This window comes from Methylobacterium sp. R2-1 (genome assembly GCF_014191355.1).
GTDB lineage: Bacteria > Pseudomonadota > Alphaproteobacteria > Rhizobiales > Beijerinckiaceae > Methylobacterium.
The window spans coordinates 1-55,303 of record NZ_JACHWM010000023.1; the positions used below are offsets into that span (position 1 = coordinate 1).

Annotated in this window: 54 protein-coding genes (1 of these 54 cut by a window edge); 28 read left to right on the top strand and 26 right to left on the bottom strand. The window is 69.6% G+C overall.

Annotation, left to right across the window (positions count from 1 at the left end; translation table 11 throughout):
• Positions 1-380: 380 nt before the first annotated feature.
• Positions 381-1,325, bottom strand: a complete 945-nt coding sequence (locus FHU13_RS25005) for a DMT family transporter (protein WP_183438533.1) — start codon at positions 1,323-1,325, stop codon at positions 381-383.
• A 250-nt stretch (positions 1,326-1,575) separates the two neighbouring features.
• Here FHU13_RS25005 and FHU13_RS25010 point away from each other — a divergent pair, with 250 nt between their 5' ends.
• Genes FHU13_RS25010 through FHU13_RS25025 form a run of 4 tightly spaced genes read left to right on the top strand, consistent with a single transcriptional unit; the run spans position 1,576 to position 6,260 of the window.
• Positions 1,576-2,955: a protein adenylyltransferase SelO family protein gene (locus FHU13_RS25010; protein ID WP_312889646.1), complete on the top strand. Its 1,380-nt coding sequence runs from the start codon at positions 1,576-1,578 to the stop codon at positions 2,953-2,955.
• Positions 2,956-2,972: 17 nt separating this feature from the next.
• On the top strand, positions 2,973-3,797 hold the full coding sequence (locus FHU13_RS25015; RefSeq protein WP_183438601.1) for an SDR family NAD(P)-dependent oxidoreductase: 825 nt from the start codon (positions 2,973-2,975) through the stop codon (positions 3,795-3,797).
• 31 nt (positions 3,798-3,828) lie between these two features.
• Positions 3,829-4,749 carry an alpha/beta hydrolase gene (locus FHU13_RS25020; protein ID WP_183438534.1) on the top strand — a complete coding sequence of 307 codons (921 nt, stop codon included), beginning with the start codon at positions 3,829-3,831 and terminating at the stop codon, positions 4,747-4,749.
• Entirely contained in the window at positions 4,746-6,260 is a 1,515-nt protein-coding gene (locus tag FHU13_RS25025; RefSeq protein WP_183438535.1) for an NAD(P)/FAD-dependent oxidoreductase, read from the top strand. Before FHU13_RS25020 ends, FHU13_RS25025 begins: the two co-directional genes overlap by 4 nt.
• Positions 6,261-6,611: 351 nt before the next feature.
• Here the strand turns inward: FHU13_RS25025 and FHU13_RS25030 are convergent, their stop codons facing one another.
• From FHU13_RS25030 to serS, 4 genes are all read right to left on the bottom strand, one after another.
• Positions 6,612-7,976, bottom strand: coding sequence for a murein hydrolase activator EnvC (locus FHU13_RS25030; RefSeq protein WP_183438536.1), 1,365 nt, complete (start codon positions 7,974-7,976; stop codon positions 6,612-6,614).
• 198 nt (positions 7,977-8,174) lie between these two features.
• Positions 8,175-8,885, bottom strand: coding sequence for a protein-L-isoaspartate O-methyltransferase (locus FHU13_RS25035; protein ID WP_183438537.1), 711 nt, complete (start codon positions 8,883-8,885; stop codon positions 8,175-8,177).
• A 24-nt stretch (positions 8,886-8,909) separates the two neighbouring features.
• A complete protein-coding gene (gene surE / locus FHU13_RS25040; protein ID WP_183438538.1) occupies positions 8,910-9,674 on the bottom strand; it encodes a 5'/3'-nucleotidase SurE in 765 nt (254 codons plus the stop codon).
• Positions 9,674-10,960, bottom strand: coding sequence for a serine--tRNA ligase (gene serS, locus FHU13_RS25045; protein WP_183438539.1), 1,287 nt, complete (start codon positions 10,958-10,960; stop codon positions 9,674-9,676). The genes surE and serS overlap by 1 nt, the downstream gene beginning before the upstream one ends.
• Before the next feature lie 478 nt (positions 10,961-11,438).
• Between serS and pqqA (FHU13_RS25050) the strand changes: the two genes are divergently transcribed.
• Entirely contained in the window at positions 11,439-11,528 is a 90-nt protein-coding gene (gene pqqA, locus FHU13_RS25050; RefSeq protein WP_015857429.1) for a pyrroloquinoline quinone precursor peptide PqqA, read from the top strand.
• 62 nt (positions 11,529-11,590) lie between these two features.
• Entirely contained in the window at positions 11,591-11,680 is a 90-nt protein-coding gene (gene pqqA, locus FHU13_RS25055) for a pyrroloquinoline quinone precursor peptide PqqA (protein WP_015857429.1), read from the top strand.
• Between the two features lie 157 nt (positions 11,681-11,837).
• Here pqqA (FHU13_RS25055) and ldtR read toward each other — a convergent pair whose 3' ends face one another.
• From ldtR to FHU13_RS25070, 3 genes are all read right to left on the bottom strand, one after another.
• Positions 11,838-12,356, bottom strand: coding sequence for a transcriptional regulator LdtR (gene ldtR, locus FHU13_RS25060; RefSeq protein WP_183438540.1), 519 nt, complete (start codon positions 12,354-12,356; stop codon positions 11,838-11,840).
• A gap of 161 nt (positions 12,357-12,517) precedes the next feature.
• The gene (locus tag FHU13_RS25065) at positions 12,518-12,985 is read right to left on the bottom strand and encodes a DUF6163 family protein (protein WP_183438541.1); all 468 of its coding nucleotides are present in this window, start codon (positions 12,983-12,985) and stop codon (positions 12,518-12,520) included.
• Positions 12,982-14,139, bottom strand: coding sequence for an enoyl-CoA hydratase/isomerase family protein (locus tag FHU13_RS25070; RefSeq protein WP_183438542.1), 1,158 nt, complete (start codon positions 14,137-14,139; stop codon positions 12,982-12,984). Before FHU13_RS25070 ends, FHU13_RS25065 begins: the two co-directional genes overlap by 4 nt.
• A 403-nt stretch (positions 14,140-14,542) precedes the next feature.
• Between FHU13_RS25070 and FHU13_RS25075 the strand changes: the two genes are divergently transcribed.
• From FHU13_RS25075 to FHU13_RS25095, 5 genes are all read left to right on the top strand, one after another.
• Complete coding sequence (locus FHU13_RS25075; protein WP_183438543.1) at positions 14,543-14,782, top strand: DUF6894 family protein; 240 nt, start codon at positions 14,543-14,545, stop codon at positions 14,780-14,782.
• 394 nt (positions 14,783-15,176) lie between these two features.
• Positions 15,177-16,232, top strand: coding sequence for a porphobilinogen synthase (hemB, locus tag FHU13_RS25080; protein ID WP_183438544.1), 1,056 nt, complete (start codon positions 15,177-15,179; stop codon positions 16,230-16,232).
• Between the two features lie 30 nt (positions 16,233-16,262).
• Positions 16,263-16,679 (top strand): hypothetical protein, encoded by a 417-nt coding sequence (locus tag FHU13_RS25085; protein WP_183438545.1) that lies wholly within the window; start codon positions 16,263-16,265, stop codon positions 16,677-16,679.
• Between the two features lie 155 nt (positions 16,680-16,834).
• Positions 16,835-17,329: an RDD family protein gene (locus FHU13_RS25090; RefSeq protein WP_183438546.1), complete on the top strand. Its 495-nt coding sequence runs from the start codon at positions 16,835-16,837 to the stop codon at positions 17,327-17,329.
• Positions 17,330-17,480: 151 nt separating this feature from the next.
• Positions 17,481-18,227, top strand: coding sequence for an arginyltransferase (locus FHU13_RS25095; RefSeq protein WP_183438547.1), 747 nt, complete (start codon positions 17,481-17,483; stop codon positions 18,225-18,227).
• Between the two features lie 34 nt (positions 18,228-18,261).
• Here the strand turns inward: FHU13_RS25095 and FHU13_RS25100 are convergent, their stop codons facing one another.
• The 3 genes from FHU13_RS25100 to FHU13_RS25110 all read right to left on the bottom strand — a co-directional run bounded on the left by FHU13_RS25100 (position 18,262) and on the right by FHU13_RS25110 (position 20,818).
• Positions 18,262-18,825, bottom strand: a complete 564-nt coding sequence (locus FHU13_RS25100) for a sugar O-acetyltransferase (RefSeq protein ID WP_183438548.1) — start codon at positions 18,823-18,825, stop codon at positions 18,262-18,264.
• A 28-nt stretch (positions 18,826-18,853) separates the two neighbouring features.
• A complete protein-coding gene (locus tag FHU13_RS25105) occupies positions 18,854-19,756 on the bottom strand; it encodes a neutral zinc metallopeptidase (protein WP_183438549.1) in 903 nt (300 codons plus the stop codon).
• Positions 19,757-19,861: 105 nt separating this feature from the next.
• Positions 19,862-20,818 carry a uracil-DNA glycosylase family protein gene (locus FHU13_RS25110; protein ID WP_183438550.1) on the bottom strand — a complete coding sequence of 319 codons (957 nt, stop codon included), beginning with the start codon at positions 20,816-20,818 and terminating at the stop codon, positions 19,862-19,864.
• 197 nt (positions 20,819-21,015) lie between these two features.
• On the opposite strand from FHU13_RS25110, the gene FHU13_RS25115 reads away from it, so the two are divergent.
• Complete coding sequence (locus FHU13_RS25115; RefSeq protein ID WP_183438551.1) at positions 21,016-22,689, top strand: electron transfer flavoprotein-ubiquinone oxidoreductase; 1,674 nt, start codon at positions 21,016-21,018, stop codon at positions 22,687-22,689.
• Between the two features lie 108 nt (positions 22,690-22,797).
• Here the strand turns inward: FHU13_RS25115 and FHU13_RS28305 are convergent, their stop codons facing one another.
• From FHU13_RS28305 to FHU13_RS25135, 4 genes are all read right to left on the bottom strand, one after another.
• Entirely contained in the window at positions 22,798-23,544 is a 747-nt protein-coding gene (locus FHU13_RS28305; RefSeq protein ID WP_183438552.1) for a peptidoglycan-binding domain-containing protein, read from the bottom strand.
• Between the two features lie 256 nt (positions 23,545-23,800).
• Entirely contained in the window at positions 23,801-24,805 is a 1,005-nt protein-coding gene (locus FHU13_RS25125; protein WP_183438553.1) for a P1 family peptidase, read from the bottom strand.
• The gene (gene rarD, locus FHU13_RS25130; protein WP_183438554.1) at positions 24,802-25,686 is read right to left on the bottom strand and encodes an EamA family transporter RarD; all 885 of its coding nucleotides are present in this window, start codon (positions 25,684-25,686) and stop codon (positions 24,802-24,804) included. The genes FHU13_RS25125 and rarD overlap by 4 nt, the downstream gene beginning before the upstream one ends.
• A 57-nt stretch (positions 25,687-25,743) precedes the next feature.
• Positions 25,744-26,031: a hypothetical protein gene (locus FHU13_RS25135; protein ID WP_183438555.1), complete on the bottom strand. Its 288-nt coding sequence runs from the start codon at positions 26,029-26,031 to the stop codon at positions 25,744-25,746.
• A 155-nt stretch (positions 26,032-26,186) separates the two neighbouring features.
• On the opposite strand from FHU13_RS25135, the gene FHU13_RS25140 reads away from it, so the two are divergent.
• Entirely contained in the window at positions 26,187-26,351 is a 165-nt protein-coding gene (locus tag FHU13_RS25140) for an Rmf/CrpP family protein (RefSeq protein ID WP_183438556.1), read from the top strand.
• 84 nt (positions 26,352-26,435) lie between these two features.
• On the top strand, positions 26,436-27,623 hold the full coding sequence (metC, locus tag FHU13_RS25145; protein ID WP_183438557.1) for a cystathionine beta-lyase: 1,188 nt from the start codon (positions 26,436-26,438) through the stop codon (positions 27,621-27,623).
• 57 nt (positions 27,624-27,680) lie between these two features.
• On the opposite strand, the gene FHU13_RS25150 is transcribed toward metC, so the two are convergent.
• Positions 27,681-28,043, bottom strand: a complete 363-nt coding sequence (locus FHU13_RS25150; protein ID WP_183438558.1) for a DUF4288 domain-containing protein — start codon at positions 28,041-28,043, stop codon at positions 27,681-27,683.
• Between the two features lie 167 nt (positions 28,044-28,210).
• On the bottom strand, positions 28,211-28,807 hold the full coding sequence (locus FHU13_RS25155) for a pyridoxamine 5'-phosphate oxidase family protein (protein WP_183438559.1): 597 nt from the start codon (positions 28,805-28,807) through the stop codon (positions 28,211-28,213).
• A gap of 479 nt (positions 28,808-29,286) precedes the next feature.
• Here FHU13_RS25155 and FHU13_RS25160 point away from each other — a divergent pair, with 479 nt between their 5' ends.
• Positions 29,287-32,547, top strand: coding sequence for a PAS domain S-box protein (locus FHU13_RS25160; protein WP_183438560.1), 3,261 nt, complete (start codon positions 29,287-29,289; stop codon positions 32,545-32,547).
• A gap of 704 nt (positions 32,548-33,251) precedes the next feature.
• Here FHU13_RS25160 and FHU13_RS25165 read toward each other — a convergent pair.
• Together FHU13_RS25165 and FHU13_RS25170 are read right to left on the bottom strand one after the other, a co-directional pair.
• Positions 33,252-35,480, bottom strand: coding sequence for a glycosyltransferase family 2 protein (locus tag FHU13_RS25165; protein WP_183438561.1), 2,229 nt, complete (start codon positions 35,478-35,480; stop codon positions 33,252-33,254).
• Between the two features lie 73 nt (positions 35,481-35,553).
• Positions 35,554-35,880, bottom strand: coding sequence for a cupin domain-containing protein (locus tag FHU13_RS25170; RefSeq protein WP_183438562.1), 327 nt, complete (start codon positions 35,878-35,880; stop codon positions 35,554-35,556).
• A gap of 119 nt (positions 35,881-35,999) precedes the next feature.
• On the opposite strand from FHU13_RS25170, the gene FHU13_RS25175 reads away from it, so the two are divergent.
• From FHU13_RS25175 to FHU13_RS25190, 4 genes are all read left to right on the top strand, one after another.
• Positions 36,000-36,161 carry a hypothetical protein gene (locus tag FHU13_RS25175; protein WP_183438563.1) on the top strand — a complete coding sequence of 54 codons (162 nt, stop codon included), beginning with the start codon at positions 36,000-36,002 and terminating at the stop codon, positions 36,159-36,161.
• Positions 36,162-36,165: 4 nt separating this feature from the next.
• Positions 36,166-36,822, top strand: a complete 657-nt coding sequence (locus FHU13_RS25180; protein ID WP_312889647.1) for a protein-L-isoaspartate(D-aspartate) O-methyltransferase — start codon at positions 36,166-36,168, stop codon at positions 36,820-36,822.
• Between the two features lie 243 nt (positions 36,823-37,065).
• A complete protein-coding gene (locus FHU13_RS25185; protein WP_183438564.1) occupies positions 37,066-37,554 on the top strand; it encodes an Hsp20 family protein in 489 nt (162 codons plus the stop codon).
• 114 nt (positions 37,555-37,668) lie between these two features.
• Positions 37,669-38,169, top strand: coding sequence for a hypothetical protein (locus FHU13_RS25190; protein ID WP_183438603.1), 501 nt, complete (start codon positions 37,669-37,671; stop codon positions 38,167-38,169).
• A 91-nt stretch (positions 38,170-38,260) separates the two neighbouring features.
• Here FHU13_RS25190 and mutL read toward each other — a convergent pair whose 3' ends face one another.
• Positions 38,261-40,237: a DNA mismatch repair endonuclease MutL gene (gene mutL / locus FHU13_RS25195; protein WP_183438565.1), complete on the bottom strand. Its 1,977-nt coding sequence runs from the start codon at positions 40,235-40,237 to the stop codon at positions 38,261-38,263.
• A gap of 70 nt (positions 40,238-40,307) precedes the next feature.
• Positions 40,308-41,534, bottom strand: coding sequence for an acyl-CoA dehydrogenase family protein (locus tag FHU13_RS25200; protein ID WP_183438566.1), 1,227 nt, complete (start codon positions 41,532-41,534; stop codon positions 40,308-40,310).
• A 146-nt stretch (positions 41,535-41,680) separates the two neighbouring features.
• On the opposite strand from FHU13_RS25200, the gene FHU13_RS25205 reads away from it, so the two are divergent.
• Positions 41,681-43,546: an ABC-F family ATP-binding cassette domain-containing protein gene (locus FHU13_RS25205; RefSeq protein WP_183438567.1), complete on the top strand. Its 1,866-nt coding sequence runs from the start codon at positions 41,681-41,683 to the stop codon at positions 43,544-43,546.
• A gap of 172 nt (positions 43,547-43,718) precedes the next feature.
• Positions 43,719-44,759 carry an alpha/beta hydrolase gene (locus tag FHU13_RS25210; protein ID WP_183438568.1) on the top strand — a complete coding sequence of 347 codons (1,041 nt, stop codon included), beginning with the start codon at positions 43,719-43,721 and terminating at the stop codon, positions 44,757-44,759.
• On the opposite strand, the gene FHU13_RS25215 is transcribed toward FHU13_RS25210, so the two are convergent.
• On the bottom strand, positions 44,735-45,451 hold the full coding sequence (locus FHU13_RS25215; protein WP_183438569.1) for a dihydrofolate reductase family protein: 717 nt from the start codon (positions 45,449-45,451) through the stop codon (positions 44,735-44,737). The genes FHU13_RS25210 and FHU13_RS25215 overlap by 25 nt on opposite strands.
• A gap of 137 nt (positions 45,452-45,588) precedes the next feature.
• Between FHU13_RS25215 and FHU13_RS25220 the strand changes: the two genes are divergently transcribed.
• From FHU13_RS25220 to FHU13_RS25240, 5 genes are all read left to right on the top strand, one after another.
• Complete coding sequence (locus FHU13_RS25220; RefSeq protein ID WP_183438570.1) at positions 45,589-46,041, top strand: OsmC family protein; 453 nt, start codon at positions 45,589-45,591, stop codon at positions 46,039-46,041.
• 79 nt (positions 46,042-46,120) lie between these two features.
• Positions 46,121-46,558 carry a heme-binding protein gene (locus FHU13_RS25225; RefSeq protein WP_183438571.1) on the top strand — a complete coding sequence of 146 codons (438 nt, stop codon included), beginning with the start codon at positions 46,121-46,123 and terminating at the stop codon, positions 46,556-46,558.
• Positions 46,559-46,690: 132 nt separating this feature from the next.
• Complete coding sequence (locus tag FHU13_RS25230; RefSeq protein ID WP_183438572.1) at positions 46,691-48,289, top strand: peptide ABC transporter substrate-binding protein; 1,599 nt, start codon at positions 46,691-46,693, stop codon at positions 48,287-48,289.
• A complete protein-coding gene (locus tag FHU13_RS25235; RefSeq protein ID WP_183438573.1) occupies positions 48,286-49,209 on the top strand; it encodes an ABC transporter permease in 924 nt (307 codons plus the stop codon). The genes FHU13_RS25230 and FHU13_RS25235 overlap by 4 nt, the downstream gene beginning before the upstream one ends.
• Positions 49,206-50,279, top strand: coding sequence for an ABC transporter permease (locus tag FHU13_RS25240; RefSeq protein ID WP_183438574.1), 1,074 nt, complete (start codon positions 49,206-49,208; stop codon positions 50,277-50,279). Before FHU13_RS25235 ends, FHU13_RS25240 begins: the two co-directional genes overlap by 4 nt.
• A gap of 59 nt (positions 50,280-50,338) precedes the next feature.
• Here the strand turns inward: FHU13_RS25240 and FHU13_RS25245 are convergent, their stop codons facing one another.
• Positions 50,339-50,563: a hypothetical protein gene (locus FHU13_RS25245; protein WP_246714866.1), complete on the bottom strand. Its 225-nt coding sequence runs from the start codon at positions 50,561-50,563 to the stop codon at positions 50,339-50,341.
• Positions 50,564-50,760: 197 nt separating this feature from the next.
• Here FHU13_RS25245 and FHU13_RS25250 point away from each other — a divergent pair, with 197 nt between their 5' ends.
• Complete coding sequence (locus FHU13_RS25250) at positions 50,761-52,239, top strand: MFS transporter (RefSeq protein WP_183438576.1); 1,479 nt, start codon at positions 50,761-50,763, stop codon at positions 52,237-52,239.
• Positions 52,240-52,347: 108 nt separating this feature from the next.
• On the opposite strand, the gene FHU13_RS25255 is transcribed toward FHU13_RS25250, so the two are convergent.
• The 3 genes from FHU13_RS25255 to FHU13_RS25265 form a co-directional block, all read right to left on the bottom strand.
• Complete coding sequence (locus FHU13_RS25255; RefSeq protein WP_183438604.1) at positions 52,348-52,938, bottom strand: hypothetical protein; 591 nt, start codon at positions 52,936-52,938, stop codon at positions 52,348-52,350.
• Positions 52,939-53,081: 143 nt separating this feature from the next.
• Positions 53,082-53,783 carry a DUF1013 domain-containing protein gene (locus FHU13_RS25260; protein ID WP_183438577.1) on the bottom strand — a complete coding sequence of 234 codons (702 nt, stop codon included), beginning with the start codon at positions 53,781-53,783 and terminating at the stop codon, positions 53,082-53,084.
• 189 nt (positions 53,784-53,972) lie between these two features.
• Positions 53,973-54,863 carry a LysR family transcriptional regulator gene (locus FHU13_RS25265; protein WP_183438605.1) on the bottom strand — a complete coding sequence of 297 codons (891 nt, stop codon included), beginning with the start codon at positions 54,861-54,863 and terminating at the stop codon, positions 53,973-53,975.
• A 189-nt stretch (positions 54,864-55,052) separates the two neighbouring features.
• Here FHU13_RS25265 and wrbA point away from each other — a divergent pair, with 189 nt between their 5' ends.
• A protein-coding gene (gene wrbA, locus FHU13_RS25270; protein WP_183438578.1) for an NAD(P)H:quinone oxidoreductase crosses the window boundary here: on the top strand, positions 55,053-55,303 show its 5' portion. Its footprint extends 349 nt past the window's final position; only the first 251 of its 600 coding nucleotides appear in the window; the start codon lies at positions 55,053-55,055; the stop codon falls past the right edge of the window.

Genomic DNA, 55,303 nt, shown 5'->3' on the forward strand with positions numbered 1-55,303 from the left:
AGCTGGCAGCGCGCGCGGCCGAGTACGCGGCCGGCCTCCCCACCCTGCGCCTGTTCGACGGAGAAGGCCGCTCGCTCCTCCGCTTCCGTGCCGTCTTCGAAGCTGCCCTGCCCTCGCCCAGCCACGCTGGCTCGCAGCTGCGAGAGTGGCCCAACGTCGCTCGGTCAGGCCGCGGCGGACGCGAGACCGGTGGCGAGGACAAGGCGGAGCACCGTCCGGAAGCCGAGACTGCGACTTGCCGCCGGATCGAAGCTCGCCGGGATGGCCGGTCCGTCGTCGGCGATGCTGAGGGCCGCTTGGCCGCCATCGAGGGTTTCGGGCCGGATGGCGATGGTGCCACGCCCGCCCTCCTCGAGGGCGTGTCCTGCGTTCGGCCGCGTTCAGCGGTTCGTTCCGCGATCCTTGGCCCCCGTCGCCCGCCGCCCGGCGGTCTCGGCGATGAGGATGCCGCCGAGCACGAGGAGGAGCGCCAGCGTCTCGGCACCGCCGAAGGGTTCGCCCGCCAGAAGCACGGCGAGGCCCGCGCCGAAGACCGGCACGAGATTCACGAACAGTCCGGCCCGGTTCGGGCCGATCAGCTCGACGCCGCGGATGAAGGAGAGCTGCGCCAGCAGTGAGGGACCGAGCGCGACGAAGGCGACGATCGCCCAAGCCGTCGCGGTGGTGGGCCAGATCGAGCGGCCAAGCACCCATTCCGCGGCCAACGGCGGCAGCGAGGTGAGGAAGGCGGCCAGTGCCAGCGCGGTGAAGAAGGCGAGCCCCGACACGGCGGGCCGCCCGGCCAGTGCCACGGTATAGCCGGCATAGACGAGGCTCGCGGCGAGCATCAGCCCGTCGCCGAAATTGAGGCCGAGATGGGCCAGCACCGCGAGATCGCCATGGGTCGTCGCCACCGCCACGCCCACGAGGGTGACGGCGGCGCCCGCCACCTGCCCTGCCCGCACCGGAACGCGGCGCACGACGAAGTTCAGCCCCATGACGAAGACGGGAACCGCCCCCTGGATCAGGGCGACGTTGACCGCGCTGGTGTAGGTGCCGGCGGCGTAGAACAGGCTCGCGAAGATCGTGAAGCCGAACGCGCCCATCAGGAACAGGTAGGGCCAGCGCTGCATCAGCCGGTCCCGCTCTGCCAGAACCTGGCGGCGCGCCACCACGAGCAGCACCGCGAAGGCGAAGGCCCAGCGCAGGGTGGTCAGCACCTGCGGCGAGACCTCGCCGACCGCCCACTTGCCGGCCACCGTGTTGCCCGCCCAGAGGAGGGTGGTCAGCGTCAGGATCGGGTAGGCCGCAGCGGAGGCGCGGGCGCCGGTTGTGCGTTGGGTCACGCTGGAGGATCCGTGCTCGGGGCTCGTTCCGGTCCGATGCCATGCCGTGCCGGCCACGGAATAGCCAGGGGAGGGCACGGCAGCCATTCCGTGGAGGGATCGCCTCTCCCCGCCGCCGGGTTCACCCTTTCGCCGGCTTGACGTTCCCCCTCGCCTGCCCGACTCCTCCCGCCGCACCGGAGCCGAACACCTGCCCGCTTTCAATTCCTCCCGCCGCCACGCCGATCTCGGACCCGACTTCTACGACGTCGTGGCACCCGCCGACTTCCCGTCGGCGATCCTGCGCTACCGCAATCAAGCCTGGGCGCGGCGGGTCGGGCTCGACGGCCTGTCGGACGAGGCTTGGATCGCGCATTTCGCGCGTTTCACGCCTCTGCCCGGCTCGTTCGAGAAGCCGCTGGCGCTGCGCTACCACGGCCATCAGTTCCGCGCCTACAATCCCGATCTCGGCGACGGGCGCGGCTTCCTGTTCGCGCAAGGACGCGATCTGCGCGACGGGCGGCTGCTCGATTTCGGCACCAAGGGCAGCGGCACGACGCCGTGGTCGCGCGGGGCGGACGGGCGGCTCACCCTGAAGGGCGGCGTGCGCGAGGTGCTCGCCACCGCCATGCTGGAGGCGCTCGGCGTCGAGACATCGAAGTCGTTCAGCCTGATCGAGACCGGCGAGGCGCTGGAGCGGGGCGACGAGCCCTCCCCCACCCGCTCGGCCGTGCTGGTGCGGCTCTCGCACTCACACCTGCGCATCGGCACCTTCCAGCGCTTCCTGTTCCTCGAACAGCCTGAACTCATCGTCCGCCTCGTCGATTACGTGGTCGAGACCTACTATCCCGGCATCCAGGAGGCGGACGGGACCGAGCGGGCAGCCCTGTTCTTTGAGGCGATGGTGGCGCGGGTGGCGCGGATGGGCGCGCAGTGGATGGCCGCGGGCTTCGTCCACGGCGTGCTCAACACCGACAACATCAACGTCACCGGCGAGAGCTTCGATTACGGCCCCTGGCGCTTCGCGCCGGTGCACGATCCGGCCTTCACCGCGGCCAATTTCGACGAATGGGGCCTTTACAGCTTCGGCCGCCAGCCCGAGGCTTTGTTCTGGAATCTGAGCCGATTGGCCGATTGCCTGCTCGGGCTCGTGCCGAAGGAGCGGCTGGAGGCGGGGCTCAAGACCTTCGGCCCCGCGCTTCAGGATGCGTTCGCCGAGGCGATCCTGTTCCGGCTCGGCGTCACGCCCGTGCCAGGGGAGGGCGAGGGCGCGGTCCACCGGCTGGTCGGCGCGTTCTGGGCCTTCCTGGAAAAGAGCCGCGCCCCGTTCGAGCAGGTCTTCTTCGATTGGCGCGGTGGGCTGGCCAGCGAGCCCCGCGCCGCCCGGAGCCCGGCGGGCGAGCACTATGCCAGCGACGCCTTCCGCCCGGTCCACGCCGCGCTCCAGGCGATGCGACCCTCCGCGGCGGCCAACCTTGACCACCCTTACTTCGCCCGCGAAAAGCCCTGCACGATGCTGATCGACGAGGTCGAGGCGCTCTGGGCGCCGATCGCGGAGGCCGACGATTGGTCGGCGCTCCACGCCAAGCTGGCCGAGGTCGAGGCCATGGCTGAGGCCACCGGCACGCGTCCCCTCCCCCCGGAGGCCTGAGCGTCATGGGACGCAGCATGGCACGGCGCTTCGTTCTGCGGGGTCGCACCGCCCTCGTCACCGGAGCGGCAAGCGGGATCGGTGCGGCGCTGAGCCTCGCGCTCGCCGGGCGCGGCTGCACCTTGGCGCTCGCCGACCGCGACGCAGAGGGCTTGGCCCAGACGGCAGGGGCCGCCCGCGCCTTCGGCGTCACAGTCAGCGAACACGTGCTCGACCTCGCGGACCGGGACGCATTGCTTTCCCTGCCGGAGGCGGTCCGGGCCCGTCACGGCGGCCTGCAGCTTCTCGTCAACAATGCCGGTGTGGCGCTCGGCGGGCGGTTCGAGGAGACCGACCCGGCCGATATCGACTGGCTGATGGACGTGAACCTGCACGCGGTGATGCGGCTGACCCATGCCTGCCTCCCACTGCTGCGGGCCGAACCCCAGGCGCAGATCGTCAACCTGTCGAGCGTGTTCGGCATCATCGCACCCGCGGGGCAGGCGGCCTACGCGGCGAGCAAGTTCGCGGTGCGCGGCTTCACCGAGGCCCTGCGCCACGAATACGAGGGCACCGGGCTCGGCGTGACGTTGGTGCATCCGGGCGGGGTCGCCACCGCCATCGCTCGCAACGCCCGCACGCCCCGCGCCATGGATACGCGGCAGGCCGCCGAGGGGCTGGCCGCCTTCGAGCGCCTCCTGACCCTGCGCCCGGAGACGGCCGCCGCGGCAATCCTGCGCGGGATCGAGGCGCGGTCACCACGGGTGGTGATCGGCGCCGACGCCCGCCGCGCCCTGCTGGTCCAGCGCCTGATGCCGGTGCACTACTGGTCGCTGATCCGCCGCGCCGTTCGAGACAGATGATTTCGAGACAAGTGATCAGAGACACGTGACCATGGCGAGCCTGCGCGCCCACCTCTACGATCTCGCCATCCGCCTTGCGGTGAAGCGGCGGCTCGGCAGCACGCTCGATGTCTTCGCGATCCGCCGCGCCTTCGAGGGCGCCCGGTTCCCGGCGCCGTCCGGCGTCGCCTTCACCCCCGGCGCGGTCGGCGGCGTGACTGGCGAGTGGGCGCAAGCCGAAGGAGCTGGCGCGAAGGGCGAGCGTCCGACCCTGCTCTATCTTCACGGCGGTGGCTTCATCGCCTGCTCGGCGCAACTGTACCGTCCGGTCACCGGACGCTTCGCCCAGAGAGGCTTTCGGGTGTTCACGCCGGATTACCGGCTGGCACCGGAGCACCCCTTCCCGGCCGCGGTCGAGGATTGCGCCGCCGTCTGGGCCGCGCTCGCGCAAGCGGGTCCGGCGGTCGTCGCTGGGGATTCCGCGGGCGGCACCCTGGCCCTCACGACGATTATCGAGGCGCGCCGCCTCGGCCTGAACCCGCCCGCGGCGGCCGCCCTGTTCTCGCCGGCCACCGACCTGATCGGCCGCAGCGCCTCGTTCCGCACGAATGGGCGGCGCGACGCGATGTTCCGCCCGGAATCGCTGATGCGGCTCGTGCCGGCCTATCTTGCCGGGGCCGACCCCGCCGACCCGCGCGCCTCGCCGATCGAGGCGGATTTCGAGGGGTTCCCGCCGCTCCTGATCCATGTCGGCGCCCGCGAAATTCTGCGCGATGACTCCTTGAGGCTCGCCGAGAAAGCGCGGGAAGCGGGCGTGCCGGTCGAACTCGCCGTCTTCCCCGTGGTGGCGCATGCTTGGCAGCTCGCCGAGAGCTTTCTGCCCGAGGCACGCCGCTCCCTTGATGAGGCCGCGATCTTCCTGCGCCGCGCCTTGCAGGCGGACTCGGGGCCCGGAACGGAGGCCGCTGCGTGAGCGAGTCGCCCCTCGACCTCGTCATCGTCGGCGCTGGCTTTTCCGGCCTCGCCATGGCGATCCGCGCGCGGCAGGCCGGGTTCGACCGCTTCCTTGTGCTGGAGAAGGCCGCGGGCATCGGCGGCACGTGGCGGGAGAACACTTATCCCGGCGCGGCCTGCGACGTGCCTTCGCAGCTCTACTCCCTCTCCTTCGCCCCCAAATCCGATTGGACCCGCCTGTTCGCGCCGCAGCCCGAGATCAAGACCTATCTGGAGGGTCTCGTCGCCGAGCACGGCCTCGCGCCGTTCTTGCGCCTGAAGACCCGCGTGGTGCGTGCTGTCTTCGATGCGACGGCGGGCCTGTGGCGGGTCGAAACCGACGGGGGGACGATCTCTGCCCGCGTGCTGGTGGGCGCCATGGGCGCCCTGCACCACCCTGCCCTGCCCCGTCTCCCCGGTTTGGAACGGTTTTCCGGCACCGCGTTCCACTCCGCGGCTTGGGACCATTCCTGCGACCTGAGGGGGAAACGCGTCGGCGTGATCGGCACGGGGGCGAGCGCGGTGCAGTTCGTGCCGGAGATCGTCGGGCGCGCGGCGCACCTCACCCAGTTTCAGCGCTCGGCCCCCTGGATCCTGCCCCGCGGCGACCGCCCGACCGGGCATGGTCTCCGGCGGCTCATGCGGGTAACGCCCCTGCGCCGGCTCTACCGCGCCTCGCTGTTCTGGCGCCGCGAGGTCGCGGCGCTCCTTGGCTTCACCCGCGTCTCGACCGTCACGGCGCTCGCCGAAGCAGGCGCGCGTCGGCACCTCGCGGCTTCGATCGCCGATCCGGCTCTGAGAAGAAAGCTCACACCGGACTACCGCCTCGGCTGCAAGCGGGTGCTCCTCTCCGACGAATACTACCCGGCGCTGGCCCGGCCCAACGTGAGCCTCGTGACCGCACCGATCCGCGAGGTTCTGCCCCACGGCCTCGTCACCGCGGACGGCGCCGAGCACCCGCTCGACGTGCTGATCTTCGCCACAGGCTTCTCCCCCGGCGGCAGCGTACTGCGCACGGAGGTGATCGGGCGCGGCGGCGTGAGCCTGCTGCAGGCCTGGAAGGACGGGGCGGACGCCTTCCGCGGCGTCTCGGTAGCGGGCTTTCCGAACTTCTTCCTGCTGCTCGGCCCGAATACCGGCCTCGGCCACAACTCGGTGCTCTTGATGGTCGAGGCGCAGGTCGCCCACGTGCTCGACGCGCTGCAGCGGCTGCGTGACCATCCCGGCGGGATGCTGGAGGTACGCCCCGAAGCCCAGGCGCGCTTCCGCGGCGAGGTCGATGCGCGGATGCGGGACAGCATCTGGATGCGGGGCGGCTGCGGCAGCTGGTATCTCGACCGCTCGGGCCGTAACCGCACGCTCTGGCCCGGCCCGGTGGGCGATTACGTGCGCGGCACCGAGCGGATTCGGGCGGAGGATTACAACCTCTTCGATCCACAACGGCCTGCGAACACGATGCAACGGCCGGCCGAGGCGTCGGACGCAGACTGAGGACCATCCATTCCGTTTCAGGGGCCGCGAGGAGGACTTGCTGCCGCAGTAGCGCTTCCCGAGCCGGGCAGCGCATCTCGGCTGCGGTCGAGGCCGAGATCGCGGCGGAGTGCCAGTTTGGCCCTGACCGCGACGAGATCTACGCTGTGCTGGCCGAGCTCCGGCCCGATCCGCCCTCCCCTCGGCGGCATCCCGCCGAAATCGTTCCTGGCGGCCTTCACCCTCAACGGGCCGTCCCGCCGCGATCAAGGGAACACTGAACATCGCAGCAATGACGGCAGCCGAAGTGATCAAACGAAAACGGCGGCCCCTCGCGGAGCCGCCGTTCTGGTTTCACGCGGTGAGAGAAACTCAGCCGCCGAGATGGGGCATCGGATCGACCGGGGTCGCGCCCTTGCGAAGCTCGAAGTGGAGCTGGGGCGAGGTGACGTTGCCGGTGGCGCCCGACTTGGCGATGGTCTGGCCGCGCTTCACCTTCTCGCCGGGGCGCACGTCCAGCTCGCCGTTATGGGCGTAGGCCGAGACGTAGCCGTTGTTGTGCCGCACCAGAACCAGCTTGCCGTAGCCCTTCACGTCGGAGCCGGCATAGGCCACGGTGCCGTCCTCGGCCGCCTTGACCGGGGTGCCCTCGGGCACGGCGATGTTGATGCCCTCGTTGCCCGAGGAGCCGTAGCCGTTGATGATACGGCCCTTGGCCGGCCAGCGGAACGACTCGGCCGGGGCCTGCGGGGCTGCGGCGGCCGGGATCGGGGCAGAGGCGTCGGCGCTGGCGACCTTCACCGGGGCGGCGGGCGCCGTCTCCTTCGCCGGAGGCTTGGCGGCTTCCTTGGCGGCTTCCTTGCTCTCCTTGGCGGCGGCCTTGGCGGCCGCTTCCGCGGCGCGGGCCTCGGCAAGCTTCTTGGCGGCGTCCGCCTTGGCCTGCTTGGCGTCGGCTTCGGCCTTGCGGGCGGCCTCTGCCTTCGCAGCCTCCTTGGCCGCGTCCTTCGCGTCGGGCTTGGTCTCGGCCTTGGCGACCTTCTCGCTGCCCTTCTGACCCGGACGTGGATGCTTGGCGGCCTCTGCCGCCTTCTTCGCCTCGGCCGCCTTGGCATCGGCAAGTTTCTTGGACTGCGCTGCCTTCTCCGCGGCCCTGGCCTCAGCGGCCTTTGCTTCGGCGACCTTGGCGGCGGCAGCCTGGCGCTCGGCCTCGCGGCGGGCGTCGGCGGCCTTCGCGGCAGCGGCCTCGGCGGCACGCTTCTCCGCGGCCTTGTCCGCGGCCTTATCGACGGGCTTGCCGAACTGGAGCTTGGGCTGCGGCGCCGGGGCGGAGGCGCGCGGCGTCATCGCGCGGCTCGCATCCGGGTTCAGGCCGGCCACGTTGCTCGCCATTCCACCGGAGATCGGCTCGGCCGTCGCCACGCGGGTTGCAGTCCTGGCCGGGGCAGAGCTGATCGCGCCGGGGCGCGGCGACAGGGCCGGGCCGGGTGCGGGCAGCGCCTGGGACTGGATGCGCGGCGTGCGGATCGCCGGGGCGGCCGCCATCTCGCCCGCGGCACCCTCTTCCGGCAGGCTGCCGGTAGCCGAGGGTTCGCCCGTCAGCGAGGCGAACGGGTTGGTGAAGGGATCGCCGAGGCGCGACGCGTCCGACGAGCAGGCGGCAGTGCCACCGCCGATCATTCCGATAAGGGCGAAGCGCGATAGCGTCCTCAAGCCCAGAACTTTCCCCCGAACCCGCATCGACGCACCCGTTTGAACACTGACGCAACGTGATGAGCTATTCAAACGGGATTGAGGTTAAGCAACCGTTCCCGAGATCCCCATGCGGATCGATTTCGCGGGTGATCCGTAAAGGTTGAGGAACTCTGGCAACAGCGCCGATCCCGTCTTCGACGCTCGCAACCGTTGCCGTCGACCGGTGAATGACCGCGCGAACCGCTACGGTGTGAGCGCCCGCCCCGGGGTCAGCGGGCCGAGGCGCAGGGCCGGTCCTTCCGTTCGCGCGAAAGCCGCCGCGCCGTCACGGGTCAGCGTCACGAGCCGGCTTGCCCGCCCGGTCCAGAACCCCGCGACCAGCCGCCCGCCGGATTTGAGTGCGGCGGGCAGGTGCGGCGGCAGCGCGGCAAGGCTGCCGTTGAGCAGGATGCGGTCGTAGCTCCCGCCCCGCACGACCTCCGGCGCGAGCCCATCGGCGGTCTCGACGGCGGCCTCGTCGAAGTCGCGCCCGAGATGGGTCCGCGCGGTGCGGGCGAGCCCCTCGTAGCGCTCCAGGCTGCGCACATGGGCTGCGCCCAGTTGCACCAGCAGGGCGGTGACGTAGCCCGTGCCGGTGCCGACCTCCAGCACCCGCGCGCCGGGGGCGATGTCGAGGGCGCCGAGCATGGCCGCGACGATGCTCGGTGCCGTCATGGTCTGGCCGCAGGCGAGCGGCAGGGCGATGTCCCGCCGGGCATAGGCGCGCAGGGCCGGCGGCGCGAAGCGCCCCCGCGGCACCCGCTCCATCGCCCGCAGCACAGTGGTGTCGCGCACGCCGCGCTCGCGCAGGGCCAGCACGAAGGCGGCGTTGCCGGTCGCCGCTGCCAGTCCTTCCGTGAGCCCGTCCGCAAACCCATCGGCCGGCTCCTCGGGATCGCCGGCCTCAGACGGCATGGCCGCCGGATCGACCGCTCTCGCTCACGCTCGAAACGCCGCGGCGAAGCGGGTCAGTTCCGGCTCGTCGGTGAGGTCGAGCCGCAGCGGCGTCACCGAGATGCGGTTCTCGGCGATCGCCTTCAGGTCCGTGCCGTTGCCGGGCTCGAACCGCGCCTTGGCGAAGGCGAGCCAGAAATAGGGGTTGCCGCGCCCGTCGTGGCGGGCGTCGATCTGCAGGAGCGCCTGGTTGCGCTGGCCCTGTGCCGAGACCGCCACGCCCTGTACCGCGTCCGGCTCGCAATCGGGGAAGTTGACGTTGACGAGGATGCCGGGCTCGATCCCGATCTCCAGGATCTTGCGGATCACCCGCGGCCCGTGCGCGGCGGCGCAGGACCATTTCAGGTTGGCGCGCCCGCCCGCACCGTAGGCTTGGCTGAGCGCGATCGCGCGGATGCCGAGGATCGTGCCCTCCATGGCTCCGGCGATGGTGCCGGAATAGGTCACGTCCTCGGCCACGTTCTGACCGCGGTTGACCCCCGACAGCACGAGATCCGGCTTCTGGTCCTTGAGGATGTGCGACACACCCATGATCACGCAGTCGGAGGGCGTGCCCTTCACCGCGAAGCGCTTTTCGGAGACTTGGCGCAGGCGCAGCGGATCGTTCAGCGAGAGCGAGTGCGAGACGCCCGATTGGTCGTATTCGGGCGCGACCACCCAGACGTCGTCGCTGAGTTCGCGGGCGATCCCCTCCAGCGTCTCCAGGCCCGGCGCGTGGATGCCGTCGTCGTTGGTGACCAGGATGCGCATCAGTGGTTCGGTCCCTCGATTCGGTTCAGGCCGCCCATGTAGGGCTGAAGCACCGACGGGATCGTGACGCTGCCGTCGGGGTTCTGGTAGTTTTCCATCACGGCGATCAAGGCGCGGCCGACCGCGACGCCGGAGCCGTTCAGGGTGTGGACGAAGCCGACCCCCCTGCCCTCCTTCGCCCGGTAGCGCGCATTCATCCGCCGCGCCTGGAACTCGCCGCAGACCGAGCAGGACGAGATCTCCCGGTAGGTCTGCTGTCCGGGGACCCAGACCTCGATGTCGTAGGTCTTCTGGCTGGCAAAGCCCATGTCGCCGGTGCAGAGCGTCATGACGCGATAGGTCAGGTCGAGCTTTTTCAGCACGGCCTCGGCGCAGGCGAGCATCCGCTCGTGCTCCTCGGCCGATTGTTCGGGCGCGGTGATCGAGACCAGCTCGACCTTGTTGAACTGGTGCTGGCGCAGCATGCCGCGGGTGTCGCGCCCCGCCGCCCCGGCCTCGGCCCGGAAGCAGGGGGTGAGCGCGGTGAAGCGGAGGGGAAGCTCGTCCTCCGCGAGGATGTTTTCGCGCACGAGATTGGTGAGGGGCACTTCCGCCGTGGGGATCAGCCAGAAGCTGTCGCCCGCCGCGAACTGGTCGTCACGGAATTTCGGCAACTGCGCCGTGCCGAACATCGCCTCGTCGCGCACGAGGATCGGCGGAATCACCTCCGTGTAGCCGTGCTCGGTCGTGTGGAGGTCGAGCATGAACTGCCCGAGCGCCCGCTCAAGCCGGGCCAGCTGGCCTTTGAGCACCACGAAGCGCGAGCCGGAGAGCTTGGCCGCTGCCTCGAAATCCATCAGCCCGATGGCCTCGCCCAGCTCGAAGTGCTGGCGGCCCTGCGCGAGGCGCTCGCGCGAGGAGTCGAAGCGGCGGTACTCGACATTGCCGTGCTCGTCGGCGCCGAAGGGAACGTCCTGCTTCGGCCGGTTCGGGATCGCGGCGAGGCGCGCGTCGAGGGCTTTTTCCGCCTCGCCTTGCGCGGCCTCCAGCCCCGGCGCTTCCTCCTTGAGACGGGCGACCTCGGCCATCAGCTCGGAGGCGCGGTCCTCGTCCTTCACCTTCTTGGCCGCGCCGATCTCCTTGGACAGCGCGTTGCGCCGCTCCTGCGCGCCCTGCGCCGCCGAGACGGCTGCCTTCCGCGCATCGTCGAGGGCGATCAGCTCGGCGCTCAGGGGCGAGAGGCCGCGCCGCTCGAGGTCGCGGTCGAAGGCCTCCGGGTTCTCGCGGATGGCGCGGATGTCGTGCATTTCGGGGCTCTTGAGGTCTTGTGCGCGCGAGGGCCCCGCTTTGCCGCATCGCCCCCCGCATCACAAGAGCGGGCGCGTGCGCAGGCGCCGAGCCGGGCTGCGCTGTGACGCGCCGGCCTGCCCTCGGAGCGCCGGATTTCCGAAAGAAAGGACCGGGAGAAATCGGCAATGGAGTGTGCGAATGGTTCCGCCACTCTCGCTTGTGGATCACGGTGACCGGCACTATATCGTTGCTTGTCCAGCACTTTTTCGCGCGTTTGGCAGGGCGTTGCCGCTCTCGGCCACCAGTTTGGGCGCTCCTGAGAGCTCTCTATGAGAAATATAAGTGTAGGGTCCGCTTGAATTGCGCCCAACAGATTGCCTATATCAAGGACGTCGAACACGAGGGGCCCGGCAAACGAACGGCCACCACCTCAGTTCGAGGTGGGACGGTCATGAGACCGACCTTCGTTTTCAAATTGTCATCAGGAGACACGCCATGAAGTGGTCTGCCCCCGTCGTTGCCGAGATCTGCGTCGGCATGGAAGTCACCTCCTACGAGTCCGCCGAGATCGACACCTTCAACTGAGAAGGCGTCGCCGGCCCTAGGCCGGTTCGGTTTTCATCCCTTCGTCTACCAGGAGAAACGTCATGAAGTGGTCCGCTCCCGTCGTTGCCGAGATCTGCGTCGGCATGGAAGTCACCTCCTACGAGTCCGCTGAGATCGACACCTTCAACTAAGAAGGCTGTCGCCGGATTCGATCCGGTGAGACGGAGGGCGTCACTCGAACAGGGTGGCGCCCTTTTCGTTTGCGGCATCACGACGAAAAGCAGGAAGGCCGGAGGGTTCTGTCACGAACCCTCCGGCCTTCCTGCTTTGTGACGCCTGCTTTGATGATCAGAGACGGTAGCGGATCTGGTCGGTCCAGAAGCGCTCCAGGCGGGAAAGCGCCTGGTTGAGGCGGCCGAAATCATCCTCGGAGATGCCGCCGATCGGCTGGATCGTGCGGGCGTGCTTGTCGTAGAGGCCCTGGATCAGGTCGTGGATCTCGCGCCCCTTCGGCGTCAGGCTGATGCGCACCGAGCGGCGGTCGGTCTTGGATCGGGCGTGGTGCAGGAAGCCGGCCTCGACGAGCTTCTTGACGTTGTAGGACACGTTCGAGCCGAGATAGTAGCCCTTGGAGCGCAGCTCGCTGGCCGTGAGCTCCTTGTCGCCGATGTTGTAGAGCAGCAGCGCCTGGACGCTGTTGACGTCCTCCCGACCGCGCCGGTCGAACTCGTCCTTGATGACGTCGAGCAGGCGGCGGTGCAGCCGCTCGACGAGGTGCAGCGCCTCGAGATAGGAGCCGGCGGCGCCCTGGGCTTCGGCGGCGGTGTCGGTGCTCTTGAGGGCGGTGTTGGCGGCCTTCGTGCTCATCGTGATGCCTTCCTGTCGGTTCGTGCCGGTTCTTGCTGACCGGCCTCGCTTATGAGGTGAACCTAGGCCGCACCGATGAAAGCCGATTTAAGCGACAGGATGAACTCGCGATTTACTTCTGTCGGTAAATGCAAAATGAAACGCTGATGTTGACCTCTTGTTCAGCCTACATCGCGCGCCGCCAGCCAGGATAACACGAAGTAAACAGCGACAATGCTTGCCTGCACTGCGATCACCGGCGTCGGCATCGGCAGGAGCTGCGGCGTCAGCAGCGCCAGCGTCAGCGCCGAGGTCGCGGCGAGGAGCCAGACCACCCCGCCCCAGGCACTCGTCAGCCACAGGCCGACCGCCGCCACGAAGTCGATCACCGCGAAGTAGACGATCGCCGATTGCCGCCCCATCGGTAGGTCGGCGAACGGCGTCCGGCCGGGAATCAGGTCGAGGATCTCGCCCCAGGTGGTGAGTCCCTTGACGAGCCAGACCAGGGCGGTGATCCGCATGAACCAGACCAGCACCACGTCCCAGCGGGTCTGCGCCCGCGGCGTGGTGCCCTCGATTCGGTCGCCGGCTCCGGCGCTCGGGCGCCCGCGCCCGTCGAGGGTGGTGCCGACCTTGGCAAGCGCCTTCACGACCGTGCTCCCATGCGCCCTCCCGCGGCCGGCGCCTCGTCGCGCGGGCCCTGGCTGCCGTCGAAGCGCGGCTCGGTGCCGTCGGGCGGGCCGAAGGCGGCCTGGATCGCTGCGCCGTCGACGTCATCCAGGGTGGCGGGTCGCCACGCCGGCCGGTTGTCCTTGTCGATGATCACCGCCCGCACGCCCTCGTAGAAGTCGTGTCCACCCATCAGCCACTCGGCCAGCCGGTACTCGGCGAGCATGGCCTCGGCAAAGCTGAGTTCGCCACCCCGGCGCATCAGCGCCTGGGCGATGGTCAGGCTGGTAGGCGAGCGGGTGCGGATCGTCGCCGCACTGGCCTCGGCGAAGGCAGAGCCCTGCCGCGCCGCCGCGTCGAGGCGGGTGAGCACCTCCGCGACGGTGTCGGCGCAAAAGCAGGCATCGATCAGCGTCCGCTCGGCGACGAGGGGGCCGGTCTCTGTCGCCGGCGCGTCGAGGCCGTCGAAGGCGCGGGCGATCGCCCCGCCTCCCGCCAGCCGATCGATGATGGTCTCGAAATCGGCCGCCCGCGCCGCATGGGTCGCCAGTCCCACGGCGAGCGCGTCGCCGGCGGCGATCCGGGCGCCGGTCAGCGCGAGGTAGCGCCCGGTGCAGCCGGGCAGGCGCGGCAGGGCATAGGTCGCGCCGACATCGGGGAAGAAGCCGATGCCGGTCTCGGGCATGGCGAAGCTGTAGCTCTCGGCCGCCACCCGCACGTCGCCGTGCAGCGAGATGCCGACGCCACCACCCATGACGATGCCCTCGATCAGGGCGATGTAGGGCTTCGGGTAGCTCTTCACCGCGGCATCGAGCCAGTATTCCCCGCGCCAGAACGCCATCACGTCGGCATGGCGCCCGGCCTGACCGAGGGCGTGGATCTGGCGGATGTCGCCGCCCGCGCAGAAGGCGCGCCCGCCTGAGCCGCGCACCACGACCCGGCTGACCCGCGCATCCCCTGCCCAGGCCCGGAGCTGGCGGTGCATCGCCTCCACCATCGGCAGCGTCAGGGCGTTGAGCGCCTTCGGCCGTCTCAGGGTGATCAGCCCGGCCTCCCCGCGGGTCTCGAAGGCGATCTCGGGCTCGGCCAATTCCGCTCGCACGTCCTCTCGCAAGATCCTTTGCCCACCCGACATTCCGCGCTCCAACGCCGCGCTCATTCCGCCATGCTGCCCCGATCGGACGCCCGCTGCCCGGCGGTGTCATGCCCGCGGCACGGGCCGCGCGGCCCTCTTAGACGAACTCACGGGCAGGGCGTCAACGCGGGCCGCATGCGGATCCAACCCGCTGCGGTCGCACCCAGCTGGATCCGCATGCGGCCCGCTTGACGGTTCCTGGACGGGGGCCTTCCCGGCCATCGGATATGCGGGTCTGAAACCGTGCCGTCACCCGCATTGATCGCCTCTAGGTTGTGACGGCTCGCGCATTTGTTGTTGAGCAGTGTCCGCACCTTCTGCACCTTCGGAAAGCGGGCGGTGGTGGTTGCTTGGTGAATCGAGGCCGCACGGTCCGACGTCCTGGACGAGGCGGAAGGGATGGATGGTGCCTCGCTACTTCTTCGACATCCATGACGATGCCGTCATTATCGACACGGACGGTCGGGACCTGTCCGACCGCCAAGCTGCGCGGGGCGAAGCGCTGTCGCGTGGGGCGGCTTTCGCCGCCGATCCGCAGAAGCTCGGCGGGAGCGGTGTTGTCGTCGTGACGGTGCGTGACGGACCCGACAGGGTGGTGATGCGCCTGCGCCTCGTCTGTCAGATCGAGGATGTGGCGGATTGATACCGACTTCGGGTGCCGGCCGAGTCTCCACCCTCCCCTCGTCGCGGGGGCAGGGCGACGGGCATGACCGTCGCCGGATGCAATGAAGCCACAGGACAACGGGAGCCTGCCCTGCGGCAACGGCGCCTTTCGGGTCCAAATCGGGATGTGCTAGGCGCATCTCTCATGGCCGCGCGTTCCGCGGCGCTCTCCCCACCGATCCTTTTTGCGGGGAAACCTCCGGCCGCCGGACGGTTTTTGGGGATGCGAGCCTGGAATGCTCCGCCTCGGGCCATCGCCGATCGACTTGCCGTCGACCATGGCTTTGACGTCTTTGTCGTGATGCGCTCTTTCCCCCCGAGCCGGCGCACCCTTCGGCTCGAGAGCGCGCTGGAGCACCGGAGTCCTGAGGGCCATGTCAGACGCCACCCCGCGCCCGCTCGCCATCGAAACCGCGCGTGAAGCCGCGCCGGGTTCGGGGCCGCTGAGCCTGACTCAGCGACCGCGCCGCAACCGCAAGGCGGACTGGTCGCGCCGCCTCGTGCGCGAGCATACCCTCACCGTCGATGATTTGATTTGGCCGCTCTTCGTCATCGAGGGTGAGGGTCGGCGCGAGCCGATCGCCTCGATGCCGGGCGTCGAGCGTCTGAGCGTGGACGAGGTCGTGCGTGAGGCCGAGCGCGCGGCCCGGCTCGGCATCCCGTTGGTCTCGTTCTTCCCCTACACCGAGCCGTCCCTGCGCGATCCGACCGGATCCGAGGCGCTGAACCGCGAAAACCTCGTCTGCCGGGCGGTGCGGGCGGTGAAGCGGGCGGTGCCTGAGATCGGCGTGATGACGGATGTCGCGCTCGATCCCTATACCAGCCACGGCCATGACGGGCTGATCGAGGACGGCGCGATCCTCAACGACGAGACCGTGGCGGTCCTGGTCGAGCAGAGCCTGATCCAGGCCGAGGCCGGCACCGACATCATCGCCCCCTCCGACATGATGGACGGGCGCGTCGGCGCGATCCGCAACGGCCTCGACCGGGCGGGCTTCCGCGATGTCCAGATCATGGCGTACGCCGCCAAATATGCCAGCGCCTTCTACGGCCCCTTCCGCGACGCCATCGGCACCAAGGCGGCCTTGGTCGGTGATAAACGCACCTACCAGATGGACCCCGGCAACGCCGCCGAAGCGCTACGCGAGGTGGCCCTCGACCTCGCCGAGGGAGCCGACTCGGTCATGGTCAAGCCCGGCCTGCCCTACCTCGACATCATCACCCGGGTGAAGACGGAGTTCGGCGTGCCAACCTTCGCCTACCAAGTGTCGGGCGAGTACGCGATGATCGAGGCCGCCGCCCGCAACGGCTGGCTCGACGGCGAGCGCGCCATGACCGAGAGCCTGCTCGCCTTCAAGCGGGCCGGGGCCGACGGAGTCCTGACCTATTACGCCCCTCGCGTTGCCGAGCGTCTGCGCGCGGGCGCCTGAGCGGGGACGTCCGGCGGGAGTGGGGCGAGCGTGCTCCGAGGGCTTCCGGACGGCGGCCGCGCCGCGGCGTTGGTGGGCGCCCTCGCCCTCTGGCTCGTAGCCGGATCCGGCTGCGACACGGCGCTGGACGCGCGCCGGGCGACGCTCTGCCGCCGGGCGGTGCCGGCACTGGCCCCGCCCGCAGCCGAGATCAGCCTGCTGCGAGTCGGGCCGGGCGCGAGCCGCGGCAGCGTGCGCGTCGATTACCGTCTCGCGGGCGGGAGCGGATCGCTGCCGAGGGCCGAGGCGACCCGGCCGCGCTTTCTCGTCTGCCAATTCGGCGCGGGCGACGACCTCACGGCGCTGACGACCGAGCAGGGGCCGGTGAACGGTGCCGCGCTCTACCTCCTCAGGCGCTATTATCTGGCGACGCCGGAGGCGGAGGCCGCCGATCCCGGAGCCCGATGAGGCTGGGTGGAAGTCGACGGTCTGACCCGTGCGGTGAGAGGATCGCCTCCGCCCCACTCATGCCAACGCTGCTCTTGTCAACGGCTCCCTTGGCAGCGCCGCACCGTCTCCCCACTTGATCGAACGTGCACGCAACGGTCGAGGATGCGGCGGCCATGACGGATTTTCAGCCCGGTTATCACCCCGGCTACACCAACCCGGCGGGGATGCCCGGCCCCGGCGGGTTTCCGGTGCCGTATGTGCGGGCCAGTCTCGGCGGGCGCACGGTCGCCTACCTGCTCGACCTTGCCTTCATCTTCGTGTTCACCGCCGTCCTCGCCACCGCGATCGCGATCCTCGGCGTCCTCACCTTCGGCTTCGCTTGGATGCTGTTCCCGATCCTCGGCGTCAGCGGCATCCTCTACAGCGCGATCACGGTCGGCGGACCGAAACAGAGCACGCTCGGCATGCGCATGCTCGGCCTGCGGGTAGTGGCGCCCGAGAGCGGCCGGCCGGTGGATTTCCTGACGGCGGGCATCCACGCGCTGCTGTTCTACGTGGCGATCTCGACCTTCCTGCTCTGGTGCCTCGACGTCCTGTTCGGGCTCGTCCGCTCCGACCGGCGCCTCGGCCACGACCTGCTGCTCGGCCTCGCTGTGGTGCGTGACTGATCCCTCTTTCGGGTGAGGGGATGGCGGCGGAAAGACGCCGCCACCGGTGATCAATCCGCCATCAATCCGGTTGAGCGCCGCCGCGATCCCGCTACATTGACCGTGGCCTCGGCGTCCGAGGCCGCCGGCCCCGAGGGCGAGCCTTCCCAGCGTGACGAGTCATCCGCGCGACACTCCGCAATTCTACCTCACGGCCCCCTCCCCGTGCCCCTACCTGCCGGGTCAGGAGGAGCGGAAGGTGTTCACCCATCTCGTCGGGCGCCGCGCCCGCGACCTCAACGAGATCCTGACCCAGGGCGGCTTCCGCCGCTCGCAGACCATCGCCTACCGCCCGGCCTGCGAATCCTGCCGCGCCTGCGTCTCGGTGCGGGTGGTGGTCGAGGACTTTTGCATCACCGGCAGCCAGCGGCGTATCCTCCAGCGCAATGCCGGGCTGATCGGCACCCCGGAGCCCAACCGCCCGGCCTCCGAGCAATACGCCCTGTTCCGCCGCTACCTCGACGCCCGCCACGGCGACGGCGGCATGGTCGACATGACCGTGCTCGACTACGCGATGATGATCGAGGACAGCCACGTCGACACGCATCTCGTGGTCTACCGCGAGCGCGGCCCCGACAGCGCGATCCACGGCCGTGGGGTCGGCGCTCCGGTCGCCGTCTGCCTCACCGACGTGCTCGCCGACGGCCTGTCGATGGTCTACTCGTTCTACGACCCCGCGCAGGCCAGCCGCAGCCTCGGCACCTACATGATCCTCGACCACATCCAGCGCGCCCGCGCGCTCGGCCTGCCGTATCTGTATCTCGGCTACTGGGTCGATGGGTCCCGCAAGATGGACTACAAGGCCAAGTTCCTGCCCCAGGAACGGCTGATGCCGCAGGGCTGGGTGCGGGTGGAGTAGAGCGCGGCGCTGCTGTCGCGACCAGCGGCCTCGATCACTCCTGCGTCCATTTCACCACCTTCGCAGGGTTCCCCACCACCACCGCGCCCGCCGGCACGTCGCGGGTGACCACGGCGCCCGCACCGATCACGGCCGCGTCCCCGACTTTGATCCCCGGCAGAAGGATCGCGCCGCCGCCGATCCACACATCGTCGCCGATGGTGACGGCGCGCGCCGATTCCCAGAAGGCGGCTCGCGAAGCGCGGTCGAGGGGATGTTCGGCGGTGTAGATCTGCACGGCCGGGGCGATCTGCGCCCGGTGGCCGATGGTGATCGGGGCGCAATCGAGGAAGACGCAGTTGAAGTTGCAGAAGAAGTCGTCGCCGACGCTGATGTTGCCGCCGTAATCGCAGGCGAACCCGGGACAAATCGTCGGGTTGCGCCCGGCGGAGCCCAGAAGTTCGCGGATCACCGCCTCGCGGCCGGCCGCGTCCTCGGGCTCCATGGCGTTGAGCCGCAACAGACGCCGCTTGGCGGCGTTGCGGAGCTGAACCAACTCCGGATCGTCGCCGCGATAGGGTTTTCCCGCGAGCATCAGCTCGCGCGCGGTCTCGACCATGTCAGCCTCCCCGAAAATCCCGAAAGAATCAGCCGCGGCTGGCGCGGAAAGTGTCGCAGGACTTGGTCTGGCCGCTCTTGTAGCCGGTCATGAACCAGCGCATCCGCTGCTCGGACGAGCCGTGGGTGAAGGAATCCGGCACGGCGTAGCCCTGCGACTTCTCTTGCAGCTTGTCGTCGCCGATGGCGCTGGCAGCGTTGAGCGCCTCTTGGATGTCGCTCTGGTCGAGCGAATTCCAGCGATCGTTGGAGTTCTTGGCCCAGACGCCCGCGAGGCAGTCGGCCATCAACTCGACGCGCACAGAGAGCTGGTTCGCCTCCGTCTTGCTGCCGGCATTCTGCTGGCGGTTCTGCACCTTGCCGAGAATGCCGAGCACGTCCTGCACGTGGTGCCCGACTTCGTGGGCGATGACGTAGGCGTAGGCGAAGTCGCCCTTCACGCCGAACTTCGTCTGCATCTCCTTGAAGAAGCCGAGATCGATATAGACCTTCTTGTCGAGCGGGCAGTAGAACGGGCCCATCGCGGCCTGGGCCATGCCGCAGCCCGAACGGGTGCCGCCCTGATAGAGCACCATTGTGGTCGGCGTGTATTGCCGCCCGGTCTGGTTCGGCAGGATCTCTTTCCAGACATCCTCGGTGTTGCCGAGGATCTTCGAGGCGAACTGGCCGGCGCGGTCGGTCGGGGCCTCGCGGCGCCGGGCCTGCGTCTCGGGATCGGCCCGCTGCTCGCGCTGCTGCCCGCCTCCGGCCATCTGCTGCGCGCCGCCGAGCAGGATCGCCGGGTTGATGCCGGTGACCCAGGAGATCAGCAGCACGACGACGATGGTGCCGATGCCGAGGCCGCCCATGCCACCGCCGGGGAAGCCGCCCCCGCCGCCCTCGCCGCGCCGGTCCTCGACGTTCTCAGAGGCGCGAAAATCGTCCCAGCGCATAGAGTCTCCCGCCGCCCGCATCTCGCCCGGCCTCATCGGGATTCCGGGCCTGAATTCTAGAATGGCGAGGCGGAGGATACGGTTCCGCTTGCGCCCGTCCCCGGCCTACTTGCCTGAAGCGCTCCCGTCGAGGGCGCTCTTCAGCATCCGGAAGTCGCGCCAGGCCAGCCGCTTCTGCACAGGCTGGCGCAGCAGGTAGGCCGGGTGCAGGGTGGCGAGCGCCCGGATCTCGCGGCCGTCGCCGAGGCGGTAGGGGTAGAAGCGGCCGCGGGCCTTGAGGATGCCGTCCTTGGTGCCGGTCAGCGTCTGCGTCGCGGGCGCGCCGAGACAGACGAGGATGTCGGGGTTGGCAAGTTCGATCTGGCGCTCGACGAAGGGACGGCAGATCGAGATTTCCTGCGGGGTCGGGTTGCGGTTGCCCGGCGGGCGCCAGGGCACGACGTTGGAGATGTAGGCGCTGGTCCGGTCGAGACCGATCGCCGCCATCATTCGGTCGAGGAGCTGGCCGGAGCGGCCCATGAACGGCTTGCCGATCCGATCCTCGTCGGCGCCGGGCGCCTCGCCGACGAACATCACCCGCGCCTGCGGATTGCCGTCGGCGAAGACGAGGTTCTTTGCGGTGAAGCGCAGGCCGCAGCCCTCGAAGCCCCGCAGCAGCGCCTCGAGTTCGTCGAGGGTCTTCATCTGCTCGGCCCGCGCCCGGGCGTCGTCCGCCGCCTCGCCGGGCTTGGCGCCGGCCGCGTTGCCGTAGGTGCGGGGCGGCTCACGCGCGGGCGCGTCGCGGCTCGGCAACTCGCGCCGGAACTCCAGGACTGAGCCTTCGTCGGACGGGGCCTCGCGTCGCATCGGCGGAGGCTCGCGGCGCGTTGGGGGAGGCTCGTGGCGCGGGGCCGGCTCGCTCTGCTTCTGGGCGCTGGCTTGCGGCGCCTCGGCCTCCGCGAAGCGGTCGTGAGGGCGCTCGTCCAGCGCCGCATCGACGCCCGCCTCGACGTGGAAGTCGAGATAGGAGATCAGGTCGGCCCTGGCGTCGGTATCCGCGTGGTTCGCAGTCATCGCTTCCATGTGGCGTGAGAGCGCCCTGTGGACAACGCCCGAGAACGCCCCGCGGATCGTCGCACGGACGCACCCTGTGCCGGCCTGCCGCTACCCGAACGGCCTTGCCTTCCTACCTTGGAATCGCTTGAGAGACATCCTGACAATTGATTGCGCCGAGGCGGCGTGAGACAGCGCCCGAACGAACGGCCGCAGGAGGAATGAGGATGGCGCTGCCCGAACGCGAAGGCATGGATTTCGACGTGGTGATCGTCGGCGCGGGACCCGCCGGCCTTGCTGCCGCGATCCGCCTGAAACAGCGCTCCGCGGAGAAGGGCGAGGAGATCTCGGTCGTCGTGGTGGAGAAGGGCGGCGAGGTCGGCGCGCACATCCTCTCCGGTGCCGTGGTCGATCCGATCGGCCTCGACACCCTTCTGCCCGAGTGGCGCGACGACCCGGAACGCCCGCTCAAGACGGCGGTGGAGCGCGACGAGTTCCTGTTCCTCACCAAGAACAGTGGCGTCAGCCTGCCGAACGTGTTCTTCCCCAAGCTGCTGTCGAACCACGGCAACTTCGTCGGCTCGCTCTCGAACACCGTCAAGTGGCTCGGCGCCAAGGCGGAAGGGCTCGGCGTCGAGATCTATCCGGGCTTCCCGGCCTCCGAGGTGCTCACCGACGAGCGCGGCACGGTGACCGGCATCGCCACGGGCGATCTCGGCATCTCCCGTACCGGCGAGCCGCGCGAGGACTTCACCCGCGGCATGGAGCTGCGCGCCAAGTACACCGTGTTCGGCGAGGGCGCCCGCGGCTCGCTCACCAAGACGCTGATCGACCGGTTCGGGCTCAACCGCAACAGCGACCACCAGAAGTACGGGCTGGGCGTGAAGGAGCTTTGGCAGCTTGCCCCGAACAAGTTCCAGCCGGGGCTGGTGCAGCACACGATGGGCTGGCCGCTGCCGAACAAGGCGGGCGGCGGCTCGTGGCTCTACCACTTCGACGACGGACTGCTCTCGGTGGGCTTCGTCACGCACTTGAACTACGAGAACCCGACCCTGTCGCCGTTCGAGGAGTTCCAGCGCTTCAAGACCCATCCGATGATCGCCGAGACCTTCGAGGGGGCCAAGCGCATCGGTTACGGCGCCCGCGCCATCATGGAGGGCGGCTGGCAGTCGGTGCCCAGACTCGTCTTCCCCGGCGGCTGCCTCGTCGGCGATTCTGCCGGCTTCGTGAACGTGCCGCGCATCAAGGGCTCGCACAACGCGATCCTGTCCGGCATCCAGGCGGCGGACGCGATCTTCGATGCCCTCGTCGCCGGTCGTCAGGGCGACGAGCTGACCGCCTACGAGGAGGGCTGGCGCGACAGCCCGATCGGGCGCGACCTCAAGCCGGTGCGCAACGTCAAGCCGCTCTGGTCGAAATACGGCACCCTGGTCGGCGTGGGGCTGGGCGGCCTCGACATGTGGATGAACGCGATCGCCAATGCCTCGCTGTTCGGGACGCTGGGTCACGGCAAGCCGGATTATGCCTGCCTCAAGCCCCTCTCGGAGGTGAAGCCGATCGTCTACCCGAAGCCGGACGGCAAGCTCACCTTCGACCGGCTCTCCTCGGTGTATCTGTCGAACACCAACCACGAGGAGGATCAGCCGCCCCACCTCAAGGTGAAGGATATGGGGCTGCAGAAGACCTCCGAGCACGACGTCTACGGCGGTCCGTCGAGCCGCTACTGCCCGGCCGGCGTCTACGAGTGGGTGGAGGATGCGAGCGCCAGCGACGGCGTGCGCTTCCAGATCAACGCGCAGAACTGCGTCCACTGCAAGACGTGCGATATCAAGGACCCGAACCAGAACATCAACTGGGTCACCCCGGAGGGGCCGGGCGGGCCGAACTACACCAACCTGTAAAATGCAGCTTCGGAGACGTGGCCCGATCGCGGTGAGTCGGACCACGTTTCCACCTCGTCCGATGCAGCTCTCTGCTCGGCAGCTTGATCGACCGTGGATGGACTGCGGTTACGGCTCCCGGCCCGCATGTCCCGCTTCGAGCATCTCCTTGACCGCCCGACCCCAGCTCTGCGCTTCGAGATACGGGTAGGTCCAATACATCCCGCCGCCCCTTGGCGGCCTCTTCCATTCATCGAGATGGATGCCGCCGACTGCCATCTCGAGGCCGCAGCCGCCATACTTCCTGGCGAGCCAGTATTGGCCGAGTTTCCCCAGTTCGCGTCCTGAGAGACGGTTCCCGTCGCGGCCGACGATCCAGGCATCCAGCGCGCGACCGCCCTCGCCGTAATCGTCGTGGCGGATGCTGCCGACTCTCTTGCCGGGCATGCCCTTCCGCGGTTGTCCGCCGCTGTAGATCTGCGCCTGAAACCCGGCGCCGAAGACGTCGAAGACTGCACTGGCCAGTGTGACTTCGAGATAGGACGTGCAGGGGCGGTTACGAATCGCGTATTGGTTCTTGTAGACGACGTCCGCCCTGCCTCGTACCCGATTGTCGTTCGCGTTGCCGTTGGGCCAGCGCGAGAGCTTCGCCTTCGTCTCCGGCCCGAAGCGTCCATCGATGCCGATGCCCGCATCCCTCTGGAAATCCATGACGGCGATTTCCGTGCCGCCGCCGAAGAGTCCGTCGATCGCCCCTTCGTAATATCCCAATTCTTTCAATCGTGCCTGAAGACTGACAACGTTCGGGCCGACATCACCTCTTTCCGTGATTTGTTCGTTCTCGGATGGAACGAGCGCAAGAAGCCCATCGGGCATGACGATCCTCCCAGTTGACCGGCGTCCCCCGCACTCTTCTTAATCGAACGAGCCGCCGAGCTCCATGAATGCTATCGGCAGTAGGTTATTCAATTTTATCTTGTATTAAACTTCGTGATTTCGGAAATTTGCGGCGGATTTCGGTGTGGATCAATAGTTTACTGTTATAGCCTCACGGCTTGATTTGGCGTTCAAGCGAGCAGATCGTCTGGAAGAACCGAAAAGTTTGCCTGAGATTGTGGGTTAGTCCGGAAGGTCAGCCAAGACGCCCGCCGATTTCCCGCCACGCCGGCAGGTCCAGGCATGGCAGCCGAGTCGCGGCGTGGACGCCGATGGCGATCGCCCGCGCCAGCGTCTCGCCCGCCGCCGCACCGAGGCGGGCAAGATCGGCTACCTCATCTCCGAGCGGAACCGCGCCGGTGGCGACCGCGAACACCACGTCGCCGTCCAGCGGCGTGTGAGCCGGGTGGATCGCTCGGGCGAGGCCGTCCTGCGCGGCGATGGCGACGCGCTTGGCCTGCGCCTTGGTGAGCCTCGCGTCGGTGGCGACGATCGCCAGCGTCGTGTTGGCACCGGGCAAAGGCTCGCGCGGCCAGGAGAGGGCATCGTCGGGCATCCGCGGCGGAAGGCCGAGACCGCCGAACTCCCCATCCCGCTCGAAGGGTGCGGCCCAGAAATGCGGCCCCTGCCCCATCGTCACCCGCCCGAAGGCATTGACGGCCACCAGCGCGCCGACCTGCGCGGGCAGGCCCGGCACGGCGCTCGAGGCCGAGCCGAGGCCGCCCTTCAAATTGGCGGTGCGCGCCCCGAACCCGGCCCCGACCGAGCCGAGGGCAAAGGCGCCGCCGCGCGCGCCGTCCGCCGCCGCGTAGCCGAGGTCGCGGTAGGGCGGGTAGCGGCCCCATACTTTATCGCCGCCGTTGAGCAGGTCGAACAGGATGGCACCGGGCACGATCGGCACCCGCACGTCGCCGACCGCGAAGCCCCGCCCCGCCTCTCTGAGATGGGCGACGACGCCGGCCGCCGCATCGAGCCCGAAGGCCGAACCGCCCGACAGCACGAGGGCGTCGACCGCCTGCACGGTGGAGGCGGGATCGAGCAGGTCGGTCTCGCGGGTGCCGGGGCCGCCACCGCGCACATCCACCGCGCAGACGAAGGGGTTTTCGAAGAGGAGCGCGGTGACGCCGCTCGCGATTCTTGCGTCTTCTGCGTGGCCGACGCGGATTCCCGAAATGTCGGTGATGCGGTTGAGCCGGGTCATCGCCTCTCTCCTGCCCGTCCGGTCGGCAGCGCGGCGCGCCGTCTGCGCTCGTGGCGGATTGCATCGTAGGCGTAGAGCACCAGCGCGAGCCAGATCAGCGCGAACAGCACGACCCGGTCCGGCGTCAGGGTCTCGCCGTAGACCAGCGTGCTGAGCCCCATCAGGCAGGAGGGCGCGATGTACTGCATCAGCCCGAGGGTCGCGAGTGTCAGTCGGGTGGCCGCGGCGGCGAACCAGATCAGCGGCAGCGCCGTGGTCACGCCGGTGAGCGCCAGCAGCGCCCAGGTGCGGGCGTCGTCGGGCACCGGTGGCGCGGCGAAGGCGAGATAGGCCAGCGCGGCGGGCAGGAGCAAAAAAGTCTCGGCGCAGAAGCCGACGGTGCCGTCGACGGCGACGAGTTTGCGCACCAGCCCGTAGAGCGCGAAGGTGACCGCGAGGCCGAGCGACAGCAGCGGCAGGCGCCCCGCCATCGCCACCGCGACCGCCACGCCGAGCACGACGATGGCGACGGCGACTACTTGGACCGGGCGCAGGCGCTCGCCGAGGACGAGGGCGCCGAGCGCCACCGAGACCAGCGGGTTGATGAAGTAGCCCAGGCTCGCATCGAGCATGTGCCCGCTCGACACCGCCACGAGGTAGAGCATCCAGTTGATCGCGATCAGACCCGCCGAGACGACGAGCCCGGCATGGCGCGGCCGCAGGGGGAACGGATTGGCGAGCCGCTTGCGCAGCAGCGCGATCAGGCCGACCACGAGCAGCGCCGACCACGCGATGCGCTGGGCCAGGATCGTTCCCGGCGGGATGCCGTCGAGGAGCCGGAAATGCACCGGGACGACGAGGCCCCAGCTGAGATAGGCGGCGAGCGCGTAGATCAGGCCCAAGATTGCACGTTCGGCGGCGTGGCGATGGGCTGCTTGTAGACCGGACCGCGCGCGCGGTCAGCGCTTGCGAGCGGGGGCCGGTGCGATCTCGCCGCGCATGAGGGCGTTGAGGCGCTCGGTGTCGAAGCCGGTGAGCATGCGCTCCTTCTTCGACTCGGGGGCCGGCCCTTGGGTCACCGTGCCGGTGGTGACGGGATCGGGCAGGACCGGCGCGGCCCGCGCGATCGTCGGAGCCGGCACGGCCGCGACCGCTTGGTGCGCGATGCGATCCGCGCTCACGAGGACGACCGACAGCGTGCCGAAGGCGATGACCGTGCCGAAGGCGATGACGCGCAGGATGCTCACGATAGGCAACTCGGATACGCGGGGTACGCGGGACCGTGAACGGCGGCCCCCGGAAACAGGATGCGCCCGGTGTCGTTAACGAACCGGACGGCCGGGCCCGCTGTGGACCGGCCCTATTCAGGACACCGGCACAGGAACGGGCAAAGGACTTGGCCATGAACGAGCAGGCGACGGCGAGCGACAGCCCCTTCATCCAGGGCCGCAACGCCCGGCTCTACGGCAAGAGCATCGAGGCATGCCCCTATCCCGAGGGATCCCAGGACCGCGCGGCCTGGATCCAGGCCTACGAGGAGGCTGCGGCCGACGACCCGGAAGAGTGAGAAGCCCCGGAGACTGCCTTGACGCTTCCGGCTCCGGAGGGCTGAAAGGGCTTCAACGCCAGCCCTCTCATCCCTCCGAGGCCGATGTCCAAGACCCCGCCCCGCGATCGCGGCCGCTTCGGCGCCGATACCCGCCTCGTGCTCGCCGGGCGTGACCCGTCGGCCCAGCACGGCTTCGTCAACACGCCGATCTACCGCGGCTCGACGGTCCTCTACCCCACTTACGACGACATCAAGCACCGGCGCGGGCGCTACAATTACGGCACCTCCGGCACGCCGACGATGGACGCGCTCTGCGAGGCGTGGAGCGAGATCGCCGGGGCGGCCGGTACGGTGCTGACGCCGTCGGGCCTCTCGGCCCTGACGCTGGCGCTGATGGCCTGTGTCAGCGCGGGCGACCACCTCCTCGTCACCGATTCCGCCTACCGCCCGACCCGCATTTTTTGCGATGGGGTGCTGCGCCGCTACGGAGTGGCGGTCGAATACTACGATCCCCTGATCGGAGCCGGCATCGCCGGGTTGATGCGCGACAACACGCGGGCCGTGCTCGTGGAGGCGCCGGGCTCGCAGACCTTCGAGATGCAGGACGTGCCGGCCATCGCGCAAGCCATGCATGCCCGCGGCGGCACGGTGGTGATGGACAACACCTGGGCGACGCCGCTGCTGTTCCCGCCGCACGAGCGCGGGGTCGATCTCGCGGTGGAGGCCGGCACCAAGTATCTCAGCGGCGGCTCCGACCTGCTGCTCGGCCTCGTCTCGGCCAATGCCGAGCACTATCCGGCGCTCAAGCGCACCTACGAGCATTTCGCCCCCTGCGCCGGCCCCGAGGACATCTTTCTGGGGCTCCGCGGCCTGCGGACCATGGGCCTGCGCCTGCGCGAGCACGGCGCCCGCGGGCTCGCCATGGCCGAGTGGTTCCAGGCTCGCCCGGAGGTGCTGCGGGTGCTGCATCCGGGGCTGCCGGACGATCCCGGCCACGCGATCTGGAAGCGCGACTTCTCCGGCGCCTCGGGCCTGTTCGGTGTGATCCTCAAGCCCATCTCCGAGGAGGCTTTGGCCGCCTTCCTCGACGGGCTCGAACTGTTCGGGATGGGGTTTTCCTGGGGCGGCTTCGAGAGCCTCGTCATCCCCTTCGATCCGACCGTCTATCGCACCGCCACAAGCTGGCAGCCGGGCGGCCCGGCTCTGCGCTTCCATATCGGGCTGGAGGATCCCGAGGATCTGAAGGCGGATCTGGAGGCCGGGTTTGCGCGGATGGCGGCTTTGGCGTGAGGTCGAAACGTGATCGGCTTGACTGTCTGAAGGTCCGGATGGGGTGGGGAGCGGACCTCAGCTTGGCTCAGGTGACTGCACCGACCAACCGTCGTTGAGGCAGAGTCGCTCGCCCTCGTAGAGCCAGGACGAGACCTCCATGCCATCAGCGAGGTCTCGGTCGTAGAGGGTCTGGCACTCCACGACCCGTTGGAACACCCACGACACGTTCTCGCCATCCATGTTGCGATAGGCGTGCTTACGTCCAGAGCCGATCTCTGCGCCTCTCGCGCACGCTTCAACTTCATCCCGGGCCTGAACGACATGGATAGCCACTTCGCGCATCGGCGTGGGCAGGGGAGCGCCTGCAAGGTGGCACTCCGAGAGAAGGGACACAGCAAACAAAGGCACGGTTCGTCCTCTCAAGAGCGCGCTGACCATCCCCCAATCATTGAACCGGCGGCCTCAAAGTCTGCAATGGGTCGAAAGCGGCTCCTCATGTGATCAACTTGACGAGGTTTCGACCCTAAGAGTGCCTCACAAAACTCCCGGCTCCTGACCGTCCTCATCCTGGCGAGGACAGCGCGGCGGGAGTTTTGTGAGAGACACTAAGGCGCCACCCAAGTCCCCCTCCACCCCTCGCCCTCCCGCCAAAAAACCGCCCGCCGGTGCCCGCGCCGGTCGAGGTAGAGCAGGTCGATCCGCTCGACGGTCAGCACCACCGCGCAAAAATTCTCGCGTCCGATGCGCGCCTCCGGGTCTTCGTCGGGCAGGGCATAGGCGTCGCCCGCCGCGAGCGCGGTGCCGGGGGCGGGTTCGACCCCGTAGCAGACTCGGCTCATCGCCAGCGCGGCGGCCCAGGCCGCGTCGGCGAGCGCGTCGTCGCGGTGCAGGCGTGCGCGGCCCTCGAGGCGGAGCTGGAGCTTGGCCGGTGGGTCGTAGACGTGGAGGGCGGCCAGCCCGCTCTCCGCAAGCTCCCGTGCCTTGTCCGAGCGCCGGTCGCAGTGGAAGCGCAAGCGCCCCTCCCCGGCTTCCGCCGCGCGCAGCACGACGGTGCGCAGCCGTGGGCGGCCCGCCGCGTCGACGGTTGCGAGGGAGGGCGTGTGGAAGGGGCTGTGCCGGTTCTCCACCCCTTCGGCGAGGCAGCGCCAGCCCTCCGCGCGGAAGCCGTCGAGGTCGTCGTAGAAGGAAGGCAGCGCGTCCACGAAAAGGACTCCTCGGGTGTCATGCCGCGTTGCAGGGAGTGCGCAGAGAGTTCACGGGACGTCCGGTCGAGGGGCGGGCCTGCTTACGCCGGCGGATCTCGCCGCGGCATCCGATGCTGGTGCGGCCGGTGCGCTGGCGCAAGGCGCTGACGGTCTCAAGACCTTTTGGCGACCGAGATGAACGCCTCGTCGATCAAACGTCTTGGCATGGCGAACGGTTAGCGCCATGCCACGCGTTCGGGACGCTCCCGACCCGGCTTCCTGCAGGCCGCAATGGCACGGCTGGCCGGCTACCGCGTTGAACGCTCTCGAACATACGGTCCCGCTGTTCTCTTGCCCGCTTTTCCCTTGCCCCCCTCACCTTTGCTCCTCTCACCCTTGCCCGCGCACCGGTTCTCTTGTCCGAACCTGGCCCGTTCGCTCCTTCGCCGATCCATCCCAGGTCCCGGCGAGCGGCGCCTGTGCCGGGAGCGGGCCGCGTGAGCACCACGCCCTTCTTCCTCGCGGGTGGCGGCGAGGCCGGCGCGTTGATGCGCGGGCTCGATTGGGCAGCGACGCCGCTCGGGCCGGCGGAGGCGTGGCCGGCACCGCTCAAGACCCTGGTCGGGGTGATGCTCGGCTCGCAGCAGCCGATGCTGATCGTCTGGGGCAAGGGGCGCATCACGCTCTACAACGACGGCTACGCGCCGATGTGCGGCACCCGCCATCCGCACGCGCTGGGTCGGCCCTTCGACGAGGTCTGGCACGACATCTGGGACCAAGTGGAGCCGATCCTGTCGCGGGCCTATGCGGGCGAGGCCACGCATATGGAGGACATCACCTTCACGATGCACCGCAACGGCTACCCGGAGGAGACTCACTTCGCCTTCGGCTACACGCCGGTGCGGGGCGAGGACGGTTCGGTCGCCGGCATGTTCTGCGCCTGCTCGGAGACCACCGCGGCGGTGCGGGCCGGCCGGCAGATGCAGGCCGAGCGCGAGCGCTTCGCGCGGCTGTTCGAGCAATCGCCGAGCTTCGTCGCGGTGCTCGACGGGCCCGACCACGTCTTCGCCTTCGCCAATGCCGCCTATCGCCAGCTCGTGGCCCACCGCGACGTCCTCGGCAAGCCGGTGCGCGCCGCCCTTCCGGAGGTCGCGGGCCAGGGCTTCTTCGAGCTGCTCGACGAGGTGTTCGCCACCGGCCGCAGCCACACCGCGTACGGGGCGCCGGTGACGCTCCTGCGCGTGCCTGGCGCGGTGCCGGAACGGCGCTTCCTCGATTTCGTCTATCAGCCGATGCGCGATGCCGCGGGCACCGTCACCGGCGTGTTCGTCGACGGCTCGGACGTGACCGAGCGGATCACCGGCAACGCGGCGCTCGCCGAGAGCGAGGCGCGCTTCCGCACCATGGCGGACGACGCGCCCGTGATGATGTGGGTCACCGACTCCGACGGCGCCTGCCAGCACCTCAACCGGCGCTGGTACGAGTTCACCGGCCAGACCGAAGCGGAGGCGCTCGGCCTAGGCTGGCTCGAGGCCGTGCACCCGGACGACCGCAGTTGGTCGGGCGAGACCTTCCTGAGGGCGAATGCCCGGCGCGAGGGCTTCAGCCTCGAGTATCGCCTGCGCCGCCTCGACGGCGTCTATCGCTGGGCGATCGATACCGCGAGCCCGCGCTTTGCCGCCGACGGGAGCTTCCTCGGCTATATCGGCTCGGTGGTCGATATCGAGGAGCGCCGCGCCGCCGAATTGGCGCTCGCCGAGAGCGAGGAGCGCCTGCGGCTCGCCGTCGAGAGCGGCGAGATCGGCCTGTGGGATTTCGACCCCGGAGCCGGCACCCTGTTCTGGCCGCCGCGGATCAAGGCGATGTTCGGGCTGCCGCCCGACGCGGACGTGACCCTCGACGACTTCGCCGATGGCCTCCACCCGGACGACCGGGCGCGGGTCACCGCCGCCTTCGCCGCCGCCCTCGATCCCGGTACGCGCGCCTTCTACGACGAGGAGTTCCGCACCATCGGCCGCACCGATGGTGCTGTCCGCTGGGTCGCGGCCAAGGGGCGCGGCGTGTTCGACGCGGAGGGGCGCTGCCGGCGCGGCGTCGGCAGCGCCATCGACATCACCGCGCGGAAAGCGATCGAGGAGCGCCTCGTCGAGACCACGCGCCGGCTCGACGCGGTGCTCGACAACGCGACGCAGGCGATCTTCATGATGGATGAGCGCCAGCACTGCGCCTACATGAACCGCGCCGCCGAGCGGCTGACCGGCTACACGCTGGAGGAGACCCAAGGAAAGGCGCTCCACGACGTCGTCCATCATACCCGGCCGGACGGCCGCCCCTACCCGCTCCACGAATGCCCGATCGATCAGGCATTTCCGGAGAACAACCAGGAGCAGGGCCAGGAGATCTTCGTCCACCGCGACGGCTCGTTCTACCCCGTCGCCTTCACCGCGAGCCCGATCCGCGACGAGCGCGGCGCGCCGATCGGCACCGTCATCGAGGCGCGCAACATCGAGGGCGAACTGCGCGCCAAGGCGCAGTTGGAGGCGTTCAACGCCAGCCTGGAGCAGCAGGTCGCGGCCCGCACCGCCGAGCTGATGCGCACCGAGGAGGCTCTGCGCCAATCGCAGAAAATGGAGGCGGTGGGCCAGCTCACCGGCGGCCTCGCCCACGACTTCAACAACCTGCTCACCGGCATCACCGGCTCGCTCGAACTGCTTCAGACCCGCCTCGCGCAGGGGCGGCTCACCGAGATCGATCGCTACGTCAACGCCGCGCAAGGCGCCGCCAAGCGGGCGGCCGCGCTAACCCACCGCCTGCTCGCCTTCTCCCGCCGCCAGACGCTCGACCCCAAGCCCACCGACGTGAACCGGCTGGTGATGGGTATGGAGGAGCTGATCCGCCGCACCATCGGCCCGTCCATCACTCTGGAGGTGGTGGCCGCGGGCGGGCTTTGGTCGGTGCTGGTCGATCCGAGCCAGCTCGAGAACGCGCTGCTGAACCTCTGCATCAACGCCCGCGACGCCATGCCGGACGGCGGCCGCATCACCATCGAGACCGCCAACAAGTGGCTCGACGATCGCGGCGCCCGGCAGCGTGACCTCGATCCCGGCCAGTACCTCTCGCTCTGCGTGACCGACACCGGCACCGGCATGAGCCCGGACGTCATCGCCAAGGCGTTCGACCCGTTCTTCACGACGAAGCCGATCGGCCAGGGGACGGGGCTCGGCCTGTCGATGATCTACGGCTTCGTGCGCCAATCGGGCGGGCAGGTGCGGATCTACTCGGAGGTCGGCCAGGGCACGACGATGTGCCTATACCTGCCGCGCCACTACGGCGCGGCGGAAGAGCCGGAAGCAGCCCCGGATCTGGCCGCCGCGCCCCGTGCCGAGCAGGGCGAGACGGTGCTGATCGTCGATGACGAGCCGACGGTGCGGATGCTGGTCACGGAGGTGCTGGAGGATCTCGGCTACACCGCGATCGAGGCCGCCGACGGTCCGGCCGGCCTCAAGGTGCTGCAATCGGACGTGCGCCTCGATCTCCTGGTCACCGATGTGGGGCTCCCCGGCGGCATGAACGGGCGACAGGTCGCCGATGCGGGCCGCGTCCTGCGGCCGGACCTGAAGGTGCTGTTCATCACCGGCTACGCCGAGAACGCAGTAGTCGGCAACGGCCACCTGGAGCCCGGCATGCAGGTGATCACCAAGCCCTTCGTGATGGAGGTGCTGGCCGCGCGCATCAAGGAGATGATCAACACGCGGTGAGGGGGGCTTGCCCCCATTTGATTGCGGCCTCCTTAGGTTTAAGGCCCTACCCAATTGTACGATGATGCTGGAAGCCGAAAGTAAGTGAATTCTATCGGCAGATTCTATCTCCGGATTCGTCAGCGTGAAAATATGCAAGAATGGGGAGTTTGATGTTGCTTCCTATATGCGCTGTAGCCTGCGCCAAACAGGGCAATGCATTCTGGGAGCTCCGAGGCTGGAGTGAAGATATTTCCTCCGGCATATCCCAAAAAGATCCATTTATTATCGTCAGTTCTACTTTGCTCTTCTCCCTGTATCAGGCGTGGTGCCGAAGAGTCTGTTATATCAATAATATAAGTATTTCCTCCCCCTCCTATGCCTACGAGCCAATTTTCGGGTGTTCGATATAAGTTAATTGTATCGGCCGGCCCCCAATTCGTCCACAGACTAACTGATAGCGTGCCATGCTGGTTGTCTATCCTCAATGTGTATGGCCGCTCTTCTAGGAGCCACCCCCAAGATTGAAAGCGGACAAAGGCATTGCTTCTCGGAAGGTTGATGACAGATTCTTGTGGCGGCCAAAACAAATTACAAATATAGATCAAAATAAACAGCGCCGTACCTATGGATAGTGCACTCGGAAAGCAGCCTCTTCCCTTCATTGTGGTCTTGCTCGCATTCGGGGGCAGGCCTGTGCTAGCGTAGGCGTTACCACAGATCTCTCAGAACCGCGCCGGATCAAGTTCGAAGGTCGGCGGCAGCGCCTCGAACCACTCGCTGTAATAGGGATCCTTCGGGATCGCCGTCGCCCAGCGCGCGCGGAAGCGGGCCTGCTCGTCCGCCGCGACGGTGCGCGCCCGGTTGCGGCTCTCGTAATGGTAGAGCTCGACTTCGGCGCAGTAGACGCTGCGCAGGCCGCGCTCGCGCAGGCGCAAGCAGAGATCGACGTCGTTGTAGTTGACGGCGAACCCCTCGTCGAAGCCCTGGATCGCCTCGAAATCGGCACGCCGCACCATCACGCAGGCGCCCGTCACCGCGAGGTAGTTGCGGTTGCCCGCCGTCGAGAAGAAGTGGCCGGGATCCTCCCGCGGATAGGAGCGGCGGGGATGGTCGGGCGTCGCGTCGATCACCGTGACGCCGACATGCTGCAACTCGCCGGTCTCGAATAGAAGCTTGGGGCCGACTGCGCCGACGCCGGGGATCTGTAACAAGGCCAGCATCGCCTCGATCCAATCGGGACTGATGACCTCGATGTCGTCGTTGAGGAAGACGAGCACCTCGCCGCTTGCCGCCCGCGCCCCGAGATTCATCTTGGCGGCGACGTTGAAGACCGGCTGGTCCCAGGTGACGGAGCGGGCGTCGAACCGCTCCAGGGCCGCCTTGGTCGCGGGCCGCAGATCGCCGTTATCGACCGCCACGATCTCGATGGGCTCGTAAGTACTCCGCTCGCGGATGCTGGCGAGGCAGGCGGCCAGGAGATCGACGGTGCGGCCGCGGACCTCGCTATCACGGCCGGCGGTGGGGATCACGATCGAGACCAACGGGCGCGCGGCGAGCGGCCGGCGCAGGTGGAAGCTGCCGGCGAACGCCGTGGGACGCACGCTTGCGAGCCCGCCGGTGCGCCGGGCCCGGTCTTCGAGCGCCCGGGCCGCGGCGGCGACCACGTAGCCCTTGTTATCCATGGCCTGGGCGGTCGAGCCGGGGATCGCGCGCCAGTGGTAGAGCACTTGCGGCACGTGATGCACGCGGGCTGCGTGCTCGGTGTAACGCAGGACGAAGTCGTAATCCTGCGCACCCTCGCATTCCGCCCGGAAGGCGCCGATGCGGTTGACGATGTCCATCCGGTAGAGCGCCAGATGGGCCGTGTACATGCAGGCCTCCAGCGTCTCGGGCGACCAGTCCGGCTTGAAGAACGGCTCGTAGCGTTCGCCGCCCACCGTGATCTTGTCCTCGTCGGAGTAGAGGAAATCGATCTGCGGATCCGCGTTCAGGGCCTCGACGAAGGCGAAGAGGGCGTGCGGCGGAATCATGTCGTCGTGGTCGATCAGGGTGAGCCAGTCGCCGGTCGCGAGCGCCATGGCGTCGTTGCTCGCCCCGACGATGCCGCCGTTCTTCGCCCGCCGATGCAGGCGCACCCGCGGCTCCTCCGCCGCCAGGGCATCCAGCATCGGCGCGATGTGGGGCGCGCTCGACGCGTCGTCGCAGAGGCACAGTTCCCAATCGGGATAGGCCTGCGCCCGGATGCTGGCGAGCGCCGCTTCGAGATAGGGTTTTGGCGTGTTGTAGACCGGGATGACGATGGAGATGCGCGGCCGCACCCGGAAGCTCTCGATCGCCGCCCGCATCGCCTCCGAGCTCGGCAGGGTCGGGCGCTCGACCTTCTCGATCCAGGCGGCGTAGGAAGCGGCCGCCGGGCGCGGCCGGGCGCTGTCCCAGAACGCCCGCCACAGGGCGGAGGGCGGGCGGCTCAGGGCGAGGCGCGCGAGGCGCCCGAGCAGGGCCTGAGCCCCCCTCTCCTCCTCCGGCAGCCGCGCCACGAGCCGGCGGGCGACGGCGAGCGCGGCGGCGGGGCCGCGCAGGGGCTCCAGCGTCGCCCGCGAGAGGCGGAACCGCCCGCTCGCGGCGAGCGGATCGAGCCGCAGGCCCCGCACCCGGCGCGGCAGGCGCACCAAGTCGTCGATCCCTCCGTCCTCGCGCATTTCGAGCCGAACCGCCTCCTCCTCGCGGAAGCCCGAGCCGTCATCGACGTAGAGGAGCGGCACGGGCTTCGTCGCGCCCAGCCCGTCGAGGTCGGCGCGGATGCGCACCCATCCCCCCGTGAGCCGGAACGGGAACAGCCGTCCGCCGCGAGGATGGGTCAGCCGGAATTGCGGATCGGAGCCGGTGGAGCGCCAGATGCCCTGCCCCTCCGGCTCGACCTGTCCCTTCGGTTCGATGCGGCAAGCGATCATGCGAAAGGCGTTAGAGCGCATTCCGACGAAGTGGCAACCGGTTCGTCGTAAGAATGCGCGCCAAACCAAGGGCCTAGCGCGGCGCGAGGTGAACCGCGAGCCAGATCGTCGGATTCTGCGTGCGCTCGACGCGATGCCGGCGGTGCGCCGGGATCAGCAGGTGATCGCCCGCCGAGAGCAGACGCGGCTCGGGCTCGTCGGCGAAGCGGAGTTCGGCGCTGCCCTGAAGCACCGCGACCCACTCGTCCCCGTCCTGGTCGTACCAGAAGCCCGGCGGGCTCGCCTGCCCCGTCGAGACAATGCGCTCCACCCGCAGGCCGGGACGCGCGAGCAGGGTCTCGACGATTTCTTCATCCGCGCGCGCCGGCAGGCCGGCGAACAGGTTGGGACAGGCGGTCATGTCGATGTCTCTCCCGGCCGAGAAGGCGCCGCCGGAGCCGGTGTGACACCGAGCCGTCCTCTCGGCGTTGAGACAGGGAAGGCGGCGTTCTCCGCGCCGCCGCAGCTTGCGACGGATCGATGCCCGAGACCAAACCTGCGCCGCTCCCCCCGGCCACCGAGGATGCCGGCCTGCCGACGCCGCCGAGCCCCGGCCGCCTGCCGCCGCCGAACCTGCCGCCCGCGCCGCCCCCCGCCGACGAGTCGTCCGGCGAGAAGACGGACGGCGCCGGCACGGAGTGAGGCGGTGCCGGATCGCGCCGCCGAGGCCCGCGCCCGGATGGTCGAGGCGCAACTGCTCGGCCGCGGCATCCGCGATGCCGCCGTCCTCGGAGCGATGGGGGCGGTGCCGCGGGAGGCCTTCGTGCCGCCCGACTTGGCGGCGGCGGCCTACGGCGACGGGCCGCTGCCGATCGGTGCGGGGCAGACGATCTCCCAGCCCTATATCGTCGCCCTGATGATCGAGGCGCTCGCCCTGCGGCCCGGCGACCGGGTGCTGGAGGTCGGCGCCGGTTGCGGCTACGTGGCGGCGGTGCTGGCGCGGATGGGCGCGCAGGTCTTCGCGATCGAGCGACATGCCGCTTTGGGCGAGACCGCCCGGACACGTCTCGCCGCTCTCGGCTTCACCTCGGTGCATCTACGTGTCGGCGATGGCTATGCGGGCTGGCCGGAGGCTGCGCCCTTCGAGGCGATTCTCGTCTCCGCGGCGGGGCACGCGATTCCGGAGGCGCTCAAATCCCAGCTCAAGGTCGGGGGCCGCCTCGTCATCCCGGTCGGCCCCCCAGGCGGGCAGACGCTGCTGCGGCTGACCCGGCGCGGGCCGGACCGGTTCGAGAACACCGATTTCGGCCCAGTCTCGTTCGTGCCGCTGCTGCGGGGTGTCGGAGTAGCGGACAGCCCGTGACGCGCTCCTTCTCCCTTGCTCTCTTGCCGGCACCGGGCCACGACGAAGGGCCTCTCCTGTCGATCCCGGCGAAATGGCGGAACGCTCTCTCTCCAAAAAAGTGCGAAAATGTCAGAGGGCCGGGAACCCGGCTCCATCATCCGCGTTACGCGCGTGCGAGGCCCGGTTGGGCTCGCAGGTTGGGCGCCGGACGTAGATGTCCGGCGGCCCTCGTCATCACGTTGCTCCAAGGAGGATGTGGTCATGAGGACCTTCGACTTCGCTCCCCTCTATCGTTCCACCGTTGGCTTCGACCGGCTGTTCTCCCTGCTCGACCAAGCCGAGACCTCGGCCGCCTGGCCGCCCTACGACATCGAGAAGGTGTCTGAAGACGCCTACCGCATCACCATGGCGGTCGCCGGGTTCGCGCAGGATGAGATCGAACTCACCCAGCACGACACCACGCTCCACGTCTCGGGCCAGAAGAAGGCCCAGGAGGGCGAGCGGCAATACCTGCACCGGGGCATCGCCGGCCGCACGTTCCGCCAGACCTTCAACCTGGCTCAGCACGTGAGGGTCATGGGTGCGAGCCTGGAGAACGGCCTGCTCACGGTAGAACTGAAGCGTGAGGTGCCGGAAGCGCTCAAGCCGCGCCGTATCGCCATCGGCGGCACACAGGCTGCCATCGGGCAGGACAACGCGCTGGCCCAGAATGCGCGGTCTCAGGTCGAGGATCGGTCCAAGGCCGCCTGACCCTTCGCGAGAGACCACCCACGAGCCGGCATCCCCGGGGGCTTGCGCTTCCCGGGGATCGCTTCCTTTTCGCACGAAACCCCCGTGCCTCCAGGGAGATGACCCGTGACGATGATGGAGACGTATCCCACCCATTCCGGGCCCGTTTCCGGCCCCATGAACCCGGCCGGCGCGCCGGCGGCCTCGTTTGAGACGTGGCAGGCGCTCGTCGCCCCTGGCGACGTGTTCCGCCATCCGCGCGAGGTGCTGGCCCACCCGCTCCTCTCGCGCGCGGACAAGCGCGCGATCCTGGCCTCCTGGGCGTCCGATGCCTGCGCCCTCGAGAGCGCCCCCGCGATGCGATGCCTTGCCGGCTGCAAGGCCGAGCCGGTGCCGGTCGACACCGTCCTCGCCGCGCTCGGCACGCTCGACCAAGAGGCGCCCTCGGCGGCAGCCGCCCCTCCGGGCCGTCGAGCCGCGCCCCGGCGCCCGCGGCGCTTGTCGAACCTGCACCGGTTCCTTCGTCCTGGGCGCCGGAACGATGACGACGATCCGCCGCCCTGCCCGGCGGCGATGAGGCCGCGCCCGCGGACGCCCCCGAGCGGCGCGGCCCTGGCGGTCGGCATTCCGGCCTGACCGCGAGTCGGCGTCCTATCGGCTTGCGCCCGACGTCCAGCCTCCGAGGACGGCCTGCGAGTCCGGTGGCGCCCTCCTCGAGAGGGCGCCGTCACCGCCGCCCGAACAGCCGCTCGATGTCGGCGAGCCCCAGGGTTACGAAGGTCGGGCGGCCGTGATTGCACGAGCCCGAGAGCGGGGTCGCCTCCATCTCGCGCAGGAGCGCGTTCATTTCCTCGGGCTTGAGGCGGCGTCCGGCGCGGATCGAGCCGTGGCAGCTCATCCGCGAGAGGATCGCGTCGAGGCGCCGGCTTACCGGGTCGGGATCGCCCTCGCCGGCCGGGCCGCCCTCCTCGACGCCGCTGGCAGCAAGCGCGTCGAGCACGTCGAGCACAAGGTTCTTCACCGAGCCGCCCGCGAGCGCCGACGGCACAGCCCTCACCAGCACCGCGCCTGGGCCGAAGGCTTCGAGGCTCAGGCCCAGCCGCTCCAGTTCGGGGGCGGCCTCGACGAGGCGGTCGGCCTCCTCGGGCGCCATCTCGACCACGTCGGGGATCAGGAGTCCTTGGGCGAGCACGCCGCCACCGGCGCGCTCGCGCTTCAGCCTCTCGTAGACGAGCCGCTCGTGGGCGGCGTGCTGATCGACCAGCACGATCCCGTCTCGGGTCTGGGCGACGATGTAGGTCTCGTGGATCTGCGCGCGGGCAGCGCCGAGCGGATGCGTGTCGGGATGAGCCTCGACCTCCGGGACCGTCTCCGGCTCGGGTCGCAGGTCGGCGCCCGGCGGGGCGAGATCGGCGGAGAACAGCGCCTGCGGCGCCTCGGCGAAGCCCGAACGTCCCGTCTCGAAGGCCGGGTGCGGAGCCGGGCGGTAGCCCGCAGGCGCGGCCACCGAGGGACCGGAGAACAGGCGGCTCGCCGGGCGGGGGCTCAGAGGGCTCGCGGCGGAGGCCCCCGAATGCACGGCGAACCGACCCGCAACCGCAGCCATCGGCGGGGGGCTCCCGCCGGCCCGGAGGGCGTCGAGGGCGGCCTGGGTGCCGGTGCTGGAGGACCGGGCACCGGCCCGGCGCAAGGCCTCGTGGATTGCGCTGACGATGAGCGCCCGCACCAGCCCCGGCTCGCGGAAGCGCAGCTCGGTCTTGGCCGGATGCACGTTCACGTCGACGAGGCCGGGATCGCAGGTGAGGTGGAGTGCGAGCACCGGGTGGCGGTCGGAGCTCATCGTGTCGGCATAGGCCCCGCGCACGGCGCCGAGCAGCAGCCGGTCGCGCACCGGTCGACCGTTGACGACGAAGTGCACGTGGCTCGCCGCCCCGCGGTGGAAGGTCGGCAGGCCGACATGGCCGGCGAGCGCAAAACCCTCGCGGGCCATGTCGACGGGCACGGAATTGCCGGGAAAGTCCGGCCCCAGCACCGCGCCGAGTCGGCGCAGCAGCGCGGCCGGGCCCGGTTCGCTCTCGGCGGGAAACACCGTGGGGCTGCCGCTCTCGGTGCGGAGCGTGAAGCGGATCTGCGGCTGCGCCACCGCAAGCCGGCGCAGGATCTCCGAGACGGCGGCCGTCTCGGCCCGGTCGGATTTGAGGAATTTCAGCCGGGCCGGGGTCGCGGCGAAGAGTTCGGTAACCTCGATCCGGGTGCCGCGCGTCGCGGGCGCCGGGCGCACCGGGCCCTTGGCGCCGGAATCGATCGTCAGGCTTACCCCCTCCCCGTCCGCCGTGCGCGAGGTGATGGTGAGCCGCGAGACCGCGCCGATCGAGGGCAGGGCCTCCCCGCGAAAGCCGAGCGAGCCGATCCGGGTCAGGTCGCCGTCGGGCAGCTTCGAGGTGGCGTGGCGCTCGATCGCGAGCGCGAGGTCGTCGGCCCCCATGCCGATGCCGTCGTCGATGACGCGAATCAGACGGCGCCCGCCGCCCTCGATTGCCACCTCGATGCTGCGCGCGCCGGCATCGATGGCGTTTTCGACCAGTTCCTTGACGGCGGAGGCCGGGCGCTCGACCACCTCGCCCGCGGCGATGCGATCGACCAGAATCGGATCGAGGCGGCGGACAGTGGCGCGCGGCGGGGCGAGCGGTTCTGCGGCGGACATGGCCTGCGAGATATAGGAGGTGTCAGGGCCGCCTGATAGCGAGCGGCCCCCGCTATCCTCATCCCTTGCCTCATCCTCGCGGCAGCATCCGGTCGCTGATGATGCGGCGCTGGATCTCGCTGGTGCCCTCGAAGATCGTGGTGAGGCGGGCGTCGCGCCAGTAGCGCTCCACCCGGCGCTCGGTGGTGTAGCCGTTGCCGCCGTGGAGCTGCATCGCCTGGTTCGTCACCCGCACCGCCATCTCGGTGGCGAGCAGCTTCACCGCCGCAGACTCGCTCTCGGCGGGCAGGCCCTCGTCGAGGAGGTGGGCGACCTGTTGCCAGTAGGCACGGGCCTGGGCGACTTCCGCCGCCATGTCGGCGAGCGCGAAGCGCAGAGCCTGGAACCCGCCGATCGGCTGACCGAACTGCTCGCGCTCCTGAAGGTAGGCGGTGCAATCCTCCACCGCCGCCCGCGCCACGCCGACGGCGCGGGCAGCGGTGTGGACGCGGGCGATGTTGAGACCCCGCTGCACCGCGGCGAAGCCGCCGGAATCCGCGTCCGCCCCCTCGTCGCCGTAGAGGCCGGTGAGCCGGTCGCGCTCCGGGACCCGCACACCGTCGAGCTGAAGCTCGAAGGTGAGGAAGCCGTGATATCCGATCTTGTCGATGACTTTGCCGGTCATGCCCGCGGGGAAGGTGCCGGGCTCCTTGACGACGAGGAACGGCTCCAACCCGGCCGAGCGCGGCTCGTCGGGCCCGGGGTCGCGCACGCGGGCCAGCACCTCGATGAAGTCCGCTCCTTGCGCGAAGCCGGCCCAGCGCTTGGTGCCGGTGAGCACCCACGCGTCACCCTCGCGGGTTGCGCGGGTCTGCACCCCGGCGAGATCCGAGCCGGCAGTGGGTTCCGACAGCGCGATCGAGCCGATCCATTCGCCCTTGGCCGATTTGGCCAGCAGCGCCCGGCGGCGGTCGTCGTCGAGGGTCTGTGTGCCCAGCCCCTGGCCGCGGGCGAGGATCGAGCCGGTCGAGAGCCAGGCGCGGGCGAGTTCCTCGGAGACGAGGCAGTACTCGAACACGCCGAGACCCATCCCGCCATACTCGGCGGGGATGGTGATGCCGAACCAGCCCTTCTGCGCCATCTGGTCGATCAGCGAGCGGGGCATTTCTCCTTTCTGCGGGTCGAGTTCGTCGGCGAGGGGGAGGATCACGTCGCGGGCGAAAGCGCGGGCCTCCTGCTGCAGCGCGGCGCGGGCGTCCGTGCGCCAGGGCGAGAGCAGCTCCGGCGGGCGCGGTGCCTTGAAGTCCGGCTTGGCCATGGGTTTTCCCTGTTCTCGTCGGCTCTTGTCGAGGGTCGTGCGAGCCGAACGCTCAAGCTGGCAAAACGTTCGCGCGAGCCCCGTCGAGGTGACGCGTGGGCCCGACGCTCTTGCGCTGGCGCCCGCCCGCCCCCAGAACGCCGCCCATGCTGCGCGTCAACGATCTCACCTTCCGCATCGGCGAGCGGGTCATTCTCGATTCGGCGACCTTCGCGATTCCCGATCGGGCCCGTGTCGGGCTGGTCGGCCGCAACGGCGCGGGAAAAACCACGCTGTTCCGGGCGATCCTCGGCGAGTTGCCGACGGATGCCGGCGCGGTCTCGCTGCCCAAGGGCATGCGCATCGGCGCGGTGGCCCAGGAAGCGCCCGCCGGCCCCGAGACCCTGCACGAAGTCGTGCTCGCTGCCGACACCGAGCGCGCCCGGCTGATGCGCGAGGCCGAGACCGCGGACGGCCTGCGCCGCGCCGAGATCGAGACGCGGCTGGTCGATATCGGCGCCCACTCCGCCCCGGCGCGTGCCGCGGCGATCCTGCACGGCCTCGGCTTCGATGCGGCGGCGCAAGCGCGGCCCTGCTCGGATTTCTCCGGCGGCTGGCGGATGCGGGTGGCACTCGCCGCCGTGCTGTTCTCCGAGCCGGACCTGCTGTTGCTCGACGAGCCCACCAACTACCTCGACATCGAGGGCACGCTCTGGCTCTACGACTACCTCGAGAAATATCCCCGCACCGCGGTCATCATCAGCCACGACCGGGAATTGCTCGACACGTCGGTCGATCACATCCTGCACCTCGATCGCGGCAAGCTCACGATCTACCGCGGCGGCTACACCAGCTTCGCCCGCCAGCTTTCCGAGAAGCGGGTGCTCCAGGCAAAGGCGAAAGCCAAGCAGGAGGTCGAGCGGGCCCATCTGCAGAGCTTCATCGACCGCTTCAAGGCCAAGGCGACCAAGGCGCGCCAAGCCCAGTCGCGCATGAAGCGGCTGGCCAAGATGGAGCCGATCGCCGCGCTGATCGAGGACGAGGTGCCGGTGATCCACCTGCCCAGCCCGGAAAAGCCGCTGTCGCCGCCGATCGTGGCGATGGAGCGGGTCCAGGCGGGCTACGGCGAGCGGATCGTGCTCTCGGGGCTCAACCTCTCGCTCGCCCCCGACGACCGGGTGGCGCTGCTCGGCGCCAACGGCAACGGCAAGTCGACCTTCTGCAAGCTGATCGGCGGGCGGCTGCCGCCGCTTGCGGGCGAGATGCGGCGCTCCTCGAAGATGGAGGTCGCCTATTTCGCGCAGCACCAGCTCGACGAGCTGCGCCCTTCCGAGAGCGCGGTGGCGCATGTGCGCGACCGCATGCCCGATGCGCCCGAAGCCAAGGTGCGCTCGGCCGCCGCCCGGCTCGGCTTTCCCGCCTCGAAGGCGGACACGCCGGTGGAAAAGCTCTCCGGCGGGGAGAAGGCGCGGCTGCTGATGGGGCTCGCCGCCTTCGACGGGCCGCACCTCTTGATCCTCGACGAGCCGACCAACCACCTCGACATCGAGAGCCGGCAGGCCCTGGTCGAGGCGATCAACGACTACGAGGGGGCGGTGATCCTCGTCAGCCATGACCGCTTCCTGATCGAGGCCTGCGCCGACCGGCTCTGGATCGTCGGCGACGGTTCGGTGAAGTCCTTCGACGGCGACATGGACGATTATCGCCGTCTCGTCCTCGCCGGTCCGGAGCGGGCGGACACCTCCAGCGAGGGCACCGGGGGGCAGAAGGCCGAGGCGCGCCGCTCGGCGGTGGAGCGCCGGGCCGCGCTCGCACCCCTCCGGAAGCGCCTCGAGACTATCGAGGCGCGCATGGCCAAGCTCTCGGGAGCGATCGAGAAGATCGACGCCGCGCTCGCCGACGGCACCGCCTTCCTCAAGGACGCGGCCAAGGCCGGCGACCTCGCCCGCATGCGCGCCGAGGCCGCCGAGGCGCTGGCGAAGGCCGAGGAGGAGTGGCTGGAGGTGAGCGGAGAGATCGAGGCGGCGGCCTGAGGCTCGCGCCGCGCTCACGGCCTTCGCTCAGGCGGGCCCCCGCGAGAGCGCCAGCCACGGCATCACGGGAACCCGCCGCGGCGTGAACCGTGGGTGGCAGACAGGTTGGCACGCATGGGCAACGCCGGCCCCTGCCCCGCGTTGACCGACGCAAGGCTGAAGCGGAGGAACCATGCGCGGCACGAGCCATCCCGGGACACGTCGGAGCGGCAGGGCCGGCGCCCTCGCGCTGCTGCCGCTCGCCGCGACCGGCGCCTGGATCGCCTGGAGCCATCTCGGGCTCAACCGGGCCGGCCCCCTCCCCCCGGCCCTGCCGGGGCGGCGCAGTACCCTGCGCACGCGGGCCGGCCGGGTGAACCTCTACGCCTCGGATGCGCAGGGTGGCCGCCCGCTCCTGCTGATCCACTCGATCAACGCGGCCGCCAACGCCTACGAGGTGAAGCCGCTCTACGAGCATTACCGGGGCAGCCGCCCGGTCTACGCGCTGGAGCTGCCGGGCTTCGGTCTCTCCGAGCGGGCGGACCGGATCTACACGCCCCGGCTGATGACCGATGCGATCCTCGACGCCGCGGCCGAGATCGCCGGCCGCCACGGCGGCGTGGCGCTCGATGCGATTGCGCTCTCGCTGCCTTGCGCCTATCTCGCCCGCGCTGCGCTGGAGCGACCGCACCTGTTCGCCAGCCTCGGCCTCATCAGCCCGACCGGCTTCGACGCCCGCCTCTCCGGGCGCGGACCGGCGGATACCAATCGCGGCCATCCGCTAGCGCGCCAGCTTGCCGCCTTCCCGCTCTGGGGCCGCCCGCTCTTCGACGCGCTGGTCAGCCGGCCGAGCATGCGCTTCTTTCTGGAAAAGACCTGGGGCAGCCGCGATATCGACGAGGGCCTGCTCGCCTACGACCAGCTCTCGGCGCATCAGCCGGGGGCCGAACACGCGCCGTTCTCGTTCCTGTCGGGCTACCTGTTTCCCGACGACACGACGCGGGTCTACGAGGCGCTGCGCCTGCCCGTCTTCATGGTCCACGGGGCGCGGGGCGACTTCGTCGATTACCGCTATGTCGGCGAGGTGGCGGGCCGCCCGAACTGGACGATCCTGCGGCTGCCGACCGGCGCCTTCCCACATTTCGAGGATCGGCCGGCGGTGACGGGCGCCTACGACGCCTTCCTGGCCGCTCACGATCAAAAGCGAGTTCAGGCCACCGCCTCGATCCGGTAGCGCAGCCAGACGGTGCCGTCGTCGAACGGTTCGCAGGCGGTACGGGTCAGGCGGCGACGCGAGCCCATGGAATCGCCCTCCCCGCCCTCGAAATCGAACAGGGCCGGCGTGCCGAGGACGCCATCGACGGCGGGCGCGAGCAGCAGGCTGAGTTCGTCCACGAGCCCGGCCTTGAGCAACGAGCCGTTGATGCGCCCGCCACCCTCGACCAGCAGCCGCTCGATGCCGAACAGACGCTTCAACTTGGCCAGCGCCAGGGTGAAATCGACCTCGTGCTCACCGGCCAGGATGTAGGATTGGCCGCCCGCTTTCAGCCGGCGCAGGCGGTCGTCCGAGGCCTGCCCCGTCGTCAGTACGACGACGTGATCGCCCTCGATCTCGTTGCGCGCGCCCCAATCCATCGCGCCGCGGGCATCGAGCGCCACCGCGTAGCCGGGCGCATCGGTGCGGGCGACGTGATCCTTGCGCGACACCGGCGCCTCGGGCGGCGCGGAGGTCAGCGGCTCGGCGCTGTCGGCATAGCCCTGCATGGTGATGCGCCCGCACATCCAGGCGTCGCCCCCGAGCCGCTTGTGGACCTCCTCGTAGTGGGAATCCGCGTCGATGGTGGTCCAGCGCCGGACCTTGATGCGACCGTCGACCGAGGTGGTCATGTGGCACAGGACGTAGGGGCGCTCCGATGTGTCGGCCATGGCGGCGGGTTTCCTGCTGTCGGGGATTGAAGGCCGGAACTAGACCGCCTTCGCCCGTCGGCCAGGGTCGGGACCCGCCGCCTTTGCCGGGCATCGCGCCGCGGATAGGCTGCCCACGGTAACGAGGGAGAGAGGCCATGGCGACCTACACCGCGGATGTCCGCTGGGCGCTCGCGGCGGGCGAGGATTTCGCCGCCGGGCGCTACAGCCGCGGCCACACGGTGCGCTTCGACGGCGGCGTCGAACTCGCGGGCTCCGCCTCACCCCACGTCGTTGGCAAGTGGGCGGTGGCGGCTGCGGTCGATCCCGAGGAGATGCTAGTGGCGGCGCTCTCCACCTGCCACATGCTGAGCTTCCTCCACGTCGCCCGGCTCGCCGGCTTCGTCGCCCATTCCTACCGCGACCACGCTGAGGGCACGATGGCGGAAATCGCCCCCGGCCGGCAGGCGGTGACGCGGGTGGTGCTGCATCCGCGCATCGAATGGACCGGCGCGGCACCCGACGCGGAGCGGCTCACCGCCCTCCACGAAGAGGCTCACGAGACCTGCTTCATCGCCAATTCCGTGCGGACCGAAGTGACGGTCGCCTGAGACGCGCTTGGCGAAACCGACCCCGCCGGTGCATGTCCTCGAGACACGATCCTTCGGGGACATTTGCGAGGACATCCGGATGACCGACCTGACGCTCGCCGCCGCCCAGACACTCGTGGCGACCGCCCTGAAGACCGCCCGCGAACGGGGGCTGAAGCCCCTGGCGGTGGTGGTCTACGACGCCCGCGGCGCCCTCAAATGCCTGGCCGCCGAGGACGGCACGTCGCTGCGCCGCGCCGAAGTGGCCCGCGGCAAGGCCAACGGCGCCCTGGCGCTCGGCCTCGGTTCGCGGGCGATCGCCAAGCGGGCCGAGGAGCAGCCGCATTTCGTGGCCGCGGTGAGCCACCTCGTCGGTCCGGACGCCCTGGTGCCGGTGCCCGGCGGCGTGCTGATCCGGAACCATGACGGTCGCCTGCTCGGCGCGGTCGGCGTCTCCGGCGACACCTCCGACAACGACGAGATCTGCGCGCTGGCCGGCATCGAGGCGGCGGGGCTGAAGGGGGAGACGGGGGCCTGACCACCGTGTTCGAAGGCGCGCACCGCGGTTCCCCTCTCCCCGCCGGGCGGGGAGAGGGGATGCGTCGGGAGCCGGTGCGCCTGTCCGTGAGCCGCTCGGCGCCGTGCCGTCCCCGGAGCCTCGGGTAAGCCCATGAGCCTCCTCCGGCGCACCGTCCTGCACGGGGGCGCGGCACTCGCCGCCGGGCTCGCCCTTCCCGTTCCGGCGCGGGCGGCCTCGCCGGTCTACCGCCGCGGCAACGACGCCGACCCGGAGACGCTCGATCCGCACAAGACCTCGACGGTGGCCGAGGCGCATCTCCTGCGCGACCTGTTCGAGGGGCTGCTGACCTACGACAATTTCGGCACCATCATTCCGGGCATGGCCGAGCGCTGGACCTTCTCCGACGACCGCCTCACCTACCGCTTCCAGATCCGCCCCGACGGGCGCTGGTCGAACGGTGATCCGGTCACGGCCGACGATTTCCTGTTCTCGTTGCGCCGCATCCTCGATCCGAAGACGGCGGCGAAATACGCCGAGGTGCTGTTCCCGATCCGCAATGCGGCCGCCGTCAATGCGGGCGAGCAGCCGCCGGAGACGCTCGGGGTGACGGCCCCCGATTCCCGGACGCTGGAGATCGCGCTCGCCGAGCCGGTGCCCTACCTCCTCGAACTTCTCACCCACCAGACCTCGCTGCCGGTCCACCGCCCGTCGCTGGAGCGCTGGGGCGAGGCATTCGCGAAGGCGGGCAACCTCGTCTCGAACGGCCCCTACGCCCTGGTCGAGTGGGTGCCGAACGACCGCATCACCCTGACCAAGAACCCGCATCACCGCGACGCCGCCGCGATCCCGATCGAGCGGGTCGATGTCATCCCGACCCCGGATCTCGCCGCGGCGGTGCGGCGCTACGCAGGCCGTGAGATCGATTCCCTCTCCGACCTGCCCGCCGACCAGATCGTCTCCCTGAAAGAGCGTTTCGGCGCGCAGGTACAACTCGGGCCGGGGCTCGGCTTGCTGGCCATCGCCTTCAACCTGCGGAAAAAACCCTTCGACGACGCGCGGGTGCGCCGCGCCCTGTCGCTCGCCATCGATCGGGAGTTTCTGGCCGAGATCGTGTGGGGGCAGACCATGGCCCCGGCCTATTCCTTCTGTCCGCCGGGCCTCGACAACGCCCTGCCGTCGCCGCTGCTGCCGGGGCGCGAGGACGGGCCGACCGACCGCGAGGAGGAGGCGCTGCGGCTGCTCTCCGAGGCCGGCTACGGGCCGGGCAACCCGCTGACGGTCGAGTACCGCTTCAACGTCACCGACAACAACCGCAACACGGCGATCGCGCTGGCGGATGCGTGGCGCGGCATCGGCGTCGAGACCCGCTTCGTTTCCACCGACGCCAAGACCCACTTCGCCTATCTGCGCGACGGCGGCGCCTTCGACCTCGCCCGGATGTCGTGGATCGCCGATTATTCCGACCCGCAGAATTTTTTGTTTCTGCTCCGCACCGGCAATGACGGCTTCAATGCCGGGCGCTGGTCCGACGCACGCTTCGACGGCCTGCTGACGCGAGCCGCAGGGGAGCGCGACGTGCAGGCCCGCGCGCAGATGCTGTTCGACGCGGAAAAGATCGTGCTCGACGAACTGCCCTGGGTGCCGCTGCTGCACTACCGCTCGAAGGCGCTCGTCTCGCCACGGCTGCACGGGGTGCACCCGAACATCCGCAACGTCGCCCCCACCCGCTATCTCCGGCTCGATCCATGATCCCGCTGATCCTGCGACGGATCGCCCAGAGCCTGCCGACCCTGTTCCTCGTGGTGACCGGCAGCTTCTTCCTGATCCGGTTGGCGCCCGGCGGCCCGTTCGATCTGGAGCGGCCGCTGCCGCCGGCGGCGATGGAGAACCTGCGCCGGGTCTACGGCCTCGATCAGCCGCTGATCGTGCAGTTCGGGCGCTATCTCCTCAGCCTCCTGCGGGGCGATCTCGGCCCCTCCTTCACCTTCCGCGACCTCACCGTCACCGACCTGTTCGCACGGGGCCTTCCGGTCTCGGTGACGCTCGGCAGTCTCGCCCTCCTGCTCGCCCTCGCCCTCGGCTTGGCGCTCGGGAGCCTCGCCGCGCTCAATCGCGGCGCGGCCGCCGACCGGCTGGTGGGGCTCGCCGCCTCGCTCGGGCTCGCGGTGCCGAACTTCGTCACCGCCCCCCTGCTCCAGATCGTGTTCGGCCTCGGGCTGGCATGGCTCCCCGTCGGCGGCTGGGCGGACGGGAATCCGAAGAACCTCGTCCTGCCGGTGCTCACCCTGGCCCTGCCCCACGCGGCGGGCATCGCCCGGCTCACCCGCGCCTCGCTCGCCGAGGTGCTGATCCAGCCACATATCCGCACACAGCGCGCCATGGGCCTGCCGCGGACCCGCATCGCCCGGCACGCCCTGCGCGGGGCGCTGCTCCCCGTGGTCGCGACGCTCGGGCCGCTGGCGGCGGCGCTGATGACCGGCTCGGTGGTGGTCGAGACCATCTTCGGCCTGCCCGGGATCGGGCGCTACTTCGTCGAGGGGGCGCTCAACCGCGACTACACCCTGGTCATGGGCACGGTGATTCTGGTCGCGGTGATGGTGATCGTCTTCAACCTGATCGCCGACCTGATCGCCGCCGCCCTCGATCCGCGCGTGCGGCTGTCCGCATGAGCGCGGCGCTCGCTCGCCGCCTCGCCCGCGACCGCTCGGCGCTTGTGGCACTCGCGAGCCTCGTGCTGATCGCGCTGGCCTGCCTCGTCGGCCCTCTTCTCACCGGGCACCCGCCCGAGCGGATCTATCCGGATTTCGTCCGGGTCGCCCCGAGCCTTGCCGCGCACCCGCGGCCCGACGAGGTGCGCCCCGCCCTCACGCGCCTCGCCTTCCGAATGCGGCCGACGCTGGAAGACGTGGCGCTCGAGCGCGATCGGGTGCGGCTGACGCTGACGGCGCAAAAACCCATCGACGAGCGCTCCTTCCGTCTGCTGTCCCGCTCGGGACTGTTCGGCGAGCCCGCGGTGCTGGAGCGGTCCGCCGACGGCCGCCGGCTCTTGGTCGAGGCACCGCTTCGAAAACTGACCTTCGTCCTCGGCACCGATGCCCTCGGGCGCGATCTCCTCACCCGTTGCCTTGCCGCGGGGCAGGTCTCCCTGCTGATCGGGCTCACCGCGGCGCTCGCCGCCCTGCTGATCGGCGTCGTCTACGGGGCGGTCTCGGGCATGGCCGGGGGCACGGTCGATGCATTGATGATGCGCTTCCTCGACATCCTCTACGCCCTGCCCTTCGTGTTCCTCGTCATCATGCTGCTGGTGTTCTTTCGCGCCGGCCTGTGGCTGGTGCTGGTCGCGGTGGCGGCGGTCGAGTGGCTCGACATGGCTCGTATCGTCCGCACCCAGACGCTCTCCCTCAAGGGCCGCGACTTCGTCCGCGCTGCCTCGGCACTCGGGGCCGGCACGGGCACGATCCTGGCCCGCCACATCGTGCCGAACACGCTCGGACCGATCGTGGCGGCAGCGACCCTGCTGGTGCCGCGGGTGATCCTCCTGGAGAGTTTCCTGTCCTTTCTCGGCCTCGGCGTGCAGGAGCCCGACACCTCCTGGGGCGTGCTGATTGCGGAGGGCGCCCGCGCACTCGAATCCGCGCCGTGGATGCTCGCTGCGCCCGCCGGCTTCCTCGTCGTCACCCTGATGGCCTTGAACCGGCTCGGCGACGGTCTTGGCGAGGCGCTCGACCCACGACTTTAGAGCATCGTCCCGAAAGGTGGCCGCCGGCTTTCGGAAAAAGACGATGCGGAAACAAGGCGCTAGCGGGATTCGGCCGGCAGGTAGCCCTGGTAGACGATGCGCACCGTGCGCCGCTCGCCGGGCAGCTCCGAGACCGGAATGGCCTTCGACCCGCGCAAGGCAGGGGCAGGTTCGATCGGGCCGGGCTCGGACGCGGGTGGGGCCGGCGACGCCTTGGGGCGCAGCGCCCAGCGCTCGGCCCCGCCCGCGCTGGCCAGCGTGGAGACCGCGATGACCGCCCCCATGGAGGCTAGTCCGGCGGCGATCGGGGGAAGCAAAGTCCTGATGGAGAGGTGCGCGAAAAAAGTCATGGCGGGTGGCCCGGCGAGTGGGGACATTCCGCAACCTGAAGCGTTTCCGAACGCCAATATGCCCTGCCCTCGGTCCGCCGCCGGGTGGGACTTGCGAACACTTTTGCCGAGTCAGGGTAAACGGAGGGGCAATGACGAGCCGAGCGGAAGGTCAGGCCGGGGCCGCAGCACCCGAGCGCGTCGCTACCGGCACGGTCGTCGAAACCGACATCGCCGCCCGGCTCGACCGCCTGCCCTTCGGCCGCTTCCACACCCTCGTCATCGTCGCGCTCGGCATCACCTGGGTGCTCGACGGGCTCGAGGTGACCTTGGCCGGCGCCCTCGTCGGCGCGCTACGCAAGGCGCCGATGTCCTTCACCGAGTTCGACGTCGGCTTGGCCGCGAGTTCCTACCTCGTCGGCGCGGTCGTCGGTGCCGTCGGCTTCGGCTGGCTCACCGACCGGATCGGGCGCAAGAAACTGTTCTTCATCACGCTGGCCCTCTACCTCGCCGCTACCGCGGCCACGGGCCTGTCGTGGAATATCTGGAGCTTCTGCCTGTTCCGCTTCCTCACGGGAGCCGGCATCGGCGGCGAGTACACCGCGATCAACTCGACCATCCAGGAGCTGATCCCGGCACGCGTGCGCGGCTGGACCGATCTCGTCATCAACGGCTCGTTCTGGATCGGCGCGGCGCTCGGCTCCTTCCTGTCGATTGCGCTCTTGCGGCCCGAATGGATCGATCCGGCCTATGGCTGGCGCATCGCCTTCTTCGTCGGCGGCGGCATCGGCCTCGTCATCCTGCTCCTGCGCACCTGGATCCCCGAGAGCCCGCGCTGGCTCGTCACCCACGGCTACGCCGCGGAGGCCGACCGGGTGGTGTCGGGTATCGAGAAGCGCTTCACGGATGACGGCATCACCCTGCCCCCGCCCGACGAGACGCGCCGCCTCAAGCTCAAGGTCCGCAGCCACACTCCGCTCTCGGAGGTCGCCAACGCCCTGTTCGTCACGAACCGGCGCCAGACCATGGTCGGCCTCGCGCTGATGATCGCCCAGGCCTTCTTCTACAACGCGCTGTTCTTCACCTACGCGCTGGTGCTGGAGCGCTTCTACGACGTGCCCGGCGGCGATGTCGGCTGGTATCTCCTGCCCTTCGCGCTCGGCTCCTTCCTCGGCCCGCTGCTGCTCGGCCGGCTGTTCGACACGGTGGGCCGGCGCCCGATGATCGCCTTCACCTACGGCATCTCGGCGGTGCTGCTCGTCGTGGTCGGCCTCGTCTTCCGCGCCGACATGCTCGGCCCCTGGGGCCAGACGGCGGCCTGGATGGGCGTGTTCTTCTTCGCCTCCGCGGCGGCGAGTTCCGCCTATCTCACGGTGGCCGAAACCTTCCCGCTGGAAATTCGCGCGCTGGCGATCGCCGCCTTCTATGCCATCGGCACCGGCATCGGTGGCGTCTCCGGCCCACTCCTGTTCGGCTCACTGGTCGAGACCGGCTCGCGCGATCTCGTGTTGGTCGGCTACCTCATCGGCGCCGCCTTGATGGCGGTGGCGGCGGTGGTCGGCGCGATCTGGGGGACGGCGGCCGAGGGCAAGTCGCTGGAGGACGTGTCGAAGCCGCTGGCTTCGGCGTGAGGGCGCCATGGCCGGTCAATCCGGCTCAGCGCATCCTCCTCTCCCCGCCTGCAGGGAGAGGGGTGGTCCGGCCAGCAGCGAACAACCGACTTCGACGAACCTCAGGTCTCACGTCGGCCGGGAGGACGGTACCGAAGCATTCCGCCGCAGCCAGATCGCCGAGGCCACCGCCAGCGCGTCGAGCGGCAAGGTCACGGCGCCCTGGCGCTTGCCCCAGAGTTCGAGGCCGCCGAAGCCGACGTGGCGGATCTCCAGCCACGCACCGAACGGGAACACCGTCTCGTTGCCCTCGCCGGGGCCGAAACATTCCTCGAAGGCCAGCGGATCGACCATGATCGCGTCGTACTTGGCGAGGTGACTGGCGATCGCGACCTTCGAGCGGAATGGGCCGCGGTCGCGGCGAAACGAGGCGAAGCAGGGCTCGAACTCCGTGAGCGTCACCCACAGTTTGCCGCCGATGCGGAGGTAAGGCGGGTTCGGACCCTCGGCGCCGAAATTCTCCAATCCCCAGCCCGCTTCGCTCATCAGCGATTCCGCGAGCGTCACGGGTTGGCCGGGCGGGGCAGCGGCCGGCCGCTCATCCACCGCGCCCGGGGGTTCGGCGGGCAGGCCGGGTCCGCTCACAACGTTCTCGACCAAGCCGCCCGGGTTCGAGCCACTCTGGAGAGAGCCGCTCTCGGTCACGCCACCGTGGATCATGCCACGTCCTCGCGCCTGCCGCCGCTCCATGGGAGCGGCCAGCAAGCATTATTTCTCATTTGTCGCGAGGGGGCGAGCAGTTTCTTTCATGAGGTCGACCGCTGCCCGAAGGAAACGGGTGCAGCGGCCCGATCCAGAGAACATTAGTCCTCGTCGTCCTCGTCGATGCGGCTCATGCCCTTGAGCTTGGCGAAGACCGCGTCGGCGTTGAGATCCTCCTCGTCACGCTCCTCCTCCCGCTCCGCGGCGGCCGGGGCGGTCGAGACCTCGGTCGGCAGGAGCTTGGCGCCGCCATCCGTCGGCAGCACCGCGGGGCGGTCCTTGGCGGCGCGCTGCACCTCGAAGTCGAGGTCGATCTGCGAGCAGAGGCCGAGCGTCACCGGATCCATCGGCTGGAGCGAGGCGGAGTTCCAGTGGGTCCGCTCGCGGATCTGCTGGATCGTCGCCTTGGTGGTGCCGACGAGCCGGATGATCTGCGCGTCCTTCAGCTCGGGATGGTTGCGGATGAGCCAGAGGATCGCGTTCGGTCGATCCTGACGGCGCGAGAGCGGCGTGTAGCGCGGGCCCTTGGTGGTGCGCTTGACCTCCGGCAGCTTCACCTTCGAAACCGCGACCTTGAGCCGATAATGCGGCGACTTCTGCGCCTTTTCGATCTCGTCACGGGTAAGCTGGCCGGTGGTGATCGGATCGAGCCCCTTGATGCCCGCGGCGACCTCGCCGTCGGCGATGCCCTTCACCTCGAGCGGGTGCAGCTTGCAGAAGTCGGCGATCTGCTCGAAGGCGAGCGAGGTATTCTCGACGAGCCACACGGCGGTCGCCTTGGGCATCAGCGGACCTTGGGACATCGGACAAAGCTCCAGGCGGTTTTTCGTGGTTCGCGGCGGGGAAAGGCGCGGGATTCGAAGAAAGGCTCTCCCGCGGCCTCCGGCCCGGTCAGGCCCGAAGGATCCCATGTCGCGATGAATGAGGGGATTGCCTCTTATACAGGCGGGACCGGGCGTTGCGCAATTGCATTGACCGTCAAGATCCTTCCATCACGCGTCCCCCAGGGTGGGCACGCGCCCCTCTAAGGCGGGGCGCAGCGGCACGACCTCGGCGGCGACATGGTCCATGAAGGCGCGCACCCGCGCGGCGTGGCGCAGGTCGGGATGGGTCAGGAGCCAGAGCGTGCCGGCAAGGTCAGGCTCCGGCGCCGAGAGGCGGCGCAGGCGCGCGAGCCGGTCGCCGCGGTAGCAGGGCAGCGGGCCGATGCCGACGCCCTCGGAGATCGCCTCGCACAGGCCCTGCACGGTGTTGAGGCGCAAAGCCACGCGCTCCGGCCCGGCGCGGGCGGCGACGAAGCGGGCGAAGAGGCCGCCGGCCACGGCCTCGCTCGGACTGACCCAGTCGGCATCGGCACCGTCCTCCTCCCCCTGTGCCGGCCCGTAGACCGCCCAGGCGATGGTGGCGAGCCGGCGCCCGACGAGGTTGAGCGGCGGATCGCGGGTGGCGCGCAGCGCCACATCCGCATCGCGGCGTGACAGGTTCAGCGCCTCCTCCGAGACGAGGAGCTCGATCTGGACCTTCGGGTAGCGCGTCCGGAAGCGGCCGAGCATCGGCATCAGGAAATCGGTGACCAGCGTCGCCGCGGCGGTCACGCGCAGAAGGCCCGAGGGCGTCTGCGCCCGGTCGGCGACCTCCCGGTCGAAGCGGGTGACCTCCTCCTCCATCCGCGTGGCCGCGGCGGCCATCGCCTCGCCGGCGGGCGTCGGCACGTAGCCCGAGCGGTGGCGCTCGAACAGGCGCGCGCCGAGCCCCGCCTCGACCGCCGCGAGCCGGCGAAAGGCCGTTGAGGGATTGATGCCGAGATGCGCGGCAGCCGGCGCCAGCGCCCCCCGCTCGGCGATGGCCCGCACGAGGCGGAACTCGTCCCAGGCCACCGACACCGCGTCGTCCTCCTCGTTGCAAGTCTGCAAGGACGATCTTGCACGACAGGGCGTTTCTGCAAACAGGACGAACCGCCATACTCACCCACGCATTCGACGCTCGGGCCGCCATGGGCGCATCGTCTTCCGTCCGAGGACGGACATCAGCTTTCGGACGATGCGCCGGGCCCGCGAACAGGAGAGACGACGATGGCGAAGGTTCTGGTGCTCTACTACTCGTCCTGGGGCCACGTGGAGCAGATGGCCAAGGCCGTGGCCGAGGGCGCTCGCGAGGCCGGGGCCGAGGTCGCGGTCAAGCGCGTGCCGGAACTGGTGCCGGAAGAGGTGGCCAAACAGTTCCACTACAAGCTCGACCAAGAGGCGCCGTTCGCCACCGTCGAGGAACTGGCCGATTACGACGCGATCATCTTCGGCACGCCGACCCGCTACGGCAACATGGC

Excerpts from the sequence above, each read along its gene's own strand:
- serS (WP_183438539.1), bottom strand. The coding sequence starts at position 10,960 with ATGCACGACATCCGCGCCATCCGCGAGAACCCGGAGGCCTTCGACCGC.
- FHU13_RS25225 (WP_183438571.1), top strand. The coding sequence starts at position 46,121 with ATGACCGACCTGACGCTCGCCGCCGCCCAGACACTCGTGGCGACCGCC.
- FHU13_RS25115 (WP_183438551.1), top strand. The coding sequence starts at position 21,016 with ATGGCGCTGCCCGAACGCGAAGGCATGGATTTCGACGTGGTGATCGTC.
- metC (WP_183438557.1), top strand. The coding sequence starts at position 26,436 with ATGTCCAAGACCCCGCCCCGCGATCGCGGCCGCTTCGGCGCCGATACC.
- FHU13_RS25170 (WP_183438562.1), bottom strand. The coding sequence starts at position 35,880 with ATGACCGCCTGTCCCAACCTGTTCGCCGGCCTGCCGGCGCGCGCGGAT.
- FHU13_RS25035 (WP_183438537.1), bottom strand. The coding sequence starts at position 8,885 with ATGCCGTCTGAGGCCGGCGATCCCGAGGAGCCGGCCGATGGGTTTGCG.
- FHU13_RS25190 (WP_183438603.1), top strand. The coding sequence starts at position 37,669 with ATGGAGACGTATCCCACCCATTCCGGGCCCGTTTCCGGCCCCATGAAC.
- FHU13_RS25240 (WP_183438574.1), top strand. The coding sequence starts at position 49,206 with ATGAGCGCGGCGCTCGCTCGCCGCCTCGCCCGCGACCGCTCGGCGCTT.
- FHU13_RS25175 (WP_183438563.1), top strand. The coding sequence starts at position 36,000 with ATGCCCGAGACCAAACCTGCGCCGCTCCCCCCGGCCACCGAGGATGCC.
- ldtR (WP_183438540.1), bottom strand. The coding sequence starts at position 12,356 with ATGAGCACGAAGGCCGCCAACACCGCCCTCAAGAGCACCGACACCGCC.
- FHU13_RS25235 (WP_183438573.1), top strand. The coding sequence starts at position 48,286 with ATGATCCCGCTGATCCTGCGACGGATCGCCCAGAGCCTGCCGACCCTG.
- mutL (WP_183438565.1), bottom strand. The coding sequence starts at position 40,237 with ATGTCCGCCGCAGAACCGCTCGCCCCGCCGCGCGCCACTGTCCGCCGC.
- FHU13_RS25110 (WP_183438550.1), bottom strand. The coding sequence starts at position 20,818 with ATGGAAGCGATGACTGCGAACCACGCGGATACCGACGCCAGGGCCGAC.
- FHU13_RS25255 (WP_183438604.1), bottom strand. The coding sequence starts at position 52,938 with ATGATCCACGGTGGCGTGACCGAGAGCGGCTCTCTCCAGAGTGGCTCG.
- FHU13_RS25210 (WP_183438568.1), top strand. The coding sequence starts at position 43,719 with ATGCGCGGCACGAGCCATCCCGGGACACGTCGGAGCGGCAGGGCCGGC.
- FHU13_RS25215 (WP_183438569.1), bottom strand. The coding sequence starts at position 45,451 with ATGGCCGACACATCGGAGCGCCCCTACGTCCTGTGCCACATGACCACC.
- pqqA (WP_015857429.1), top strand. The coding sequence starts at position 11,439 with ATGAAGTGGTCTGCCCCCGTCGTTGCCGAGATCTGCGTCGGCATGGAA.
- FHU13_RS25030 (WP_183438536.1), bottom strand. The coding sequence starts at position 7,976 with ATGCGGGTTCGGGGGAAAGTTCTGGGCTTGAGGACGCTATCGCGCTTC.
- FHU13_RS25075 (WP_183438543.1), top strand. The coding sequence starts at position 14,543 with ATGGTGCCTCGCTACTTCTTCGACATCCATGACGATGCCGTCATTATC.
- FHU13_RS25220 (WP_183438570.1), top strand. The coding sequence starts at position 45,589 with ATGGCGACCTACACCGCGGATGTCCGCTGGGCGCTCGCGGCGGGCGAG.
- FHU13_RS25205 (WP_183438567.1), top strand. The coding sequence starts at position 41,681 with ATGCTGCGCGTCAACGATCTCACCTTCCGCATCGGCGAGCGGGTCATT.
- FHU13_RS25150 (WP_183438558.1), bottom strand. The coding sequence starts at position 28,043 with ATGGTCAGCGCGCTCTTGAGAGGACGAACCGTGCCTTTGTTTGCTGTG.
- surE (WP_183438538.1), bottom strand. The coding sequence starts at position 9,674 with ATGCGCATCCTGGTCACCAACGACGACGGCATCCACGCGCCGGGCCTG.
- FHU13_RS28305 (WP_183438552.1), bottom strand. The coding sequence starts at position 23,544 with ATGCCCGATGGGCTTCTTGCGCTCGTTCCATCCGAGAACGAACAAATC.
- FHU13_RS25165 (WP_183438561.1), bottom strand. The coding sequence starts at position 35,480 with ATGATCGCTTGCCGCATCGAACCGAAGGGACAGGTCGAGCCGGAGGGG.
- FHU13_RS25250 (WP_183438576.1), top strand. The coding sequence starts at position 50,761 with ATGACGAGCCGAGCGGAAGGTCAGGCCGGGGCCGCAGCACCCGAGCGC.
- FHU13_RS25185 (WP_183438564.1), top strand. The coding sequence starts at position 37,066 with ATGAGGACCTTCGACTTCGCTCCCCTCTATCGTTCCACCGTTGGCTTC.
- FHU13_RS25125 (WP_183438553.1), bottom strand. The coding sequence starts at position 24,805 with ATGACCCGGCTCAACCGCATCACCGACATTTCGGGAATCCGCGTCGGC.
- hemB (WP_183438544.1), top strand. The coding sequence starts at position 15,177 with ATGTCAGACGCCACCCCGCGCCCGCTCGCCATCGAAACCGCGCGTGAA.
- FHU13_RS25020 (WP_183438534.1), top strand. The coding sequence starts at position 3,829 with ATGGCGAGCCTGCGCGCCCACCTCTACGATCTCGCCATCCGCCTTGCG.
- FHU13_RS25070 (WP_183438542.1), bottom strand. The coding sequence starts at position 14,139 with ATGTCGGGTGGGCAAAGGATCTTGCGAGAGGACGTGCGAGCGGAATTG.
- FHU13_RS25260 (WP_183438577.1), bottom strand. The coding sequence starts at position 53,783 with ATGTCCCAAGGTCCGCTGATGCCCAAGGCGACCGCCGTGTGGCTCGTC.
- FHU13_RS25100 (WP_183438548.1), bottom strand. The coding sequence starts at position 18,825 with ATGGTCGAGACCGCGCGCGAGCTGATGCTCGCGGGAAAACCCTATCGC.
- FHU13_RS25200 (WP_183438566.1), bottom strand. The coding sequence starts at position 41,534 with ATGGCCAAGCCGGACTTCAAGGCACCGCGCCCGCCGGAGCTGCTCTCG.
- FHU13_RS25015 (WP_183438601.1), top strand. The coding sequence starts at position 2,973 with ATGGCACGGCGCTTCGTTCTGCGGGGTCGCACCGCCCTCGTCACCGGA.
- FHU13_RS25140 (WP_183438556.1), top strand. The coding sequence starts at position 26,187 with ATGAACGAGCAGGCGACGGCGAGCGACAGCCCCTTCATCCAGGGCCGC.
- FHU13_RS25230 (WP_183438572.1), top strand. The coding sequence starts at position 46,691 with ATGAGCCTCCTCCGGCGCACCGTCCTGCACGGGGGCGCGGCACTCGCC.
- pqqA (WP_015857429.1), top strand. The coding sequence starts at position 11,591 with ATGAAGTGGTCCGCTCCCGTCGTTGCCGAGATCTGCGTCGGCATGGAA.
- FHU13_RS25090 (WP_183438546.1), top strand. The coding sequence starts at position 16,835 with ATGACGGATTTTCAGCCCGGTTATCACCCCGGCTACACCAACCCGGCG.
- FHU13_RS25105 (WP_183438549.1), bottom strand. The coding sequence starts at position 19,756 with ATGCGCTGGGACGATTTTCGCGCCTCTGAGAACGTCGAGGACCGGCGC.
- FHU13_RS25245 (WP_246714866.1), bottom strand. The coding sequence starts at position 50,563 with ATGGGGGCGGTCATCGCGGTCTCCACGCTGGCCAGCGCGGGCGGGGCC.